The 56,705-nt window shown below is 56.1% G+C and carries 56 protein-coding genes and 1 pseudogene (2 of these 57 cut by a window edge); 26 read left to right on the top strand and 31 right to left on the bottom strand.

Annotation, left to right across the window (positions count from 1 at the left end; translation table 11 throughout):
* From SPH27_RS19945 to SPH27_RS19925, 5 genes and pseudogenes are all read left to right on the top strand, one after another.
* Positions 1-754: pseudogene (locus SPH27_RS19945) on the top strand (ABC transporter permease subunit) (it extends 319 nt beyond the left edge of the window).
* A gap of 32 nt (positions 755-786) precedes the next feature.
* A complete protein-coding gene (locus SPH27_RS19940; protein ID WP_021242935.1) occupies positions 787-1,728 on the top strand; it encodes an ABC transporter substrate-binding protein in 942 nt (313 codons plus the stop codon).
* Between the two features lie 115 nt (positions 1,729-1,843).
* Positions 1,844-2,530 carry a D-lyxose/D-mannose family sugar isomerase gene (locus SPH27_RS19935; RefSeq protein WP_182073036.1) on the top strand — a complete coding sequence of 229 codons (687 nt, stop codon included), beginning with the start codon at positions 1,844-1,846 and terminating at the stop codon, positions 2,528-2,530.
* A gap of 10 nt (positions 2,531-2,540) precedes the next feature.
* Positions 2,541-3,401, top strand: coding sequence for a ketose 1,6-bisphosphate aldolase (locus SPH27_RS19930; RefSeq protein ID WP_033144425.1), 861 nt, complete (start codon positions 2,541-2,543; stop codon positions 3,399-3,401).
* A complete protein-coding gene (locus SPH27_RS19925; RefSeq protein WP_039262394.1) occupies positions 3,401-4,405 on the top strand; it encodes a carbohydrate kinase family protein in 1,005 nt (334 codons plus the stop codon). Before SPH27_RS19930 ends, SPH27_RS19925 begins: the two co-directional genes overlap by 1 nt.
* Here SPH27_RS19925 and SPH27_RS19920 read toward each other — a convergent pair.
* Positions 4,402-5,133: a response regulator gene (locus SPH27_RS19920; protein WP_029740750.1), complete on the bottom strand. Its 732-nt coding sequence runs from the start codon at positions 5,131-5,133 to the stop codon at positions 4,402-4,404. The genes SPH27_RS19925 and SPH27_RS19920 overlap by 4 nt on opposite strands.
* Positions 5,134-5,389: 256 nt before the next feature.
* Here SPH27_RS19920 and fdhF point away from each other — a divergent pair, with 256 nt between their 5' ends.
* From fdhF to SPH27_RS19905, 3 genes are all read left to right on the top strand, one after another.
* Entirely contained in the window at positions 5,390-7,537 is a 2,148-nt protein-coding gene (fdhF, locus tag SPH27_RS19915; protein WP_182073037.1) for a formate dehydrogenase subunit alpha, read from the top strand.
* A 322-nt stretch (positions 7,538-7,859) separates the two neighbouring features.
* Positions 7,860-8,012 (top strand): Hok/Gef family protein, encoded by a 153-nt coding sequence (locus SPH27_RS19910; protein WP_032644722.1) that lies wholly within the window; start codon positions 7,860-7,862, stop codon positions 8,010-8,012.
* A 121-nt stretch (positions 8,013-8,133) separates the two neighbouring features.
* Positions 8,134-8,808 carry a tetratricopeptide repeat protein gene (locus tag SPH27_RS19905; protein WP_048976119.1) on the top strand — a complete coding sequence of 225 codons (675 nt, stop codon included), beginning with the start codon at positions 8,134-8,136 and terminating at the stop codon, positions 8,806-8,808.
* Positions 8,809-8,891: 83 nt separating this feature from the next.
* Here SPH27_RS19905 and gltP read toward each other — a convergent pair whose 3' ends face one another.
* A complete protein-coding gene (gene gltP / locus SPH27_RS19900; RefSeq protein WP_023310067.1) occupies positions 8,892-10,205 on the bottom strand; it encodes a glutamate/aspartate:proton symporter GltP in 1,314 nt (437 codons plus the stop codon).
* A 423-nt stretch (positions 10,206-10,628) separates the two neighbouring features.
* On the opposite strand from gltP, the gene acs reads away from it, so the two are divergent.
* From acs to actP, 3 genes are all read left to right on the top strand, one after another.
* The gene (acs, locus tag SPH27_RS19895; protein ID WP_048976116.1) at positions 10,629-12,587 is read left to right on the top strand and encodes an acetate--CoA ligase; all 1,959 of its coding nucleotides are present in this window, start codon (positions 10,629-10,631) and stop codon (positions 12,585-12,587) included.
* A gap of 135 nt (positions 12,588-12,722) precedes the next feature.
* A complete protein-coding gene (locus SPH27_RS19890) occupies positions 12,723-13,037 on the top strand; it encodes a DUF485 domain-containing protein (RefSeq protein WP_023310065.1) in 315 nt (104 codons plus the stop codon).
* The gene (actP, locus tag SPH27_RS19885) at positions 13,034-14,683 is read left to right on the top strand and encodes a cation/acetate symporter ActP (RefSeq protein ID WP_182073038.1); all 1,650 of its coding nucleotides are present in this window, start codon (positions 13,034-13,036) and stop codon (positions 14,681-14,683) included. Before SPH27_RS19890 ends, actP begins: the two co-directional genes overlap by 4 nt.
* 32 nt (positions 14,684-14,715) lie before the next feature.
* On the opposite strand, the gene SPH27_RS19880 is transcribed toward actP, so the two are convergent.
* Together SPH27_RS19880 and SPH27_RS19875 are read right to left on the bottom strand one after the other, a co-directional pair.
* Positions 14,716-15,405: an LrgB family protein gene (locus SPH27_RS19880; protein ID WP_182073039.1), complete on the bottom strand. Its 690-nt coding sequence runs from the start codon at positions 15,403-15,405 to the stop codon at positions 14,716-14,718.
* The gene (locus tag SPH27_RS19875) at positions 15,398-15,808 is read right to left on the bottom strand and encodes a CidA/LrgA family protein (protein ID WP_021242769.1); all 411 of its coding nucleotides are present in this window, start codon (positions 15,806-15,808) and stop codon (positions 15,398-15,400) included. Before SPH27_RS19875 ends, SPH27_RS19880 begins: the two co-directional genes overlap by 8 nt.
* Positions 15,809-15,910: 102 nt before the next feature.
* On the opposite strand from SPH27_RS19875, the gene SPH27_RS19870 reads away from it, so the two are divergent.
* Positions 15,911-16,798: a LysR family transcriptional regulator gene (locus tag SPH27_RS19870; protein WP_023310061.1), complete on the top strand. Its 888-nt coding sequence runs from the start codon at positions 15,911-15,913 to the stop codon at positions 16,796-16,798.
* A 508-nt stretch (positions 16,799-17,306) separates the two neighbouring features.
* Here the strand turns inward: SPH27_RS19870 and SPH27_RS19865 are convergent.
* The 4 genes from SPH27_RS19865 to soxR all read right to left on the bottom strand — a co-directional run bounded on the left by SPH27_RS19865 (position 17,307) and on the right by soxR (position 22,170).
* A complete protein-coding gene (locus SPH27_RS19865; RefSeq protein ID WP_033144417.1) occupies positions 17,307-18,953 on the bottom strand; it encodes a Na+/H+ antiporter in 1,647 nt (548 codons plus the stop codon).
* Between the two features lie 150 nt (positions 18,954-19,103).
* Positions 19,104-20,453: a guanine/hypoxanthine transporter GhxP gene (ghxP, locus tag SPH27_RS19860; RefSeq protein ID WP_023310059.1), complete on the bottom strand. Its 1,350-nt coding sequence runs from the start codon at positions 20,451-20,453 to the stop codon at positions 19,104-19,106.
* A gap of 294 nt (positions 20,454-20,747) precedes the next feature.
* Positions 20,748-21,419 (bottom strand): glutathione S-transferase family protein, encoded by a 672-nt coding sequence (locus SPH27_RS19855; protein ID WP_039264123.1) that lies wholly within the window; start codon positions 21,417-21,419, stop codon positions 20,748-20,750.
* Between the two features lie 292 nt (positions 21,420-21,711).
* A complete protein-coding gene (gene soxR / locus SPH27_RS19850; protein ID WP_023331806.1) occupies positions 21,712-22,170 on the bottom strand; it encodes a redox-sensitive transcriptional activator SoxR in 459 nt (152 codons plus the stop codon).
* Between the two features lie 98 nt (positions 22,171-22,268).
* Between soxR and soxS the strand changes: the two genes are divergently transcribed.
* Positions 22,269-22,595, top strand: a complete 327-nt coding sequence (gene soxS, locus SPH27_RS19845) for a superoxide response transcriptional regulator SoxS (RefSeq protein ID WP_013095071.1) — start codon at positions 22,269-22,271, stop codon at positions 22,593-22,595.
* Positions 22,596-22,601: 6 nt separating this feature from the next.
* Here the strand turns inward: soxS and SPH27_RS19840 are convergent, their stop codons facing one another.
* Positions 22,602-24,167: an EAL domain-containing protein gene (locus SPH27_RS19840; RefSeq protein ID WP_029740210.1), complete on the bottom strand. Its 1,566-nt coding sequence runs from the start codon at positions 24,165-24,167 to the stop codon at positions 22,602-22,604.
* 645 nt (positions 24,168-24,812) lie between these two features.
* Here SPH27_RS19840 and SPH27_RS19835 point away from each other — a divergent pair.
* Entirely contained in the window at positions 24,813-25,094 is a 282-nt protein-coding gene (locus SPH27_RS19835) for a YjcB family protein (RefSeq protein WP_008503385.1), read from the top strand.
* A gap of 62 nt (positions 25,095-25,156) precedes the next feature.
* Here the strand turns inward: SPH27_RS19835 and ssb1 are convergent, their stop codons facing one another.
* Positions 25,157-25,687 carry a single-stranded DNA-binding protein SSB1 gene (gene ssb1, locus SPH27_RS19830; RefSeq protein ID WP_029740211.1) on the bottom strand — a complete coding sequence of 177 codons (531 nt, stop codon included), beginning with the start codon at positions 25,685-25,687 and terminating at the stop codon, positions 25,157-25,159.
* A gap of 250 nt (positions 25,688-25,937) precedes the next feature.
* Here ssb1 and uvrA point away from each other — a divergent pair, with 250 nt between their 5' ends.
* The gene (gene uvrA, locus SPH27_RS19825) at positions 25,938-28,760 is read left to right on the top strand and encodes an excinuclease ABC subunit UvrA (RefSeq protein WP_087823799.1); all 2,823 of its coding nucleotides are present in this window, start codon (positions 25,938-25,940) and stop codon (positions 28,758-28,760) included.
* A 3-nt stretch (positions 28,761-28,763) separates the two neighbouring features.
* Here the strand turns inward: uvrA and SPH27_RS19820 are convergent, their stop codons facing one another.
* The 4 genes from SPH27_RS19820 to tyrB all read right to left on the bottom strand — a co-directional run bounded on the left by SPH27_RS19820 (position 28,764) and on the right by tyrB (position 31,774).
* Positions 28,764-29,117: an MmcQ/YjbR family DNA-binding protein gene (locus SPH27_RS19820; RefSeq protein WP_023310053.1), complete on the bottom strand. Its 354-nt coding sequence runs from the start codon at positions 29,115-29,117 to the stop codon at positions 28,764-28,766.
* A gap of 2 nt (positions 29,118-29,119) precedes the next feature.
* Positions 29,120-29,536, bottom strand: coding sequence for a secondary thiamine-phosphate synthase enzyme YjbQ (locus SPH27_RS19815; RefSeq protein ID WP_023310052.1), 417 nt, complete (start codon positions 29,534-29,536; stop codon positions 29,120-29,122).
* A gap of 113 nt (positions 29,537-29,649) precedes the next feature.
* The gene (gene aphA, locus SPH27_RS19810; RefSeq protein ID WP_182072276.1) at positions 29,650-30,363 is read right to left on the bottom strand and encodes an acid phosphatase AphA; all 714 of its coding nucleotides are present in this window, start codon (positions 30,361-30,363) and stop codon (positions 29,650-29,652) included.
* Positions 30,364-30,580: 217 nt separating this feature from the next.
* Entirely contained in the window at positions 30,581-31,774 is a 1,194-nt protein-coding gene (tyrB, locus tag SPH27_RS19805; RefSeq protein WP_182072274.1) for an aromatic amino acid transaminase, read from the bottom strand.
* Between the two features lie 206 nt (positions 31,775-31,980).
* Here tyrB and SPH27_RS19800 point away from each other — a divergent pair, with 206 nt between their 5' ends.
* The 6 genes from SPH27_RS19800 to SPH27_RS19775 all read left to right on the top strand — a co-directional run bounded on the left by SPH27_RS19800 (position 31,981) and on the right by SPH27_RS19775 (position 34,930).
* A complete protein-coding gene (locus SPH27_RS19800; RefSeq protein ID WP_023334176.1) occupies positions 31,981-32,538 on the top strand; it encodes a DUF2589 domain-containing protein in 558 nt (185 codons plus the stop codon).
* Positions 32,539-32,613: 75 nt separating this feature from the next.
* Positions 32,614-33,216, top strand: a complete 603-nt coding sequence (locus SPH27_RS19795) for a DUF2589 domain-containing protein (RefSeq protein WP_033144414.1) — start codon at positions 32,614-32,616, stop codon at positions 33,214-33,216.
* A complete protein-coding gene (locus SPH27_RS19790) occupies positions 33,216-33,665 on the top strand; it encodes a lysozyme (RefSeq protein WP_047059578.1) in 450 nt (149 codons plus the stop codon). The genes SPH27_RS19795 and SPH27_RS19790 overlap by 1 nt, the downstream gene beginning before the upstream one ends.
* An 18-nt stretch (positions 33,666-33,683) precedes the next feature.
* Entirely contained in the window at positions 33,684-34,166 is a 483-nt protein-coding gene (locus SPH27_RS19785; RefSeq protein WP_083239555.1) for a ribonuclease domain-containing protein, read from the top strand.
* A gap of 65 nt (positions 34,167-34,231) precedes the next feature.
* A complete protein-coding gene (locus SPH27_RS19780) occupies positions 34,232-34,639 on the top strand; it encodes a hypothetical protein (protein WP_032662592.1) in 408 nt (135 codons plus the stop codon).
* Entirely contained in the window at positions 34,640-34,930 is a 291-nt protein-coding gene (locus SPH27_RS19775; protein WP_032662594.1) for a hypothetical protein, read from the top strand.
* Positions 34,931-35,015: 85 nt separating this feature from the next.
* Here SPH27_RS19775 and SPH27_RS19770 read toward each other — a convergent pair whose 3' ends face one another.
* Entirely contained in the window at positions 35,016-35,609 is a 594-nt protein-coding gene (locus tag SPH27_RS19770) for a response regulator transcription factor (RefSeq protein ID WP_223862650.1), read from the bottom strand.
* Between the two features lie 317 nt (positions 35,610-35,926).
* Between SPH27_RS19770 and SPH27_RS19765 the strand changes: the two genes are divergently transcribed.
* Entirely contained in the window at positions 35,927-37,057 is a 1,131-nt protein-coding gene (locus SPH27_RS19765; protein ID WP_032662597.1) for a hypothetical protein, read from the top strand.
* 51 nt (positions 37,058-37,108) lie between these two features.
* On the opposite strand, the gene alr is transcribed toward SPH27_RS19765, so the two are convergent.
* Positions 37,109-38,188 (bottom strand): alanine racemase, encoded by a 1,080-nt coding sequence (alr, locus tag SPH27_RS19760; RefSeq protein WP_182072272.1) that lies wholly within the window; start codon positions 38,186-38,188, stop codon positions 37,109-37,111.
* A gap of 16 nt (positions 38,189-38,204) precedes the next feature.
* Complete coding sequence (dnaB, locus tag SPH27_RS19755) at positions 38,205-39,617, bottom strand: replicative DNA helicase (protein WP_023310046.1); 1,413 nt, start codon at positions 39,615-39,617, stop codon at positions 38,205-38,207.
* Positions 39,618-39,683: 66 nt separating this feature from the next.
* Here dnaB and SPH27_RS19750 point away from each other — a divergent pair, with 66 nt between their 5' ends.
* The gene (locus SPH27_RS19750) at positions 39,684-40,667 is read left to right on the top strand and encodes a quinone oxidoreductase (protein ID WP_039264131.1); all 984 of its coding nucleotides are present in this window, start codon (positions 39,684-39,686) and stop codon (positions 40,665-40,667) included.
* Positions 40,668-40,851: 184 nt separating this feature from the next.
* Here the strand turns inward: SPH27_RS19750 and pspG are convergent, their stop codons facing one another.
* The 4 genes from pspG to SPH27_RS19730 all read right to left on the bottom strand — a co-directional run bounded on the left by pspG (position 40,852) and on the right by SPH27_RS19730 (position 44,280).
* A complete protein-coding gene (gene pspG / locus SPH27_RS19745; RefSeq protein WP_023310044.1) occupies positions 40,852-41,094 on the bottom strand; it encodes an envelope stress response protein PspG in 243 nt (80 codons plus the stop codon).
* A gap of 136 nt (positions 41,095-41,230) precedes the next feature.
* A complete protein-coding gene (gene dusA / locus SPH27_RS19740) occupies positions 41,231-42,226 on the bottom strand; it encodes a tRNA dihydrouridine(20/20a) synthase DusA (RefSeq protein WP_045355242.1) in 996 nt (331 codons plus the stop codon).
* Between the two features lie 82 nt (positions 42,227-42,308).
* Positions 42,309-43,619: a conjugal transfer protein TraF gene (locus SPH27_RS19735; RefSeq protein WP_064672990.1), complete on the bottom strand. Its 1,311-nt coding sequence runs from the start codon at positions 43,617-43,619 to the stop codon at positions 42,309-42,311.
* 172 nt (positions 43,620-43,791) lie between these two features.
* Complete coding sequence (locus tag SPH27_RS19730) at positions 43,792-44,280, bottom strand: cupin domain-containing protein (RefSeq protein ID WP_029741577.1); 489 nt, start codon at positions 44,278-44,280, stop codon at positions 43,792-43,794.
* A gap of 115 nt (positions 44,281-44,395) precedes the next feature.
* On the opposite strand from SPH27_RS19730, the gene zur reads away from it, so the two are divergent.
* Positions 44,396-44,908 carry a zinc uptake transcriptional repressor Zur gene (gene zur, locus SPH27_RS19725; RefSeq protein WP_182072270.1) on the top strand — a complete coding sequence of 171 codons (513 nt, stop codon included), beginning with the start codon at positions 44,396-44,398 and terminating at the stop codon, positions 44,906-44,908.
* Between the two features lie 69 nt (positions 44,909-44,977).
* Here zur and SPH27_RS19720 read toward each other — a convergent pair whose 3' ends face one another.
* From SPH27_RS19720 to SPH27_RS19705, 4 genes are all read right to left on the bottom strand, one after another.
* Complete coding sequence (locus SPH27_RS19720) at positions 44,978-45,187, bottom strand: CsbD family protein (RefSeq protein ID WP_014830284.1); 210 nt, start codon at positions 45,185-45,187, stop codon at positions 44,978-44,980.
* Between the two features lie 120 nt (positions 45,188-45,307).
* Complete coding sequence (gene dinF / locus SPH27_RS19715) at positions 45,308-46,645, bottom strand: MATE family efflux transporter DinF (RefSeq protein ID WP_182072268.1); 1,338 nt, start codon at positions 46,643-46,645, stop codon at positions 45,308-45,310.
* A gap of 63 nt (positions 46,646-46,708) precedes the next feature.
* Positions 46,709-47,317: a transcriptional repressor LexA gene (gene lexA, locus SPH27_RS19710; RefSeq protein WP_023310039.1), complete on the bottom strand. Its 609-nt coding sequence runs from the start codon at positions 47,315-47,317 to the stop codon at positions 46,709-46,711.
* A gap of 108 nt (positions 47,318-47,425) precedes the next feature.
* Positions 47,426-47,794 carry a diacylglycerol kinase gene (locus tag SPH27_RS19705; protein ID WP_048980859.1) on the bottom strand — a complete coding sequence of 123 codons (369 nt, stop codon included), beginning with the start codon at positions 47,792-47,794 and terminating at the stop codon, positions 47,426-47,428.
* Between the two features lie 154 nt (positions 47,795-47,948).
* On the opposite strand from SPH27_RS19705, the gene plsB reads away from it, so the two are divergent.
* Complete coding sequence (gene plsB / locus SPH27_RS19700) at positions 47,949-50,369, top strand: glycerol-3-phosphate 1-O-acyltransferase PlsB (RefSeq protein WP_033144402.1); 2,421 nt, start codon at positions 47,949-47,951, stop codon at positions 50,367-50,369.
* Positions 50,370-50,488: 119 nt separating this feature from the next.
* Here plsB and gntU read toward each other — a convergent pair whose 3' ends face one another.
* The 5 genes from gntU to SPH27_RS19675 all read right to left on the bottom strand — a co-directional run bounded on the left by gntU (position 50,489) and on the right by SPH27_RS19675 (position 55,439).
* The gene (gntU, locus tag SPH27_RS19695) at positions 50,489-51,829 is read right to left on the bottom strand and encodes a gluconate transporter (RefSeq protein WP_010436459.1); all 1,341 of its coding nucleotides are present in this window, start codon (positions 51,827-51,829) and stop codon (positions 50,489-50,491) included.
* A gap of 3 nt (positions 51,830-51,832) precedes the next feature.
* Entirely contained in the window at positions 51,833-52,360 is a 528-nt protein-coding gene (gntK, locus tag SPH27_RS19690; RefSeq protein WP_008503362.1) for a gluconokinase, read from the bottom strand.
* Positions 52,361-52,486: 126 nt separating this feature from the next.
* Positions 52,487-53,482 carry a gluconate operon transcriptional repressor GntR gene (gene gntR, locus SPH27_RS19685; RefSeq protein WP_021242747.1) on the bottom strand — a complete coding sequence of 332 codons (996 nt, stop codon included), beginning with the start codon at positions 53,480-53,482 and terminating at the stop codon, positions 52,487-52,489.
* A 101-nt stretch (positions 53,483-53,583) separates the two neighbouring features.
* The gene (locus SPH27_RS19680) at positions 53,584-54,279 is read right to left on the bottom strand and encodes a pirin family protein (protein ID WP_003861565.1); all 696 of its coding nucleotides are present in this window, start codon (positions 54,277-54,279) and stop codon (positions 53,584-53,586) included.
* Between the two features lie 122 nt (positions 54,280-54,401).
* On the bottom strand, positions 54,402-55,439 hold the full coding sequence (locus SPH27_RS19675) for an oxidoreductase (protein ID WP_182072267.1): 1,038 nt from the start codon (positions 55,437-55,439) through the stop codon (positions 54,402-54,404).
* Positions 55,440-55,695: 256 nt separating this feature from the next.
* Here SPH27_RS19675 and yhhY point away from each other — a divergent pair, with 256 nt between their 5' ends.
* The gene (gene yhhY, locus SPH27_RS19670; RefSeq protein ID WP_182072265.1) at positions 55,696-56,184 is read left to right on the top strand and encodes an N-acetyltransferase; all 489 of its coding nucleotides are present in this window, start codon (positions 55,696-55,698) and stop codon (positions 56,182-56,184) included.
* 105 nt (positions 56,185-56,289) lie between these two features.
* Here yhhY and ggt read toward each other — a convergent pair whose 3' ends face one another.
* Positions 56,290-56,705 carry the 3' portion of a gamma-glutamyltransferase gene (ggt, locus tag SPH27_RS19665; protein ID WP_182072263.1) on the bottom strand. The gene runs 1,330 nt beyond the window's last position, so the window shows 416 of its 1,746 coding nt (coding positions 1,331-1,746); the start codon falls outside the window, past its right edge; its stop codon occupies positions 56,290-56,292.

Genomic DNA, 56,705 nt, shown 5'->3' with positions numbered 1-56,705 from the left:
TCTCCATTCCGGCCGCGCTGATGCTCGGCATGGTGCTGGGCCTGTTCAACGGCGCGCTGGTGGCCTTTGCCGGGCTGCCGCCCTTCATCGTGACGCTCGGCACCTATACGGCGCTGCGCGGCGCGGCGTATCTGCTGGCGGACGGCACGACGGTCATTAACTCCAACATCAGCTTCGAGTGGATCGGCAATAACTACCTCGGCCCGATTCCGTGGCTGGTAGTTATTGCCCTTGCGGTGATTGCTATCTGCTGGTTCATCCTGCGCCGCACCACGCTCGGCGTCCACATCTACGCGGTGGGNTTGCCCTTGCGGTGATTGCTATCTGCTGGTTCATCCTGCGCCGCACCACGCTCGGCGTCCACATCTACGCGGTGGGCGGCAACATGCAGGCGGCGCGACTGACCGGCATCAAGGTCTGGCTGGTGCTGCTGTTTGTCTACGGCATGAGCGGCCTGCTCTCCGGGCTCGGCGGCGTGATGAGCGCCTCGCGCCTCTACAGCGCCAACGGCAACCTCGGCACGGGCTACGAGCTGGATGCGATTGCGGCGGTGATCCTCGGCGGCACCAGCTTCGTCGGCGGGATCGGCACGATCACCGGCACGCTGGTCGGCGCATTAATCATCGCCACCCTCAACAACGGCATGACGCTGATGGGCGTCTCCTACTTCTGGCAGCTGGTGATCAAAGGGGCGGTGATCATCATAGCGGTGCTGATCGACAAATACCGTACCCGACACCATCAAAGTGCATAACAACAAAACCCTACAGCTTCGAGGAAAACAACATGCGTTTGAAACCGTTAGTGACCGCGCTCTGTGCTGGCGCGCTGCTTGCCGCAACGCCGTTTGCGCAGGCAAAAGATCTGAAGTCCATCGGCGTGACGGTGGGCGACCTGGCCAACCCGTTCTTCGTGCAGATCACCAAAGGTGCCGAGCTGGAAGCGCGCAAGCTGGCTGGCGATAACGTCAAGGTGACGCTGGTCTCCAGCGGGTACGATCTGGGCCAGCAGGTGGCGCAGATCGACAACTTCATCGCCGCAAAGGTAGACATGATCATCCTCAACGCTGCGGATTCCAAAGGGATCGGCCCGGCGGTGAAGCGCGCGAAGGACGCCGGGATCGTGGTCGTTGCGGTTGACGTGGCGGCGGAAGGGGCGGATGCGACCATCACCTCCGATAACACCCAGGCGGGCGAAATGGCCTGTAAGTACATTACCGATCGCCTGAAAGGCAAAGGCAACGTGGTGATCATCAACGGACCGCCGGTCTCTGCGGTGCAAAACCGCGTGGAAGGCTGCCAGACGGAATTCAAAAAACATCCGGATATCAAGGTGCTCTCGGATAACCAGAACGCCAAGGGCAGTCGTGAAGGCGGTCTGGAAGTCATGACCTCCCTGCTGGCGGCCAATCCGAAGATCGACGGCGTGTTTGCGATTAACGATCCGACCGCGATCGGCGCCGATCTGGCCGCGAAGCAGGCTCAGCGCAACGAGTTCTTTATCGTCGGCGTGGATGGCAGCCCGGACGGCGAGGAAGCGCTGAAGCGGGAAAACTCGCTGTTTGTCGCGACCCCGGCGCAAGATCCGCAGGTGATGGCGGCAAAAGCGGTGGAGATCGGCTATGACATTCTACAGGGCAAACCTGCGCCGAAAGCGCCTGTGCTGATCCCGGTGACGATGATCGATAAAAAGAACGTCGGCACGTATAAGGGCTGGACGGTTAAGTAACTTCGGTGCGGCCTGATGCCCTCACCCTAACCCTCTCCCACAGGGAGAGGGAACTTACTCCCCCTCCCCCTTGAGGGTGAGGGCTAGGGTTTTGCAAAAAAAGCCAGGAGTCCCCATGAAACGCTCCGACATCAATGAAATTCTCGGCCACACGCGACAGTTTTTTTCCATGCACGACGTGCATCTCCCGCCGTTTGCCAGCTTCCCGCCCACAAAATGGCAGCAGCTTGACCAGGCCGCCTGGCAGGAAGTGTTCGACCTCAAGCTCGGCTGGGACGTGACGGCGTTCGGCGGCAACAGCTTTGCCGCTGAGGGCCTGACGCTGTTTACCCTGCGCAACGGTTCGCCCAACGGCGTGCCATATGATAAGTGCTATGCCGAAAAAATTATGCACGTGCGCGACGGCCAGGTGACGCCGATGCATTTTCACTGGCGCAAGCGGGAAGACATCATCAACCGGGGCGGCGGGAATCTGATTATTGAGTTATGGAATGCCGGGGCGCATGAAGAGACGGAAAACACCGACGTGACGGTCACCGTCGACGGCTGCCGTCAGACCCACGCGCCCGGCAGCCAGCTGCGCCTCACGCCAGGGGAAAGCATCTGTCTGACACCCACTCTGTACCACAGCTTCTGGGGCGAACGCGGCTTCGGCGACGTGCTGGTTGGGGAGGTATCATCGGTAAACGACGACGAGCACGATAACCACTTTTTGCAGCCCGTTGCCCGCTATAACAACATCGAAGAAGACGAACCGGCGCTGCTGGTGCTGTGCAACGAGTACAACCTGTTTCGGATATAAGGAGTAAATGATGCCATTGATCTCTCTTGCCGACGGTCTGGAGCACGCCAGGGCGCATCGCTACGCGCTGGGCGCGTTTAACGTGCTCGACTCCCACTTCCTGCGCGCGCTGTTCGCCGCCGCGAAGCAGGAACGCTCGCCGTTTATCATCAACATCGCCGAAGTGCATTTTAAGTACGTCTCCCTGGATTCGCTTGTCGAAGCGGTGAAGTTCGAAGCCGCCCGTCACGATATTCCCGTGGTGCTCAACCTCGACCACGGCCTGCATTTCGAGGCGGTGGTGCGCGCCCTGCGCTTAGGGTTCAGCTCGGTAATGTTTGACGGCTCTACGCTAAGCTATGAGGAGAACATTCGCCAGACGCGGGAGGTGGTGAAGATGTGCCACGCGGTCGGCGTGTCGGTGGAGGCGGAGCTGGGCGCGGTCGGCGGCGATGAAGGCGGCGCGCTGTACGGGCATGCGGATGAAGCGTTCTTTACCGACCCGCAGCTGGCGCGCGAGTTTGTCGATTCAACCGGCATTGACGCGCTGGCGGTTGCCATCGGCAACGCGCACGGCAAATACAAGGGCGAGCCGAAACTCGATTTCCCACGCCTGGACGCCATTCGCCAGCAGACGGGCCTGCCGCTGGTTTTACACGGCGGCTCCGGGATTAGCGATGCCGACTTCCGCCGCGCCATCGAGCTCGGCATTCATAAAATCAACTTCTACACCGGCATGTCGCAGGCCGCACTCGCCGCCGTTGAGCAGCGCATGGCGAACCGCCAGCCGCTGTACGATGAATTTGCCGAGCTGTTGCTGGGGATAGAAGAGGCGATTGCCGATACGGTCGCCGAACAGATGCGCATCTTCGGCAGCGCGGGGCAGGCATAATGGAACGCAAAGGCATCATCGCCGCAGGCAACATGCTGGTGGATCACGTCCACCAGATCGTGCAGTGGCCGGAGCGCGGCTGGCTGGCGGAAATCACCCACAGCGAACGCTCAACCGGCGGCGCGCCGCTCAACGTGCTGCTGACGCTGGCGAAAATGCACGTTGGCCTGCCGCTGCAGGCGGTGGGGCTGATTGGCGAAGATGCCGACGGGGATTACATTCTGGCGATGCTCGACCAGTACCACGTCAACCGCCAGCGCGTCCAGCGCACCACCTTTGCACCGACCTCCATGTCGCAGGTGATGACCGATCCCAGCGGACAGCGCACCTTCTTCCACTCGCCGGGCGCCAACCGCCTGCTGGATCTTCCCGCCTTCGATCGCTTAGACGGATCGATGAAGATCTTCCATCTCGGCTACCTGCTGCTGCTCGACAGCCTGGATATGCCCGATGACGAGTTTGGCACCCGCAGCGCGCGCCTGCTGGCGCAGATGCGCGACCAGGGGTATGAAACGTCGCTCGATCTGGTTTCCCGCAAGGGCGACCCGCGCTATCAGCCGCTGGTGCTCCCAGCCCTGCGCCACCTTGATTATCTGGTGATTAACGAGCTGGAAGCCGGGGAGTTTAGCGGACTGGAGATGCGCGACGCCGACGATGCGCTGAATATCGCCCATATCGCCGATGCCGCGACGCAGCTGCTGGCGGCAGGCGTGCGTCAGCGGGTGGTGATCCACTGTCCGGAAGGGGCGTGGGGCGAAGCGCCGGGTGAGCAAGGCCGCTGGATCCCATCATGGTTGCTGGAGCAGAAAGAGATTGTCGGCAGCGTTGGCGCGGGCGATGCGTTTTGCGCGGGGTTTTTATACGGCTGCCATGAATCGCTGCCGCTCACGGAGAGCATTTATCTGGCACACGCCTGCGCGCGGGCCAGCCTGCTGGCCGCCAACGCGATTGACGGCGCGAAAACGCTGGCCGAGCTGCAGCTGTTTATCAAAGAGAATACCTAGGCCGCTTTCTCGCTATGGGAAACGTCGGTGGCAAACACATAGCCCAGCCCACGGATGGTTTTGATGAGCGCAGGCTGATGCGGATTAGCCTCTATCTTCCGGCGCAGGCGCATGATCAGCACGTCAATCGTGCGGTCGAACACGTCCGCGCTTTCGCTGTGGGTCAGCTCAAGCAGCCGGTCACGACTCAGCACCCGACGGGCATTTTGCGTGAGCGCCAGCAGCAGGCCGTACTCGCCCTGGGTTAAGGGAACAGGGTTACGCTGCGGATCGCTCAGCTCACAGCGGGTGGTATCGAGCGTCCATCCGTTAAAAGCAATGCCCGCGACGGGCGCTGCGGGAACTTCCGCCGCCAGCACGCCGGTACGGCGCAATACCGCTTTTACGCGGGCGACCACCACGCGCGGGTTGAAAGGTTTGCCGATATAATCGTCAGCCCCCATCTCCAGCCCCACCACCACGTCTGACTCACTACCCAGCCCGGTTAACATGATCACCGGTAGCGCCGGGCGCTGCTTTTGCAGCTGCAGCAAAACCTGTAAGCCGTTGATATCCGGCAGCATCATATCCAGCAGCACCAGCGCGATATTCGGCTCCTGCTGTACCTGCCGCAGTGCATCCTGGCCGTTATGGCAGACAAGCACGCTAAAGACGTGCTCGCTCAGCACGTCCTGAAGCAGTTCGCAGACTGCCGTATCGTCATCAACCACCAGGATCGCCGGTTTCATCGTATGCTTCCGTCAGGGGATTATGTTAAGTCTGAACCATTCTGCCGTCGGCTCCAGTCAAATGGTTTTTTCAGTGACGGAAATTCAACCCATGTCACATCCGCTGCCCTGTCGACACGTCAATTTTGACGATTGGCTGCTTTTTGTCAGGGTTTTCACCGCGAAGGGACCGTAAAGTCAGGGTATACCCATACAAAAAACATGGCATAGAAGCTGCATAGTGGGTGCGAATGATTCGATTAACTGGAGCAGACTGATGAAAAAAGTCGTCACGGTTTGCCCTTATTGTGCCTCAGGTTGCAAGATCCACCTGGTGGTCGATAACGGCAAAATCGTCCGGGCGGAGGCCGCACAGGGGAAAACCAACCAGGGCACGCTATGCCTGAAAGGTTACTACGGCTGGGATTTTATTAACGATACCCAAATCCTCACCCCGCGCCTGAAAACCCCTATGATCCGCCGCGAGCGCGGCGGCAAGCTGGAAGCCGTCTCCTGGAGCGAGGCGCTGGATTACGTCGCCATGCGTCTGAGCGCTATCAAGGCCAAGTATGGCCCGGATGCGATTCAGACCACCGGCTCTTCACGCGGGACCGGGAATGAAACCAACTATGTGATGCAAAAATTCGCGCGCGCCGTTATTGGAACCAATAACGTCGACTGCTGCGCTCGCGTTTGACACGGCCCATCGGTTGCAGGTCTGCACCAGTCGGTCGGTAACGGCGCAATGAGTAATGCCATCAACGAGATAGATAACACCGATCTCGTCTTCATCTTTGGTTATAACCCGGCGGATTCTCACCCTATCGTCGCGAACCACGTTATTCGCGCTAAGCAGAACGGGGCGAAAATCATCGTCTGCGATCCGCGCAAAATTGAAACCGCGCGCATTGCGGATATGCACATCGCGTTGAAAAACGGCTCGAACATCGCGCTGTTGAACGCAATGGGGCACGTCATTATTGAGGAGAACCTGTACGACCAGGCGTTTGTCGCGACCCGTACGGAAGGTTTTGAAGAGTATCGGAAAATTGTCGAAGGCTATACGCCAGAGTCGGTGGAAACAATCACCGGCGTCAGCGCGCAGGAGATCCGCCAGGCGGCACGGATGTATGCCGGGGCGAAAACCGCCGCCATCCTGTGGGGAATGGGCGTGACCCAGTTCTATCAGGGCGTGGAAACCGTGCGTTCTCTGACAAGCCTCGCGATGCTGACCGGCAATCTGGGTAAAGCGCACGTCGGCGTCAACCCGGTACGTGGTCAGAATAACGTCCAGGGCGCCTGCGATATGGGCGCGCTGCCGGACACCTACCCGGGCTACCAGTACGTGAAGTTCCCGGAAAACCGCGCTAAGTTCGCGAAGGCCTGGGGCGTGGAAAGCCTGCCGGAACACACCGGGTATCGCATCAGCGAGCTGCCGCACCGCGCGGCGCACGGCGAAGTGCGTGCGGCCTACATCATGGGTGAAGATCCGCTCCAGACCGACGCCGAGCTGTCTGCGGTGCGCAAGGGGTTTGAGGATCTGGAGCTGGTGATTGTCCAGGATATCTTCATGACCAAAACCGCGGCGGCGGCGGATGTGATTTTACCGTCGACCTCCTGGGGCGAGCATGAAGGCGTCTACACGGCGGCGGACCGCGGTTTCCAGCGCTTCTTTAAGGCGGTCGAGCCGAAGTGGGATCTGAAAACGGACTGGCAGATCATCAGCGAAATAGCCACCCGCATGGGCTACCCGATGCACTACAACAACACTCAGGAGATCTGGGACGAGCTGCGCAATCTATGTCCGGACTTCTACGGGGCAACCTATGAAAAAATGGGTGAGCTGGGGTACATCCAGTGGCCGTGTCGCGATGAGTCAGAAGCCGATCAGGGGACGTCATACCTCTTTAAAGAGAAGTTCGACACCCCGAACGGGCTGGCGCAGTTCTTCACCTGCGACTGGGTCGCGCCGATCGATAAACTCACCGACGAGTATCCGATGGTGCTCTCCACCGTGCGTGAAGTGGGCCACTACTCCTGCCGTTCGATGACGGGTAACTGCGCCGCGCTGGCGGCGCTGGCGGACGAACCGGGCTACGCGCAAATCAACACCGCCGACGCTGACCGCCTCGGCATTGAGGATGAAGCGCTGGTGTGGGTGAACTCGCGCAAAGGCCGGATCATTACCCGTGCGCAGGTCAGCGATCGTCCGAACAAAGGGGCGGTCTATATGACCTACCAGTGGTGGATTGGCGCCTGTAACGAGCTGGTGACGGAGAACTTAAGCCCGATAACCAAAACGCCGGAGTATAAATACTGCGCCGTACGCGTGGAGCCGATTGCGGATCAGCACGCTGCGGAACAGTATGTCATCGACGAATATAACAAGCTGAAAGCCCGACTGCGCGAAAGCGCAATGGGCTGAAGCCGTTAATTCATCAGTGAATAAAGGGGGTGAGATATTCACTCCCTTTTTATTTCCGATTAACTCATCAAATATATCAATTATTATTCTGGAAAGCGGCTCGCAGAAATAATGTAATTTTCGCGAAAAAGAATTACATCTTTGCATTTTAATTCAGAGGGATAAGATGTGCGGCGGGTGCTTAAGACTTTCTGTCTTGAGCATTGTTGAGGGACAGAAAGTAGAAAGCCCCGGGAAATTTTCATTTACCCGAGGCTACTCCCTCAACTCCGAACAAGTTGAGAGTAGCCTCTTATTCTTTTTTTGACAAGGAGTAAAAGGCATGACGCCATTAAAAACTGCGTTAGGCATTGTATTTATTATCTGCCTGACGATAGTGATCTTTACCTTTATTACTCGAGGTAAGTTATGCGAGTTTTCAATAAAGGGTGAACATCAGGAGGTGGCGGCAAAATTAGCCTGTAACGCAGGCTAACCTCTACGGGCGGAACCACGGTTCCGCCCGGCTTGCAGGATGCTGAGGTCTTAATGCACCCATTTTTTTCTTCTGTCGCCGCGATTATACTGCGCGGCGTGTACCTCGATGATAAGAACCCATGAAACATATTTTTCTGTTGTTGTTACTTTTTACATCGCTTGTCCGTGCCGACGAGATTGGCAGCCAGTACAAAGAACAGGCTGAAGCGGGCGATGCCCGTGCCCAGTATTATTTGGCCGATACATACTTTAGCTCCGGTGACAGCAAGCAGGCCGCGCTGTGGGCCGAGAAAGCCGCTAAAGGTGGCGATGTCGACGCCATGGGGCTGCTCTCGCAAATCCTCTTTACCCAGGGAAATTATGCGCAAGCTAAGGCACTGGCGCAGCAGGCAACCATCGCGGGCAGCAAACGCGGCGCGATCATGCTGGCGCGCGTGCTGGTCAACACTCAGGCTGGTACAACCGACTATCCCCAGGCCATCAAACTGCTGCAAACGGCGACCGAAGATATCGACAACGATTCTGCGGTAGATGCGCAAATGCTGCTGGGGCTGATTTATGCCAACGGCGTTGAAGTGGCCCAGGACGACGTGCAGGCCGCCTCGTGGTTCAAGCGGAGCTCGGCACTTTCACGCACGGGCTACGCCGAGTACTGGGCGGGGATGTTGTTCAGGCAGGGTGAGAAAGGCTTTATCACACCCAATAAACAGAAAGCGCTGTACTGGTTGAACCTGAGCTGCACTGAAGGCTTTGATACCGGATGCGAAGAGTTTGATGCGCTGAGCGGAGAGTAAAGCATTGCCCGGTGGCGCTGCGCTTACCGGGCCTACGGCTTGTGTAGGCCCGGTAAGGCGAAGCCGCCACCCGGCTTTTAACATTACTGGTCAGCCGTCTTATCAAAACGACCCAGCACCTCGCGTTCATACGCCAGCGCTTTTTTACGATCGAATTTGTGTTCCCACTTGGCGATAACCAGCACCGCCAGGGCATTCCCCACCACGTTCAGCGCGGTACGCGCCATGTCGAGGATACGGTCGACACCGGCGATAAACGCCAGACCTTCCAGCGGAATACCGACGCTGCCAAGCGTCGCCAGCAGCACCACGAAGGAGACGCCCGGAACGCCTGCAATACCTTTTGACGTCACCATCAGCGTCAGCACCAGCACGATCTCCTGCCACAGCGACAGGTCAATGCCGTACAGCTGCGCAATAAAGATAGCGGCGATGCTCTGGTACAGCGTCGAACCGTCCAGGTTAAAGGAGTAGCCGGTCGGTACCACGAAGCTGGTAATAGAGGCAGGCGCGCCGTAGGCTTCCATCTTCTCAATGATGCGCGGCAGCACGCTCTCAGAACTTGCCGTGGAGTACGCCAGAATCAGCTCATCTTTCAGGATGCGAATCAGGATCCAGATGCTCAGCCCGCACAGGCGCGCCACGATCCCCAGCACCACCAGCGCGAAGAACAAAATGGCGAAGTGCACCAGGAGCACCAGCTTCGCCAGCGGCCACAGGGAGGCAAAACCGAAGTTCGCCACGGTGACGGCGATAAGCGCAAACACCCCTACCGGCGCGTAACGCATCACCATGTGCGTCACTTTGAACATGGTTTCGGAGATAGAGCGGAACACGGTCACCAGCGGCTCACGGTGCGTCGCCGGCAGGGAAGAGAGCCCCAGACCAAACAGCACCGAGAAGAAGATGATAGGCAGCATCTCGCCCTTCGCCATCGACGCCACGATATTGGTCGGCACCAGCGACAGGATAGTGCCCATCAGGCCATGCGCATGGCTCTGCACGTCAGCGGTCGTACTTTGGTATTTCGAAATATCCACCGTTGCCAGCTGCGACATATCGATCCCGGACCCCGGCTGGAACACGTTCGCCAGCGTGATACCGAGGATAATCGCAACCGTAGTGATCACTTCGAAATAGATAATGGTTTTCGCACCAATACGGCCTAACTGCTTCGCATCGCCGACGCCCGCAATACCGACCACCAGCGTCGAGATCACAATCGGCACCACAATCATCTTGATCAGATGAATAAAGATATCCCCTGCCGGTGAAAGCAAGTTCGCAATCAGCCATTCGCGGCTGTCGCTATGATAGTGGAGGTAACTGCCCAGCAAGATGCCCAGCACAAGGGCGATTAAGATCTGCCAGGCAAGGCTGACTTTAACGTTTTTCATAGAAACTGACTTCCTCAATGAAGCGCCTTATTCACTCAAACTGCATGAACAGGGAGACATACTGAAAGGGTATGAATTGTGTTGCGTTGGTTTATGGGATTTTTTAACGCGGCGTATGAGTATCATTTGCGCGACCTGTTGCGCAAGCCTTAAAGAACGACGCGTTTCACTCACAAAAGCGACGATGACGGGAGTTTGTTCTAATTCTGATAAATAACCTTTTGTTATAAAAACGCTTTTTTAAACATAAATGTGAATAATCGTCAGCATCAATTATTTTCCTTCAAAGTTTCATTCGCTCAATTTTCATACTCTTCAAACAATGCGTGATCTGTAGCCCAAATAATAAACAAAGCTTGTAAAGCCCCTACAATTAACGTTTTTGCGACATATTATTAACATCTTACAAGGAGAAAAAAAGCCATGAGCCAAATACATAAACACGACATTCCCGCAAATATTGCGGACCGTTGCCTGATCACCCCGGAGCAGTACCACGAGAAATATCAGCAATCTATCACCGCCCCGGACACCTTCTGGGGTGAGCAGGGCCATATCCTTGACTGGATCAAACCTTATCAGAAGGTGAAGAACACCTCCTTTGCGCCCGGCAATGTCTCCATTAAATGGTATGAAGATGGCACCCTGAACCTGGCGGCGAACTGCCTCGATCGTCACCTCGCCGAGCGCGGGAACGAGACGGCCATCATCTGGGAAGGCGATGACGCCTCGCAAAGCAAACACATTACCTACAAAGAGCTTCACCGCGACGTGTGCCGCTTCGCCAACGTCCTGCTGGAAAAGGGCATTAAAAAAGGCGATGTAGTCGCTATCTATATGCCGATGGTGCCGGAAGCGGCGGTGGCCATGCTGGCCTGCGCGCGTATCGGCGCAATTCACTCGGTGATTTTTGGCGGGTTCTCGCCAGAGGCGGTTGCGGGCCGTATTGTCGATTCCAGTTCAAAACTGGTGATCACCGCCGATGAAGGCGTGCGCGCCGGACGCGGTATCCCACTGAAGAAAAACGTCGACGAAGCGCTGAAAAACCCGAACGTCAAAACGGTCAGTAACGTCATCGTCCTTAAGCGTACCGGCGGCAAAATCGACTGGACCGAGGGGCGCGACCTGTGGTGGAGCGACCTGATTGAGAACGCGAGCGACCAGCATCAGCCGGAAGAGATGAACGCCGAAGATCCGCTGTTCATTCTTTACACCTCCGGCTCCACCGGTAAGCCGAAAGGCGTCCTGCACACCACCGGCGGCTATCTGGTCTATGCGGCCACTACCTTCAAATACGTCTTCGACTACCATCCGGGCGACATCTACTGGTGTACCGCCGACGTGGGCTGGGTTACCGGACACAGCTATCTGCTGTACGGCCCGCTGGCCTGTGGTGCAACAACGTTGATGTTTGAGGGCGTACCAAACTGGCCGACCCCGGCGCGTATGTGTCAGGTGGTCGACAAACACCAGGTCAACATTCTCTACACCGCGCCAACGGCGATCCGCGCACTGATGGCGGAAGGCGATAAAGCCATCGAAGGCACTGACCGATCTTCATTGCGCATCCTCGGTTCCGTGGGTGAGCCAATCAACCCGGAAGCCTGGGAGTGGTACTGGAAGAAAATCGGCAACGAAAAATGCCCGGTGATGGACACCTGGTGGCAGACCGAAACCGGCGGCTTCATGATCACTCCGATGCCGGGCGCCACGCAGCTGAAGGCCGGTTCCGCAACCCGTCCGTTCTTCGGCGTGCAGCCTGCGCTGGTGGATAACGAAGGCAACCCGCTGGAAGGCGCCACCGAAGGCAACCTGGTGATCACAGATTCCTGGCCGGGTCAGGCGCGTACCCTGTTCGGCGATCACGATCGCTTCGAGCAGACCTACTTCTCGACCTTTAAAAACATGTACTTCAGCGGCGACGGCGCGCGTCGTGACGAAGATGGCTATTACTGGATAACCGGGCGCGTGGACGACGTGCTGAACGTCTCCGGCCACCGTCTGGGCACTGCTGAGATTGAATCGGCGCTGGTCTCGCATCCGAAGATTGCCGAAGCGGCGGTTGTGGGCATTCCGCATAACATCAAAGGCCAGGCGATTTACGCCTATGTCACTCTGAACCACGGTGAAGAACCGTCGCCTGAGCTCTACGCTGAGGTGCGCAACTGGGTGCGTAAAGAGATTGGCCCGCTGGCGACGCCGGACGTGCTGCACTGGACCGACTCGCTGCCGAAAACCCGTTCCGGCAAAATTATGCGTCGTATCTTGCGCAAAATCGCGGCTGGAGACACCAGCAACCTCGGTGATACCTCAACGCTCGCGGATCCTGGCGTGGTGGAAAAACTGCTCGAAGAGAAGCAGGCCATCGCGATGCCTTCCTAGTGTTTTCTCCCTCTCCCTGTGGGAGAGGGCTGGGGTGAGGGCATCAGACCGCACCTTCCTCCCCTCACCCTAACCCTCTCCCCAAAAGGGAGAGGGGACTAAAAACAAACCTACCTTACCTTTGGAGACTCTGTGATGAATAACGATATTTGTCAGCAGATAGAGAATAGTGCGCACTACAGGGAGCTCGTCGATAAGCGGCAACGGTTTGCCTTCATCCTTTCCATCATCATGCTGGTTATCTACGTCGGCTTTATTCTGCTGATCGCCTTTGCCCCGCACTGGCTGGGCACCCCGCTGCACGAGGGGACCAGCGTGACGCGCGGTATTCCGATTGGCATTGGCGTGATTGTGATTTCATTCCTGCTGACCGGCGTCTACGTCTGGCGCGCGAACGGTGAATTCGATCGACTTAATAAAGCGGTACTGCAAGAGGTAAAAGCATCATGAAGAGAGTTCTGACGGCGCTCGCCGCCACGCTTCCCTTTGCCGCCCACGCGGCGGATGCCATTACCGGCGAGGTCCAGCGCCAGCCAACCAACTGGCAGGCCATTGTGATGTTCCTGATTTTCGTCCTGCTGACGCTGTACATCACCTACTGGGCGTCGAAACGCGTGCGCTCCCGTAACGATTACTACACCGCTGGCGGCAACATTACCGGCTTCCAGAACGGGCTGGCGATCGCGGGTGACTTTATGTCCGCCGCCTCGTTCCTCGGGATCTCCGCGCTGGTGTATACATCCGGCTATGACGGCCTGATTTATTCCCTCGGCTTCCTCGTCGGCTGGCCGATCATCCTGTTCCTGATTGCCGAACGCCTGCGTAACCTGGGCCGCTATACCTTCGCTGACGTGGCCTCCTATCGCCTGAAGCAGGGGCCGATTCGCACCCTCTCCGCCTGCGGTTCGCTGGTGGTGGTGGCGCTGTACCTGATTGCGCAGATGGTCGGCGCGGGTAAATTGATCGAACTGCTGTTCGGCCTGAACTACCACGTCGCGGTGGTGCTGGTTGGCGTGCTGATGGTGATGTACGTGCTGTTCGGCGGCATGCTGGCAACCACCTGGGTGCAGATCATCAAAGCCGTCCTGCTGCTGTTCGGCGCCAGCTTTATGGCCTTTATGGTGATGAAGCACGTCGGGTTCAGCTTCAATAACCTGTTCACCGAAGCGATGGCGGTCCACCCGAAAGGGGAAGCGATCATGAGCCCGGGCGGGCTGGTGAAAGACCCGATATCCGCGCTCTCGCTTGGTCTCGGCCTGATGTTCGGTACCGCGGGCCTGCCGCATATCCTGATGCGCTTCTTCACCGTGAGCGATGCGCGTGAAGCGCGCAAGAGCGTCTTCTACGCCACCGGTTTCATGGGTTACTTCTACATCCTGACCTTTATCATCGGCTTTGGCGCGATCATGCTGGTGGGGGCGAACCCGGCGTTTAAAGACGCGGCGGGCGCGCTGATTGGCGGTAACAACATGGCGGCGGTGCATCTGGCGGACGCGGTGGGCGGTAACCTGTTCCTCGGCTTTATCTCCGCCGTGGCCTTCGCCACCATTCTTGCGGTGGTTGCAGGACTGACGCTCGCCGGCGCGTCTGCGGTGTCGCATGACCTCTACGCCAACGTTATCCGCAAAGGCGCGAGCGAGCGCGACGAGCTGAAGGTCTCGAAAATCACCGTGCTGGTGCTGGGCGTGGTCGCGATTCTGTTAGGCATTCTGTTCGAGAAGCAAAACATCGCCTTTATGGTGGGGCTGGCCTTCTCGATTGCGGCAAGCTGTAACTTCCCGATCATCCTGCTCTCCATGTACTGGCCGAAACTGACCACGCGCGGCGCGATGATTGGCGGCTGGCTGGGACTGCTGACGGCGGTGATCCTGATGATTCTGGGCCCGACCATCTGGGTGCAGATCCTCGGTCACGCGAGCGCTATCTTCCCGTATGAATACCCGGCGCTGTTCTCGATCGCCGTGGCGTTTATCGGCATCTGGTTCTTCTCGGCCACCGACAATTCGCCGGAAGGTAACCTGGAGCGAGAGAAATTCCGCGCCCAGTTTATCCGCTCACAAACCGGCCTGGGCGTTGAGCAGGGCCGCGCGCACTAAGCCTTTCTCCCCGGTCATTCTGGCCGGGGAGCTTAAAACATCACCCACGCCACCAGCGGCGCAATCAGCACCATCACTACGCCTGAGAGCATCATTACCAGGCTTGCGACAACGCCCTCCTGCTGCCCCAGCTCATACGAACGTGCCGTGCCCGCCCCGTGCGACGCCGCGCCAAACCCCGCGCCTTTCGCCATCCCTTCCCGGATCGACAAGCGCAGGAACAACATATCGCCGACCGCCATACCGAACACACCCGTCACGACAACAAACAGCGCCACCAGGTCCGGCTGCCCGCCGAGCGGTTTAGCGGCCGCCAGCGCAAACGGCGTGGTCACCGAACGCACCGCCAGGCTGCGCTGAATTTCATCGGGCAGCGTAAACAGCCGCGCCAGCCAGACGGAGCTGCACACCGCGACCACCGTGGCGGTGATCACGCCCGCGCTGAGCGACATCCAGTGGCGTTTGATAATCGCCAGGTTGTCGTAAACGGGGACGGCAAAAGCGATGGTCGCCGGGCCGAGCAGCCACAGCAGCCAGTGGGATTCGCCAATGTAGTTTTGCCAGGAGATGTGGCCGAAGACCAGCATCAGCACCAGCAGGATCGGCGTGAAGACCAGCGGCATCAGCGGCAGGGCGTGAAAGCGGCGATACAGCCGCTTGTTGGCAAAGTAGATCGCCAGCGTCGCAATCAGGCACAGGATGCTGATCTGAAAATTAGTCATGTTTGTGCCTGCTGATTTCAAAGCGATACACTTTATCCACCACCCAGGCGGTTGCGCCCAGCACCATCAGCGTACTCAGCGCGATAACCGCAAAGATTCGCCAGCCGTCCACCATCAGCAGCTGCGCATAGTTCACCACCGCCACCACCGCCGGAACAAAGAACAGCAGCATCTCCGCCAGCAGCCAGCGCGCCCCGGCGCGCACCCAGTTAAGGGGGATCACGCGGCACAGAATAAGCGTCAGCATCAGCAGCATCCCGACAAGATTGGCGGGCAGCGGCAGATGCAGCCAGCCGACAAGATATTCCGCGAAAACAAACAGTCCCGCGTAGAGCAGTACCTGCACCGGGACCTGGAGTCGTTGCACAACGGCAGGCGTAACACGGCTTAACGCCACGGCCATGGGGGTTTTCCTCAAAAATGAGACGAGGCGCCAGTATAGAGAGCGCACGGTATGGACTGAAATGAATTAAAATCATCAAAGGTATAGTTTCGAGGAATAATCATGGACATAAGAACGCTGCGCTATTTTGTCGAAGTGGTTCGTCAGCAAAGTTTTACCCGCGCAGCGGAGAAGTTGTTTGTTACCCAGCCCACCATCAGCAAGATGCTGAAAAACCTCGAAGATGAACTGAACTGTACCCTGCTGATCCGCGACGGGCGCAAGCTGTTGCTGACCGACACCGGACGCGTGGTATTCGAACGCGGGCTGGCGATTCTGGCGGAGTTTCGCCAGCTGGAAGCAGAGCTGGGCGATATCAATCATCTGAAGAAAGGAGTGCTTCGCCTCGGCATTCCGCCCATGGTGGGGATGATGATGGCCGGGCCGATTAGCCTGTTTCGCCAGCGTTATCCCGGCGTTGAGCTGAAGATTTCGGAGTTTGGTGGGTTAACCGTCCAGCAGGCCGTCACCAACGGCGAGCTCGACGTGGCAATGACCGCCCTCCCCGTTGAGGAAGAGAGCGGTCTGGCGACGCTTCCGCTCTTTAGCCACCCGCTGTGCGTGCTGGTTCCCCGCTCCGGCGACTGGCTGAAGTTAGACTCGGTGAGACCTGAACTGCTCGGCGAGCACCCTCTGCTGATCTATAACGAAGACTTCGCCCTCAGCCGCCAGCTGATGACGCTGTTTAACCAGCATAACGTCAAGCCGCGCATAGCGGTGCGCAGCGGACAGTGGGATTTCCTGGCGGCGATGGTGCAGGCCGGCGTGGGGATTGCCATTCTGCCGCAGCCGATTTGCGAGCGTCTGGATAAAAACACGCTGCGCTGGATCCCGCTGGAGAGCGACCTGCACTGGCAGCTGGGGATGATCTGGCGTGAAGGGGTGTATTTATCGCAGAGCGCGCAGGCGTGGCTGCAGTGTTGTGAGGGGTTTTGGGTGCCCTCACCCTAACCCTCTCCCACAGGGCTGAGGAATCCCCAGTAATTTTTTACCTGAAGCGATGAACGCTTCTTTGCAAAATTAATGACTTACAGCGACACCCTGGTCCGGCTGTAAATCGCCGAAGCGTTTCCGTAAGGCCGGGGCGAGGCGCAGGGATGCGCCGAGAGGGCGTGGCCTGCAGGGATGCAGGCTCATGCCCGACCCGATAGCCTGAAGGAATAAGCTGAGGGCACCGCGAAGCGGCGATTTACCGCCGGGAGCCCGGGTCGCCAGGGTGGTGGCGATTGAGCCACCCTGGCACGTTCACCGGTTATGTCGTGACAGAGTAGCAAGGAACATAAAGTGAACGGAATGACCACTAGAGTTATATGTTCCCCCCCACCCCAGCCCTCTCCCTCAAGGGAGAGGGGGTCGTCCGTGCAGGCATTATTTTGTGGGAAACCCTCAGCCCACAAGGAGAGGGAACCGATCGAGCACGTAGGCCCGGTAAGCGCAGCGCCACCGGGCAAAAACAGCGCTACTGATTCTCTATCAACAGCGCTTCCAGCAGGTCCAGATCGTGCAGCAGCTTTTGCAGCGTTTCGTTGCTGATCTGCCGCGTGGCGCGCAGATGGTACAGCTCGGCGCGCTCGGAGCGCAGCGCCGCCAGGCGGAACCGGCGCTCCAGGTTTTCCTCCTGCAGCGAGCTTTCCACATCGTTACGCCCGTCCGCGCGGCGGCGCAGGTTACCAATCACGCGGGAACTGACTTCCGTCAGCAGCTGATTGTCGATGTTCTCTTCCGCATCCGCGGCCAGACGCTCTTCCATCTTCTGAATCGCGACAATTGCCACTTCGGCGGTGGCCGCCCGGGCAATACGCTCCTCTTTATGCTGCTGGGTCGAATCACCGGCATCAATATGCTGGAGTAAAATCGGCAGCATAATCACGCCGACAAACAGGGAGAACAGAATCACGCCCGCCGCCAGGAAGACCAGCTCGTAGCGCGCCGGGAAGACGTCGCCCGTGGGCAGTAGCAGCGGAATGGAGAGTACACCGGCAAGGGTGATCGCCCCGCGTACGCCCGCAAAAGAGGCGATCAGCAGCTCACGCGTTGTCCACGAGCCGAACTCCATCGGCTTTTTCTTCAGGAAGCGCACGCTGAAGTTTTTCATCGTCCACAGCCAGCCGAAACGCACCAGCATCAGCGCCATGTAGATCAGCACGATGTCGGTAAACAGCATCCAGACCTCAACGTTCGGATCGGCCTCCGCTGCCACCAGCGAGGATTCCATAATGCCCGGCAGCTGCAGGCCCAACAGCAGGAACACCATGCCGTTAAAGACAAATTCCAGCATGGCCCAGGTGCTGTTGGCACGCAGACGCATGGCCAGCGGCGCGCGGCGCATTACGCCGGAACGGGTGATGGTCATCCCCGCCGCAACCGCAGCCAGAATGCCCGACACGCCGATATGTTCGGCAATCAGATAAGAGGCAAACGGCAGCAGGAACAGCAGTACGATCTGCGTTGCGGGTTCATCGCCGCCCCAGCGGCTGAGGAAGCGCAATGAGCGGCCGTACAGCCAGCTCACCACGAAGCCCGCCAGAATACCGCCAATCGCCACCTTGAAGAATTCCAGGGTTGCGCCGCCGATGGTAAAGACCATCGTGCCCATCGCAACGGCCACGGCAAACTTCAGGGCAACCAGGCCAGAGGCGTCGTTCATCAGCGCCTCACCCTGTAAAATCCCCATGATTTTCTTCGGAATACGGCCTTCACCCACAATGCCGGACAGCGCCACGGCATCGGTTGGCGACAGCACGGCGGCCAGCGCAAAAGCCGGTATTAATGGAATACCCGGTACCGCCCAGTAGATCAGAAAACCAATCCCGACGACGGTGACCACCACCAGCGCCAGCGCCAGGCCGAAGATCTCGCGCCCGTGCTCAAGGAATTCGCGGGTGGGCGTTTTCCAGCCATCGGCAAACAGCAGCGGCGGAATAAACAGCACGAGGAACAGTTCGGGGTCAAATTCCACGTGCAGGCCAAACGTCGGCCACGCCAGCAGCGCGCCGATGGCAATTTGCATTAATGGCAGGGGGACCTGAAAGGGCAGTACGCGTGTAACCACCCCGGATAGCGAGACCACAAGGGTCATGATGAGTATTGTGAAGAAGATTTCCATGCGTTCCCTGTTTGCTGTGTTGCTTATGTACTCCGGAAGGCGTCGTGCCTTTTATTCTATCTTCTCCAGAGTAACGCAAAAGGCAACAGGATGAGTCCTGAAAATAAAAACGGGCGGCCTGAGCCACCCGTTTTCGCATCAATGGACAACTTAGATTGCCCAGCCGCCCGCGTAGAACGCTACCAGCGCAACGGCGATAATCACGGTGCCGACGTTCAGCTTGCGCCATTCACCGGAGACCAGACGACCAATCACCAGCGACGCGAAGCCGATCATAATGCCGGTCACGATGTTACAGGTCAGGACGATAAAGACCGCGGTAATCAGGCCAGACATCGCGTCCACGAAGTCCGCAAAGTCGATTTTCGCCACGTTGCTCAGCATCAGCAGGCCAACGTACATCAGCGCTGGCGCGGTCGCATACGCCGGAACCAGATAGGAGAGCGGAGAGAGGAACAGGATCAGCATGAACAGCACGCCGACGGTGATCGCCGTCAGGCCGGTTTTACCGCCTGCCGCCGTACCCGCTGCGGACTCGATGTACACCGCCGCAGGCGCCGCGCCCACCAGGCCGGAGAAGACGCTGCTCAGGGAGTCAGTGGTCAGCGCTTTGCCGCCATCAATAATCTGACCGTCTTTATCCAGCAGGTTCGCCTGACCGGCCACCGCACGAATGGTACCGGTCGCGTCAAACACGGCGGTCATGACCAGCGCCAGCACGCTTGGCAGGATCACCGGGTTCAGCGCGCCAACGATATCCAGGCTGCCAATCAGAGAGTTGCCTTTGTCATCGCTCAGCGACGGCATGGCGAAGATACCGGAGAAGTGTACGGTTGGATCGAAAATCAGGCCGACAATAGAAACGCCGATAATAGTCAGCAGAATGCCGCCAGGCACCTTCAGTTTTTCCAGACCGATAATCACCGCCAGACCGATCAGCGACATGATCACCGGGAAGCTGGCGAAGTGGCCCAGCGCTACAGGCAGACCGTCCAGCGGGTTCTTAATGACCAGACCGACACCGTTGGCGGCGATCAGCAACAGGAACAGGCCGATACCGATGCCGGTACCGTGCGCCACGCCCTGCGGCAGGTTGCGCAAAATCCAGCTACGGATGCCGGTCGCTGAAATCACGGTAAACAGCACACCCATCAGGAACACGGCACCCAGCGCAACCGGTACGCTGATGTGCTGACCCAGCACCAGGCTGAACGCGGTAAACGCGGTCAGAGAGATGGCGCAACCAATCGCCAGCGGCAGGTTCGCCCACAGACCCATCACGATGGAGCCCACGCCGGCCACAAGACAGGTCGCCACAAAGACAGCCGCTGGCGGGAAGCCTGCTTTGCCCAGCATGCCCGGCACAACGATGACGGAATAAACCATCGCCAGAAACGTTGTCAAACCGGCAACAATTTCCTGGCGCACGGTGCTGCCGCGGGCCGAAATTTTAAACATGGCGTCAAGTGAACCGCCAGTACGCGCAGATGGCGTAGACATAGAAAACATCCCCTGAGAGTTTTTTAGGAAGTCCGTAAGCGAGGTGGAGACGCCACTGCCAGCTGAACGTCAAATCCTTGTGTTGCGTTTGTGACGAAAGGGCGTCACAAAAAAAGCAAACGTTTAGCTCCGCGCTTACAAACGGGTGGTCAAATTAAGGCAAACGATTATCTAGCGTAATCCCCGCCCTTTTCAACTGAACTTTCTCGTTTTTCGCTAAAATTCCCTTATGACGCTGAAGAAATAAACAGAGGATGCGCAAACGTTATCGTCTATGCGCAATTTGTTTACATTTCAGTCCTCGCCCGGGATAGATAACGGTCCCCCCTGTTCCAGGGTTCTTTGCCAGCCTGGGGTGTTCTCAACTTTTGTCTTCCACGCCTGAATATGCGGCAGATTAGCGATACCGCCGCGCGCCAGCAGCGCAAAGATCGGGAAGCTCATCTGGATATCGGCCATGCTGAGCGAATCCCCGGCAAACCAGCTGTTTTCGGCAAGATGTGACTCAATAAAGCGCGCATGGGTTTCCAGTTGACGGTTGAGATACGCTTTCTGCACCCCCTGCCCCAGCGCTTTGCCCAGGGTTCTGATACCAAACGGCACCGGCGGCTTGCCGAGGCTGTTGAAGACCAGCTTCATTAACAGCAGCGGCATCAGCGATCCTTCGGCGTAATGCAGCCAGAAGCGGTATTGCACCTTATGCGACGGGTCTAAAGGCTTAAGGCGTGACTCGGGATCGTACGTTTCCTGCAGGTACTCCAGGATGGCGCCCGATTCCGCAAGGATCAGTCCGTTATCTTCGATAACCGGCGATTTGCCCAACGGATGCACCTTTTTAAGAGCCTCCGGCGCCAGCATGTTCTTTTCGCGCTGGTAGTGAACAATCTCATAAGGCAGGTCAAGTTCTTCCAGCGCCCAAATCACGCGGTGCGAGCGCGACTGGTTAAGGTGGTGTACCGTGAGCATGGCTTTCTCCTGTTATTCATACTTTTTAACTATAGAAAATTGAACAACACCGCGAAAAAAATTCGTCTAAAAAACGGTCGGTGAGGCTGGCGAAAAAACGGGTCTTGCATAGAATTAAAGTGTCAGCACAATCCGGAACCTCCCCAACCAGCTCGACACTGAGGGGTGCTGATGTCGGGGGAAACCCTCCCGTGAACCAGCGGGATAGAGTGAAAGACAAAGACCGGGAAAAACTAAAGCGCCCTTATGTGGCGCTTTAGTTCTTTATAATGCTTTTGCCGGCCGCACAATCTCAATCCTCTTCCAGCAACCGCGCCCCCGTCCCCTGCTCGCCCAGCCTGTCACCAGGGTTACGCAACGGACAATCGCTACGCGACAGGCAGCCGCAGCCGATGCAGCCATCCAGCTCGTCACGCAGGGCGACCAGCGTATGAATGCGTCGGTCCAGCTCTTCACGCCACTGGGACGACAGCTCTTTCCACTCTTTCGGGCTAAGCGTATGCCCTTCCGGCAGCACGCCAAACGCCTCGCCGATCGTTGCCAGGGGAATTCCGATTCGTTGCGCAATTTTGATAATCGCCACGTAGCGGAGCACGTCGCGGGTATAGCGACGCTGGTTGCCCCCGTTGCGGATGCTTTTAATTAACCCTTTGCTTTCATAGAAGTGGAGCGCGGATACCGCAACGCCGCTTCGCTTCGCCACTTCACCGGGGGTTAACAGCGCTTTAATTCGCGGCAATCTCTTTTCCATAAAACCTCTTTACCTCAAGTTAACTTGAGGAATTATACTCGCCCGCAGAGAAAACGACGAATTAACCGAGATAGTTGTATCTACAGAGGGGCAACCTTATGTCGCATCAGCAGATTATTCAGACGCTTATTGAATGGATTGATGAACATATCGACCAACCGTTGAACATTGATGTGGTCGCTAAAAAGTCGGGCTATTCGAAATGGTATTTACAGAGAATGTTCCGCACGGTCATGCATCAGACGCTGGGTGAGTACATTCGCCAGCGCAGACTACTGCTGGCGGCGCAGGCGCTACGCTCAACGCAGCGGCCCATTTTTGATATCGCGATGGACCTTGGCTATGTGTCGCAACAAACCTTTTCCCGCGTGTTTCGCCGCGAGTTTGACCGCACGCCGAGCGACTATCGCCACCAGTTGAATTAATCACCCTCAGTGCAAAGGTTGCTGCTGCCAGGTCATAAATTCCTGGGGCGGCATCGCTTTCGCGAAGTGCCATCCCTGACAAAACTGGACGCCGCGCTTCAGCAGCCAGCTTACCTGCTCTGCCGTCTCTACCCCTTCCGCAATGGTTTTCAGCCGCAGGCTTTGCGCCATCTCGATAATATGCTCGGCGATCAGGTGGCTGGTACTGTTGGTCGTTAAGGTATCGATAAACGATTTATCGATTTTCAGAATATCCACGTTCAGCGAGTAGAGGTTGTGCAGGTTCGAGTAGCCGGTACCGAAATCATCGATCGCGACTTCATAACCCGCCTGACGGAAAGCCTGAATCACCGGGGTGGTTTTTGGCACATCGATAAAACCGCGTTCCGTCACTTCTATTTTGATTTGCTGCGCACGGACGGCATAGTGGCGGGCCTTGTCGGAAATCATGGCGATCAGCCGCGAGGAGTGGAAATCCGTGGCCGACAGGTTAATCGAAATATAGAGATGCGGATGCTCGGCCAGGAAATGGCCCAGATCGTTGAACACCTCCTCAACGACATAGTCCGTAATCCGCTCGCTCATTCCCTCATTTTCCGCCAGCGGGATAAACTCAGCCGGGCTCATCACCTGCCCGTTAAAGCCAGGCCATCGTAACAACGCCTCCGCGCCCACACACTGATTATTCTTAATATCAATAATCGGCTGATAGTGGACGCAAAGCTGTCGTTTGTTCAGCGCGCGGTGCAGTAAGCGCCCCGGCGAATTAAGCTCACGATGGGTACGCGACCATACCAGCAAAATAATAATGCTGCAGATCATGCCCAGCGGTAGCGTCAACGTCGCCTGGTGATAAAGCGTTTCATAAAAGCGTTTATTTGATGTCGAGACAATGGCCGCAATCGGTCTTTTGGGAGATGTTACGATCGTATAAAAGCGGTTATCTTTTTGAAATACCGATTCCTTATCCCGAATCATCGAATTTAATAAAGAAACATTGGCTTTCTGGCTGACGGAAAAGAAAGCATTGGTTACCGTGTCGTACACACCCCAGGAGAGAGAATGATCCGCGGACATGACTTCGCTGTATGAAAGCGGATTGACGACCACCACATAATTTCCGCGCTGCATATATGTCATTTTATAGCCAGTATAAAATGGGGTATCGCGATAATAATAGATAGCGACGTCAGGTTTGCGCGTGTAATTAGCGACAGGAATGGCGTAGGGGTGATCCGGTGTAAAAACGGTCGAACAAAGAAAATTCTGACCTTCAGCGTAAATTAAATCGGCGACAAACAGGCGGCCACGAACAACGTTCAGCATATATTGACGGTGTCCCGGCGTGCAAAGCTCGCCCTGATATTTTACCGCCTCGTCCCTGGCCAGCTCAACCTGTTGAATAACCAGCTCTGTTTTGTCTAAAGCCAGTTCAGCAAATGTGCGTAGCTGGGCGCTTGTTTCAGACACGGCACGCAGTTGGGCAAACCATAGCGCAAGCATCACCGGCAGCATAACTACCATGATGATCCCTACCACCCTGAGCATTTTGCGCCGCGCGCTACGATTCATTTCCCGCCCTATATCCCTGCATGTTGTACGCCTGTAGTACTTAAGGCCGGATGCTTTGTTAAACAGGTGATTACGTTGCATGAATCATGCGAAGTTAGCAACTGACTTTTAGTATTAAAAATCTTAAATTTCGTTATGCCGATAATATTTTCCCGTAAGTTAAACTGTAAGTATTCGTTCCGTTTCAATTAAGGAAAATAATTATCCAGCCCGTCAGGCAGACGGGAAGATAACACAACAGACAATCGTTGATTAAGCCAAACGTCTGACAGCATGAAAAAAGTACAACTTCATCAGGACGTTTTATGCTATTTGCTCTGAGGCATTGTGTTCGTTGATTTATAAATAGTCAGCCTACACCACAATATTTTGAGTATTGGCGGAGAATAACGCCCCTCTTATAAAAACCGAATTTGCGCTATCCCCACTTGCCCGAAGGGCATTTTCGGCAAGCTGTGGCTCCGCCTCCTCGTGCGCCGAAGGCAGAACCAGCCCGCGCAATCGCCTTTTCTGAGGAATAAAATCCTCTTTTTTGATCGCACAGACACTGGCGAATAAATCAACAAATGTGATATAGTTCACACATATTTTGTAACGAGAAACACCGTTTCATTCAGTTCGTCTGTTTTATAGAGGATGGGTTTTATGGCAACCATTACTACCAGCATGGTTCTCCTGCGCTGGCCTTTGTTGAGTGCGGTACTGATGTTTCTAGCCAGCACGCTGAATATTCAGTTTCGTAAATCTGACTATGCAGGTCTTGCTGTCATCAGCACCCTGCTGGGGCTGGGTGCGGCCTGCTGGTTTGCAACGGGTCTGCTTGGCATCACCCTGCTGGATATCGCTGCCGTCTGGGAAAACATTAAAGTGGTGATGGTTGAGGCGATGAGCCACACGCCGCCAGACTGGCCGATGGTGATTACCTGATCCCTGACGGAATAAAAAAACCCAGACGATAGTCTGGGTTTTTTGTTTTCAGCACGCGGAAATCAGAACGGAATGTCGTCGTCGAAATCCATTGGCGGCTCGTTAGACGGCGCCGGAGCAGACTGCTGCTGCGGACGAGACTGTGCGCCGCCGCTGAACTGGTTGCCGCCCTGCGGCTGCTGAGGCTGACCCCAACCGCCCTGCTGCTGGCTCTGACCGCCACCTGCCGGTGCGCCACCGCCCTGACGGCCACCCAGCATCTGCATGGTACCGCCCACGTTGACCACGACTTCTGTGGTGTACTTCTCAGCGCCGGCCTGATCGGTCCATTTGCGGGTACGCAGCTGGCCTTCGATATAGACCTGAGAACCTTTACGCAGATACTCACCGGCCACTTCGGCCAGTTTGCCAAACAGCACTACACGGTGCCATTCGGTCTGCTCTTTCATCTCACCGGTCGCTTTATCACGCCAGGATTCGGAAGTAGCCAGCGTAATGTTGGCAACTGCGCCACCACTCGGCATGTAGCGTACTTCCGGGTCCTGGCCCAGATTACCGACGAGAATCACCTTGTTTACGCCTCTGCTGGCCATGTTCGTGTCTCCTGAATACGTTTCTTAATAGTGTAAACGCGCGAGTGTACCATTTCCATGCTGCACTTTGATAGTTGCGTAGCACGTTCCAGAGTTCTCTCGCAACTCCACATTGTTACACAGCCAATCAGAAAATGCATTCCAATACTGTATATTCAAACAGGTCAAATTGTGTCATAATTAGCCGTTTCTGACAGCCGTTTGTCCTTCAAACAAATCAGGCAATCCGTGTTCCAACCGGGAAAGGTGAATGGATAAGATCGAAGTTCGGGGCGCCCGCACCCACAATCTCAAGAATATCAACCTCATAATCCCTCGCGACAAACTCATTGTCGTGACCGGGCTTTCGGGGTCTGGCAAATCCTCACTGGCTTTCGACACTTTGTATGCCGAAGGACAGCGTCGTTACGTTGAATCGCTCTCTGCGTACGCGCGTCAGTTCCTGTCGCTGATGGAAAAACCGGATGTCGACCATATTGAAGGGTTGTCCCCTGCTATCTCTATTGAGCAGAAGTCCACCTCGCATAACCCGCGTTCAACGGTCGGTACCATTACCGAAATTCATGACTACCTGCGTCTGCTGTATGCCCGCGTGGGCGAGCCGCGCTGCCCGGACCACGACGTCCCGCTGGCGGCCCAGACCGTAAGCCAGATGGTGGATAACGTGCTGTCGCAGCCGGAAGGGAAACGCCTGATGCTGCTGGCGCCGATCATTAAAGAGCGAAAAGGCGAACACACCAAAACGCTGGAAAACCTGGCAAGCCAGGGCTATATCCGCGCCCGTATCGACGGCGAGGTGTGTGACCTGTCCGACCCGCCAAAGCTGGAGCTGCAGAAGAAGCACACCATCGAAGTGGTGATTGACCGCTTTAAGGTACGCGACGATCTCGCCACGCGCCTGGCGGAATCTTTTGAAACGGCGCTGGAACTCTCTGGCGGCACGGCCGTGGTCTCCGACATGGACGACCCAAAAGCGGAAGAGCTGCTCTTCTCCGCCAACTTCGCCTGCCCGATTTGCGGCTACAGCATGCGCGAGCTCGAGCCGCGCCTGTTCTCATTCAACAACCCGGCGGGCGCGTGCCCGACGTGTGACGGCCTGGGTGTTCAACAATATTTCGATCCGGACCGTGTGATTCAGAACCCGGAGCTGTCGCTGGCGGGCGGGGCCATTCGCGGCTGGGACAAGCGTAACTTCTACTACTTCCAGATGCTGAAATCGCTGGCGGAGCACTACAAGTTCGACGTCGAAGCCCCGTGGGCGAGCCTGAGCCCGAACGTGCACAAAGTGATCCTGTTCGGTTCCGGCAAAGAGAACATCGAGTTCAAGTATATGAACGATCGCGGCGATACCTCCGTGCGCCGCCACCCGTTCGAAGGGGTGCTGCACAACATGGAGCGCCGCTACAAAGAGACCGAATCCAGCGCGGTGCGCGAGGAGCTGGCGAAGTTCATCAGCAACCGCTCCTGCGCCACCTGTGAAGGCACGCGTCTGCGTCGCGAAGCGCGCCACGTGTTTGTGGAAAACACCGCGCTGCCGACTATCTCAGACATGAGCATCGGCCATGCGATGGACTTCTTCAACAATCTGAAGCTCTCCGGCCAGCGCGCGAAAATCGCCGAAAAAGTGCTGAAAGAGATTGGCGATCGCCTGAAATTCCTGGTGAACGTCGGCCTGAACTACCTGACGCTTTCCCGCTCGGCAGAAACGCTCTCCGGCGGTGAAGCCCAGCGTATCCGTCTGGCGAGCCAGATTGGCGCGGGTCTGGTAGGCGTGATGTACGTGCTGGATGAGCCGTCCATCGGCCTGCACCAGCGCGACAACGAGCGTCTGCTCGGCACGCTGGTCCACCTGCGTAACCTCGGCAACACGGTGATCGTGGTCGAGCACGATGAAGATGCGATCCGCGCGGCTGACCACGTCATCGACATTGGCCCTGGCGCTGGCGTACACGGCGGCCAGGTGGTCGCGGAAGGGACGCTGAAGGACATCATGGCGGTGCCCGAGTCGCTGACCGGTCAGTTCATGAGCGGCAAGCGTAAGATTGAGGTGCCGAAACAGCGCGTAGCGGCAGATCCGGAAAAAGTGCTGAAGCTGACCGGCGCGCGCGGCAACAACCTGAAAGACGTCACCCTGACGCTGCCGGTTGGCCTGTTTACCTGCATCACCGGCGTGTCCGGTTCCGGTAAATCGACGCTGATCAACGATACGCTGTTCCCGATTGCGCAGACGGCGCTGAACGGCGCGACGCTGGCCGAGCCTGCGCCGTACCGCGACATCCAGGGTCTGGAGCATTTCGATAAAGTTATCGACATTGACCAGAGCCCGATTGGCCGTACCCCGCGCTCTAACCCGGCAACCTATACCGGCGTCTTCACGCCCGTACGTGAACTGTTTGCCGGTGTGCCGGAAGCGCGCTCCCGCGGCTATACGCCAGGACGTTTCAGCTTTAACGTGCGCGGTGGCCGCTGCGAAGCGTGCCAGGGCGACGGCGTGATCAAGGTTGAAATGCACTTCCTGCCGGATATCTACGTGCCGTGCGACCAGTGCAAAGGCAAACGCTATAACCGCGAAACGCTGGAGATTAAGTACAAGGGCAAGACCATCCACGAAGTGCTGGACATGACCATCGAAGAGGCGCGCGAATTCTTTGACGCCGTCCCTGCGCTGGCGCGTAAGCTGCAGACGCTGATGGACGTGGGCCTGACCTACATTCGTCTGGGACAGTCGGCAACCACGCTGTCCGGCGGTGAAGCGCAGCGCGTGAAGCTGGCGCGTGAGCTGTCAAAACGCGGCACCGGTCAGACGCTGTACATTCTGGATGAGCCGACCACCGGCCTGCACTTTGCCGATATCCAGCAGCTGCTCGACGTGCTGCATCAGCTGCGCGATCAGGGCAACACCATCGTGGTCATCGAACATAACCTGGACGTGATTAAAACCGCGGACTGGATTGTCGATCTCGGCCCGGAAGGCGGCAGCGGCGGCGGTGAAATTCTCGTCTCCGGTACGCCAGAGACCGTTGCAGAGTGCGAAGCCTCGCACACCGCGCGCTTCCTTAAACCGTTGCTGTAATTGTCACACGGAGAGTTGCTGTCGGGTGGTTTCCGGCAGCAGCTCAACCGCCTGCTGATAGGACGCGTCCACCAGGTAGTAAATCTGCGAGCCAGGAATCGACCCATCCAGATAGACGGTGCTCCAGTGCGCCTTATTAAGGTGCTTGCTCGGCCTCACGTCATCATGCTGTTGACGTAGCAAATCCGCCAGTTCAGGGCTGGTTTTCAGCGACGCAGCCGGACGGCCTTCCACCTCTTTCACCATCGCAAACAGGACATCTCCCACCTTAATCTGCGTGGCTTTCCAGTCGCTATGAACGCTCTGCTCCGCGCCGGGCTTGCTCATGCAGTACTGAAGTATCTCCGAAATTGTCATCTTTATTCCCCTTGTAGCGTGGCGATAATTTTACGCGAACCACCGTGAATGCGATGCTCTCCCAGCCAGATCCCCTGCCACGTTCCCAACAGCAGCCGCCCGTTGTGAACCGGCAGCATCAACGATACGCCCAGCAGGGAGGATTTAATATGCGAAGGCATATCGTCCGCCCCCTCATAGTCATGCTCGTAAGGCGCGTTGTCCGGGACGCTCTTCAGAAAATGGTGCTCCATGTCGGACCGGACGGTGGGATCGCAATTTTCATTAAGCGTGAGAGAGGCGGACGTGTGCTGAAGCAGCAGATGCAGCAAACCCGTTTTCACCCGCGACAGGTCGCGGAGTTGCCCGATGACTTCATCCGTCACCAGGTGAAATCCGCGTGGTTTAGCGCTTAAGGTCAGGGTCTGTTGGTACCACATGTGCTGCTCCGTGATGAAAGATGAATCTTTCTAAGTGTGCAGCAAGAAGACGAAAGGTAAAACCCGCAGCAGCGAGATTTGATTAAAAAAGAGTCAAACCCGCTGCCGGGTACTTAATACTCCGAATTGACGATCACCTCTTCGCCAAACTTTCCGGCCATCGGAAGCGGTCGATAGGTCGAGTTAGAGGCACGTAACACCCTGATCCCTCTGGCTCCCACGTCATGCGCGGCGGTGATGTCGTTATCCGAATCGCCGTAGAATACTTTGATATTTTTCTTTTCCAGCCACTGGGTTTTGGTGTTTTGCCCCTCTTTGTCACCGGCAAAAATGACCGGATTCATGCTGGTCGCCGGGATCTGGAAATCATCCTGCAGCGTTTTAGAGACGGTTTCGGTTTTGGTCTGACTGCGGCCGGTAACAAAGTAGATGCTGTCACCGCGCTTCACGTGCATAGCAATAAGCGCACGGGCAACCTCTTTCGGGATGCTGAATTCGTCCCAGCCGTTATTCATTTTTTCCCAGAATTCCGTGTTCTTCAGATACGCTTCGCTGTCGGGTGAATACGTTTTCTTCCCGCGCCAGAAGCCGGGGCTTGAGAAAAGCACGGTATCGTCAATGTCAAAACCCACGGCCATTGGCGCGCGGCCGATCAGACTGTTTTCAATTTGGGCCACTGAAACCCAGTGAATGGGTGCCTGCTCGGCAAGAATGGCGGCGGTGGTGCCGGTGTAAAGCGGCGTCGGGGCAGAAGCTCGTGCGACGACGGCGCTGTTAAGCGAGAACAATAAGCAGGCGGCGCTGAGCGCCAGTGTGATCTTGCGCATATTTTCCCCTGAATATTCAGTTTGTTATCGTTTTAATTTGAGCGGATGGTCAAAAAACTATCCGACCATAACCCCAGCGGGAGGTGAAGGGAAGGAGTTTTTGCTTATGAAGCGGAATAAAAAGAAGACGATCACAGAATGCCGGGCAACGTATTTGTGCGGCCTGATGCCCCCACCCCAGCCCTCTCCCACAGGGAGAGGGCTGGTTGGTAAGCGCTTACATTACAGCAGCAAACGCCTGCGCCACGCGATGAACGTTGCTGGCATTCAGGCCCGCCACGCACATACGGCCGCTGGCGATCAGATAGACGCCGAATTCTTCCCGCAGGCGATCGACCTGCGCCGCGCTCAGACCGGTATAGCTGAACATCCCACGCTGCTTGAGCAGATAGTTGAAGTTATGTCCCGGCACGGCCTCTTTCAGCACGTTAACCAGCTCCTGTCGCATGGACAGGATGCGCTTACGCATCGCTTCCACTTCGGCAAGCCAGGACGCTTTCAGCTGTTCGTCACCGAGAACCGTCGCCACCACCTGCGCACCAAAGTTTGGCGGGCTGGAGTAAATACGGCGCACCGTCGCCTTCAGCTGGCCGAGCACGCGACCCGCCGCTTCGGCGTCTTCACAAACCACGGACAGACCGCCAACGCGTTCACCGTACAGGGAGAAGATTTTAGAGAAGGAGTTGCTGACCAGCGCTGGCAGCCCGGCGCAGGCCACGGCGCGGATGGCGTAAGCATCTTCTTCCATGCCCGCACCAAAGCCCTGGTAGGCAATGTCGAGGAACGGAATCAGGTCGCGGGCCTTCAGTACCTCAATCACCGCATCCCACTGGGCGTTGGTGAGATCCGCCCCGGTCGGGTTATGGCAGCATGGGTGCAGCAGCACAATGCTGCGCGCCGGCAGCGTGTTTAGTTTCTCCAGCAGCGCTTCAACGCGCACGCCGTTCGTTTCGCTGTCGAACCACGGATAGGTCGCCACGTTGAAACCTGCGCCCTCGAAGATCGCAACGTGGTTTTCCCACGTCGGGTCACTGACCCATACGCCTGAATCCGGGAAGTATTTTTTCAGGAAGTCTGCTCCCACTTTCAGCGCACCCGAGCCGCCCAGCGTCTGGATGGTCGCCACGCGTTTTTGCGCGAGCACCGCGTGATCGGCACCGAATAACAGCGGAGCGATGGTGTTGCGGTAGGCGTTTAACCCTTCCATCGGCAGATAAAGAGAAGCACCGTGTGGAACAGCGTTCAGACGCGCTTCGGCTTCGGCAACGGCTTTTAATTGAGGAATGATGCCATCCTCGTTGTAATACAGACCGATGCTGAGGTTTACTTTGTCGCTGCGAGGATCTTCTTTGAAACGCTCCATTAAGGAGAGGATAGGGTCGCCGGCATAGGCGTCAACTTTCTGAAACACGCGATGGTTCTCCGGAATTCGATGAGGCAGGGATTTCAACAATAAACCGGAACATCACTCAACACCACCCCTTAAGATTATCCTGCGATCGGCATAGGTTTTTTGCGTCCTCTCGCCATGACATTTACCCAATATTTTCCCCTTCTCGCTTTCCGTAATGTGGCTCCTGCGCAACCGCGCATTCACTGATTCAAGGAGTTCACATCATGGATTCACAATTTATTGGTTCAGTTATTAACGCCCTGCCGCTGGAACATATGATCGGCGGTCCGCTGCAGGCGATGATCAAAGCACAGGTCCAGGCGAGCAAGGCCTATACCGACTTCCTGCTCTCCGTCTGTATTAAAGACGGCAAAGCTGTCGCGATCGAGTTCGATTACGACGAAACCGTGGTAGACGAACAGGGGGTCAATAAAGGCAGCGTGACTCGCAAGATGAGTATTCCGCTCCTGGCGGCGGTCACCCACCCTATCATCTGCATTGAGGACGGCACTATCGACTTTGAGCTGGAAGTGAGCCAGAGCGAAGCCAGTTCCAGCAGCACCGAAGCGGAGGCCTCCGTGGAAGCGTCCGTCGGCTGGGGCGTTTTCAAAGCGAAAATGACCGGCAAGGTCTCCCATAAATCGGAGCAGACCCGTTCGACCGATACACGCGCGAAATATTCCATTCATACCCAGATTAAACGCCAGGAGCCACCTGAAGCTCTGCAGCGCGTGATTGATTACCTGACCAACGCCAAAACCAAGCCTGTCGCCGCGCAATAATCTTCCACGCCGCGACATACGTGCGATTCCGTAACGCAGGGGCTACCCGGGTAGCCCTTTTTCCAGGAGCGAAATATGTCTTTTAAAAAATGGCTGCGCGGCGGCAAGGATGAGGAGCCGGAAAACAGGGCGGGCAAAGAGGATGAAGGCACGCCGCCGGTACAGGAAAACACGCCTCCAGCGCCTCCAGCCGATATTCCCGGCGTGCCGATCTCGCTTGAAGATATCACGCGTGGGATGCAGTACGCGGCCACTGCGGCCAACGAACTGATTGCTCAGCAGTATATGAAGGCGCTGGATCCCTTTTTCGAACCCGCAGAAGACGGTTCGTTAATTCCACGCACGGTACAGTTGGCGCTGGATGAAAAGCACTACTTTGACCTGCCCTTAGTCGCGCTTTCGACACCGCGCGGGCTGATGCTGGAAAAGATGAAGGTCAACCTGACGATCCGCACGGAAGGCATGCAGGCGCCTTCCCGCCAGTCCGGTGAAAACGAATTTGGCCGCTTTCACGTCAGCCTTTCGCCTTCCAGCGATAACAAAGGCGGGCGTGACAGCCGCCACGTCGATGTAGAGATGCAATTTACCGCACTTGAGCCACCGGAAAGCGTCATGCGTTTGATTGACGAATACACCAACAAGGTGATTCCCCGCCCGAAAGCAGAGGAGACTCCGTAATGCAAAAACAACCAGAACGTACAGGTGACAAGGGCATTCAGCTTATTTGCCAGTTTGAAGGGCTGAGGCTGGAGCGTTATCGCGATGCCGTAGGTTTATGGACCATCGGCTACGGCCATTTGATCCTCAAAGAGGAGATGGAAAAGCTCACCAAAATTACCACCGGTGAAGCCAAAGATCTGCTGCGCAAAGATCTGAAACGCACCGAGGACGGCGTGAAAAAACTGCTGAACAACGCTTCGACGCAGAACCAATTCGACGCGCTGGTTTCGTTCGCCTTCAACCTTGGCGTGGGCAATTTAAAGAAATCCACGCTGCTCAAAAAATTCAATGCAGGCGATATCCAGGGCGCCGCACTGCAGTTCAAAAGCTGGAATAAGGCAGGCGGTAAGGTTTTGACCGGGCTTACCCGACGCCGCGAGGCGGAAATGAAGCTATTTCTTAGTTAATTCAACAGGAAAATTACAATGAAACCACTATACATAGTGAAAATGGCCGTACTGTCTGTTTCGTTATTCAACGTGTTACAGGCAACCGCCGCCATGCCAACCTGCGAAGAGGAAATAAAGGAAGCCAACACCTTTTTATCTTCTCAGGGTATGGTGCCCGTCAATAACGTGACCGATCTGGCGACAACGCTTCGTCATATAAAAAATTTTGGGCGCCTGCCCGACCGCTATATTACCTCGGATGAGGCCAAACGCCTCGGCTGGTCGGGAAGTGAAAGCGAATCGCTTTGGGGTCTTAAACCCACCAATCAAAAATGGATCGGTGGCGATAAATACAGCGATCGCGCTCTTCCTTCCAGTCAGCCCTGGCTTAGCGCGGATGTCGATGTCGTGAAGGGATATCGCTCTCCCAAGCGTTTGATTTACAGCCTGTCAGGGCAACAGCGCTTTATTACGACCGATAAGTATCAGCATATTGTTGAGCTGGATCCCTGCCAATAATAAGCGCCCGTTACGATAATAAATCCCCTTTTCCGAGGGGATTTATCCTTGCAGAGGATGAACGTATGTCTGACATCTATCTCCCGACCCTCATCAGTGAAGCCTTGCTGGCTTTTTCAGGTTTATTTGGCGGCGTCAGTATCTCGTTTTTCTGGCAACCGCAGCGATTGCACCAGCACAGCCGATTTATGGCAGGCATTATTTTTGGTGGAATCAGCATGGGCGCGGCCGTCGCATTAGGTGGATTAGCAGCCCGCTGGTTAAAGATAGACCTTAATCAGGCCGATATCACGCTTGGTTTAGGGTATATCCTCGGGGCAATGAGTAATGGCCTGATCGTCTGGCTGGCCAACTTTTTTCGCCGGCATGAACAACGCGATATTTTTGATGTTGCAAGCGTCATCAAAAATAAAGTCAGACATGAATCACTTTCTCCGCCTGATTTAACCCACAACAAACCCGATGGAGAATAAATGCTTAACATAATGAATGGCTGGGTACTTCCCTTTATTATCTTCGTCGACCTGATAACATCGCTGCTGATTTTGTTCGCCGCCTATAGCCGAAGAGTCCATGCCCTGCCGGTAATGTGTAAAATTGGCTTAGCCGCCCTCGCCTTTGGTTTTTTTGGTGAAAGCAGCTTAAACATGAAATTTATTCTTACCGGTGCTGATATACTGAGTGACAGCTTTCCATTCTGGCTATTGCAGGACTTCGGAACGCTGGTGGTGGTGATATATTATTTCAAATCTCAGTACCGTTAAAAAAACAAAGCGCAACAGAGGTCTGTCTGTTGCGCTTTTCTTTTAACGCATTTTGACTGCAGCCTTTCGCTTTGCTGAAAAGCGGCTAATTAGACATATATTTAAAATAGAGCATTGCGGCCTGTGTCCGATTGTTGACCTGTAATCGGTGAAAGATGGATTCCAGATGCACTTTGACCGTACCTGCGCTGATATTCAATTGCCGGCTGATCTGCTTATTTGTTCCCCCATTCGCCAGCAGCTTAAGAACTTCCTTCTGCCGACGACTCAGGGAGTAGATCGGCAACCCGCCAGTGGGTTGTTCTCGCTGGACCACGGCTTGCTCCGGAAAACAGACCACCCCCGAGGAGACCATACAAAGTATCTGGCTGATTTTCTCGGCGGGGAGATCCTTGGTAAAAATGCCCTTAATGCTTTGGCGGATGTAGAAGTTGAATATCTTATCCGTCGTTTTTCGTAACATCACCACGATCGGTAGCTCAGGCCAGTTTGTCATCAAATTAGTGATAAAATCACGGCACTTCATTTCACCATCCAGCAAAATAATGCTGACCGGCATAGAGGTTAAAATTGCGTGTGCATCTTCAAAGTTGTTCGCTGCAAAAACAGTGCATTCCGGCATTACGCGTTCCAGCTCTGTTTTCATACCGTGAATGAAGATCGGTAATTCATCGATCATTAATATATTCATCGTAGCATAACCCCGTGTGAAATCTATTTTCTTAGGTTATTCAACCAACTTATTCCGAAATTAAGTATGCGTGCTATTGCAAAACTGTAAAAACAGCATTCGGCATAAGGCAAACGTCATATACCCAAAGCAAAAAGTTAAGCAGTACTACACATTAAACATAGCCATGTTTAATTAAGAACGATCTTATCGTTATTAAAAACAGCCTGGGCTCAATAGCATATTCCCAGAAATATTGCTGGCACTTATTATTTTACTGCACGCGTGCCATCCACCTACATATTAATATTTCAATGAGGTCATTTATGACAATACTAACAGTGTATTTCTGTGGTACTGGATCTAATAAATTTGATGAGTCTCATGCTAATTACTGGAACGGCGAGCTCATCTCTTCTCTGGCAGCCAATAACAAGGGTAAAGAGTTCGCCGAATGGGTCATTCTTGATGGTCCGGGGAGCGGCAATCTACAAAGCGATGAGCTTTGGGTCAAAAGCGGAGAATATTCTCAGCTTCGCGCCCAGCTTCTGGGCAGCGGCTGGAATGAGAATGTTCAGCATGCGATCAATATTATCAAGGGCCACGTTGACTGGCAGCGTGAGAAGCTCACAAAAGAAAACTATGAGCAGCTTAAAAAGGCGGGCGTACCGATTCAGGACGTTGAGGTTACCGGTTCCTTTTGGTGGCGCAAATATGACTATGGCGATCGTAAAGTGACCCAGCAGGCGCTGCAGCAGCAAATCATCAAAACCTTCCGTCAGGGGCAGATCCTGCCCACTCAGGTGAACCTTGTTGGGTGGAGCCGGGGCGGAATTAGCTGCCATATGCTTGCCAATGCAATGCTGGCCGACCCCCTTTTAACGACGATTCCGGTGAATATTTTTGCGGTCGATCCGGTTCCGGGCATGGGCAATTTCCAGGCGGACAAAGTTACTCTGGGCAGCAACGTGAAGGAGTATGTGGCTTTCTATGCCAGACATGAGCGATCAAAAGGTTTCTCGTGCGTCATTCCACAGACCGATAGCGCGACAAAAGTCCATATTTATCCCATGTCCGGCCGCCACGCTACGCTGGTGGGGAATGCTTCGGCCAATGGGAATAGCGGGGAAAAAGTGGTCCATGAGCCCGGCACGATCGTGCGTCATTTCGCCGAAGTTTGCCTGCAAAGATGGGGCGTCACGCTGGATAAAAAGCTCAATCTGGATGGGGTGCAGCTGCTGGAACTGCATCAGGCCATTCAGCGCAACGCTCCGCTATTCGCCGAGATGCAGAAAACGGTGTACACCATTTCGGAAAACGATGGGGGGGAGCGCTATGTCTCGCTGGGCAGCACCGGAAAACGGTTCTCGTCCATCCAGGGTTCGCGCTTCAGTCCGGAGTCAGGGCTCGCGTCGGATTATTTGACTAATCAGGCGATCTATAACGTGTTGAAATAAGCGTTAAGCGTCCAACGGCAGCTAATGCCGTTGGACGACTATCTGCAAGTCTCAGTCGATGTACTTCATCGCCACCCTTGACGTCAGACGCGTGATAAGTTCGTAAGCACTCACTTTTGTAATTTCAGCAATGCGTTCGACGGGCAAACCTTCGCCCCACATCACGACATCGTCGCCGGGCTTATCCTGGGCTTCAGGCCCCAGATCGACACAAATCATGTCCATCGCCACGCGGCCGACGATCTTCACCTCGCGACCGTTGACCAGAACCGGCGTGCCCGAAGGCGCGGCGCGCGGATAGCCGTCACCATAGCCCATCGCCACCACGCCGAGACGGGTATCACGCTCGCTGGCCCAGGTACCGCCGTAGCCCACCGGCTCGCCCGCTTTATGGTCACGCACGGCAATCAGGTTAGAGACCAGCGACATGACCGGCTGGAAGCCAAAGTCCGGCCCCCAGGGTTTATTCTCCAGCGGCGACACGCCGTAGAGAATGATGCCGGGTCGCGCCCAGTCGAAATGCGACTGCGGCCACAGCAGAATCCCGCCGGATGCCGCAATCGAGCGCATCCCCGGCTTGCCTTCGCAGAAGGTGTTAAAGATATCCAGCTGCCGCTCGGTCGCACCGCACTCGGGCTCATCGGCGCGGGCGAAGTGGCTGACGATATTCACCGGCTGGCGTACGTTTTTGCACCGGCATAAACGCTGATAAAACGCTTCCGCGCTTTCCGGACGCACGCCCAGACGGTGCATGCCCGTGTCGAGCTTCATCCAGACGGTCACCGGCTCGCTCAGCTCGGCGGTTTCCAGTGCGGCGAGCTGTTCTTCGTTATGTACCGCGGTATGCAGATGCTGGTCAGCAATGGTCGGCAGATCGCTGGCTTCGAAAAAGCCTTCGAGGAGCAGAATAGGTTGAGTAATGCCGCCCGCGCGCAGGCGGAGGGCTTCTTCAAGACGGGCGACGCCAAAGGCGTCGGCATCGGGGAGCGTTCGCGCGGTCTCAAGAAGACCGTGTCCGTAAGCGTTCGCTTTCACGACTGCAACGAGCTTGCTGGCGGGCGCCAGTTCACGCAGACGTTGCAGGTTGTGTCGCAGAGCGCGGCGGTTAATAACAACAGTTGCCGCTTGCATTTGAATTCCTTAGAAATTACTCATCATCATATTGAGGACCGGCATAGTTGTCGAAACGCGACCACTGTCCGTTAAAGGTCAGACGCACCGTCCCGATTGGGCCGTTACGTTGTTTACCAATAATAATTTCGGCGATCCCTTTCAGGTCGCTGTTCTCGTGATAAACCTCATCACGGTAGATAAACATGATTAAGTCGGCATCCTGCTCGATGGAGCCGGACTCACGCAGGTCAGAGTTGACCGGGCGCTTGTCGGCACGTTGTTCCAGAGAGCGGTTCAGCTGAGACAGCGCAACGACCGGTACGTGCAGCTCTTTGGCTAACGCCTTGAGCGAGCGGGAAATCTCCGCAATTTCCAGCGTACGGTTGTCGGAAAGCGACGGGACGCGCATCAGTTGAAGGTAGTCGATCATGATGAGGCCGATGCCGCCGTGTTCACGGGCGATACGGCGCGCGCGGGAACGCACTTCCGTCGGCGTCAGGCCGGAGGAGTCATCGATATAGATGTTACGTTTTTCCAGCAGAATGCCCATGGTGCCGGAGATGCGCGCCCAGTCTTCATCATCGAGCTGGCCGGTACGAATGCGGGTCTGATCCACGCGCGACAGCGACGCCAGAGAACGCATCATAATCTGCTCGGAGGGCATCTCAAGGCTGAAGATCAGCACCGGCTTATCCTGCAACATCGCCGCGTTTTCGACGAGGTTCATCGCAAAGGTAGTTTTACCCATAGACGGACGCGCGGCGACGATAATCAAATCCGACGGCTGCAGACCGGCGGTTTTCTTGTTCAAATCGTCATAGCCGGTGTTTACCCCGGTCACACCGTCGTGCGGCTGCTGGAACAGCTGTTCGATACGGGCAACGGTGGCGTCGAGGACATCGGCGATGTTTTTTGGACCTTCGTCTTTATTGGCGCGGCTTTCGGCGATTTTAAAGACGCGGGATTCAGCCAGATCGAGCAGGTCTTCGCTGGTACGCCCCTGCGGATCAAAACCGGCCTCGGCGATCTCATTCGCCACCGAGATCATCTCGCGGACGACGGCACGTTCGCGCACGATATCGGCATAAGCGCTGATGTTCGCCGCACTAGGCGTGTTTTTTGACAGTTCCGCCAGATAGGCAAACCCGCCGCAGCTGTCGAGCTGACCAAGGCGCTCCAGCGATTCCGCGAGCGTGATCAGGTCTATCGGGCTACCCGACTCCTGCAGACGCGCCATTTCGGTAAAGATGTGGCGGTGCGGGCGGGTGTAGAAATCTTCCGCCACGACGCGCTCGGCGACGTCGTCCCAGCGTTCGTTATCCAGCATTAAACCGCCCAACACCGACTGTTCCGCTTCAATCGAGTGCGGCGGGACCTTTAACCCTGCGACCTGGAAATCACGCTCGCGAGGTTCAGTCTGTTTGTTGAAGGGTTTGTTTCCTGCCATAGTGAATGGAGTTACCGAGATAAAGAGTGGGTCGAAAGATTACCATATTTTTCTTACGGAGGGAGCATGGCAACGCGCATTGAATTCCAGAAACACGGTGGGCCAGACGTACTGAAAGCGGTGGAGTTCACACCTGCCGCGCCTGGCGAAAACGAAGTGCAGGTTGAAAACAAAGCCATCGGCATTAACTACATCGACACCTATATTCGCGGCGGTCTCTACCCGCCTCCGTCAATGCCGAGCGGCCTGGGCACCGAGGCGGCCGGGGTCGTCGTCAAAGTGGGCAGCGCGGTTAAGCATATTAAAGAGGGCGATCGCGTGGTGTACGCGCAGTCTGCGCTGGGCGCTTACAGCTCCGTCCACAACGTTCCGGCGGATAAAGCCGCCCTGCTGCCTAACGCCATCTCCTTTGAGCAGGCGGCGGCCTCGTTCCTGAAAGGCCTGACGGTTTACTACCTGCTGCGCAAAACCTATGAAATTAAGCCCGACGAGCAGTTCCTGTTCCATGCCGCAGCGGGTGGCGTCGGGCTCATCGCCTGTCAGTGGGCAAAAGCACTGGGCGCGAAGCTGATCGGCACCGTCGGAAATGCACAAAAAGCGCAGCGCGCGCTGCAGGCGGGCGCCTGGCAGGTGATTAACTACCGTGAAGAGAGCATTGTTGAGCGGCTGAAGGAGATCACCAGCGGCAAAAAAGTGCGCGTGGTGTATGACTCGGTGGGGAAAGACACGTGGGAAGCGTCGCTGGACTGTCTGCAGCGCCGTGGTCTGATGGTAAGTTTCGGCAATGCTTCAGGCGCGGTAACCGGCGTTAACCTCGGTATTCTGAATCAGAAAGGTTCGCTGTACGTGACGCGCCCTTCCCTGCAGGGATACATAACCAACCGGGAAGAACTTGAGGAAGCCAGCAACGAGCTGTTCTCGCTGATCGCCAGCGGGGTCATCAAAGTGGATGTGGCAGATGCGCAGAAATTCGCGCTGACCGATGCGCAGCGTGCGCATGAGGTGCTGGAGAGCCGGGCGACGCAGGGGTCGAGCTTGTTGATTCCCTGAGCCCCAAAAAGAAATTGGGCTTCCCGTGGGAAGCCCTTTCTTTTTTTAGTTCGGCTGTATGTAGGGTACAGCTCGATGAATTCTTTAACGGCAGTCATAGTGACAGATTCGATAACTAAATCCTATTCTGTTCTAAGCCATGCCGCCGGAAAAGTTACAAGTATGTGACGAACCCCTCAATACCTTAGTAACGGAAGCGGTTATTGCGCTGATAACTGGGCACTTTTGGCGCTTTAATCGCCCGAATCACCCACACGACCGCAATGGCCAGCAGTAGCCACGGCAACAGTTTGATCGTCAGCGCAAACAGTCCGCCAATAAACATGACCACCGTCGCCACCACGATAGCCGCCAGAATGCCGAGCAGCGAAACGCCTGTCGCTAACAGCATGACAAAAAAGCCAATCACAAAAAGTAGTTCCAGCATGGTGATCTCCCACGAGTTCCCGAGTAATGAAGTAAGCATTACAAGAATCATGCCAGTATTAACCTGTTGTTATTAAAGCAAAACGCCCCGCTAACGTTCGCAGGGCGTGGTGAATTTGACGAACTTTTAGCGAAAGTTATCGCTTGTCTGCCACCAGTCGCAGCGCATGTTCCAGCACCTCAATATCGGCACCGGCTTTATGCGCATTCTCGCTCAGGTAGCGGCGCCACTGACGCGCGCCCGGAATCCCCTGGAACAGGCCAAGCATATGGCGGGTGATATGGCCGAGATACGTGCCATTACTCAACTCGCGCTCAATGTAAGGGTACATCGCACGCACGACGGCAACCGGATCGGTGTCCGCGCCTTCGATACCAAAGATTTCGCGATCGACCGTCGCCAGAATGCCCGGGTTCTGATACGCCTCGCGGCCGACCATCACGCCATCCATATGCGCCAGATGCGCTTTGGCCTCTTCCAGCGACTTGATGCCGCCGTTGATGGACATCGTCAGGTGCGGAAAGTCACGCTTCAGTTGATACACGCGCGGATAGTCCAGCGGCGGGATCTCGCGGTTCTCTTTCGGGCTGAGGCCGGAGAGCCAGGCTTTTCGCGCGTGGATGATGAACATCTCACACTCGCCTTTCCCGGATACCGTGTTGATGAAGTCGCACAGGAATTCGTAGCTGTCCTGGTCGTCAATGCCGATACGGGTTTTGACCGTGACCGGAATGGAGACCACATCGCGCATCGCCTTGATACAGTCCGCTACCAGCTGTGCATTCCCCATCAGACAGGCGCCAAACATGCCGTTTTGCACGCGGTCGGACGGGCAGCCAACGTTCAGGTTGATCTCGTCGTAGCCGCGTTCTTCCGCCAGCTTCGCGCACTGCGCCAGCGCGGCCGGATCGCTGCCGCCCAGCTGCAGGGCAACCGGATGCTCTTCTTCGCTATAGGCCAGATAGTCGCCCTTCCCGTGAATGATTGCGCCCGTGGTCACCATTTCGGTGTACAGCAGCGTATGGCGGGAGAGCTGGCGCAGGAAGTAGCGGCAGTGTCTGTCCGTCCAGTCGAGCATCGGCGCAATGGAGAAACGGTGTGCAGGGAAAGCGGTCTGTAATTCTGACGACATGGCGAAGTTTTAAGCATCTGGTGGAAAAGGGGCGCTACTATAGCACAAAGAAAAGCCGGAGGCGCAGCGCCTCCGGTGGACTTTAGAACGTCATGCTCAGCTGAGCCCCTGCGCCCCAGGTTTCGTCCTCACCGTAAAGTCCCATCAGGTCAACATGAACGGTACTGAACGGTGCGAAGCCGACACCGCCGGTAAAGACATTGCTGTCGTTACCCTTCACGTCCGCGCGATAACCCGCACGCACCGCCAGCCAGCTGAGCGGCGTAACCTCGGCACCGACGCCAACGTACTGCGACGTATCTTCGCTCTTGAAGCCTTTGGTTTCCGTCAGATCGCCATCGGCGGTCAGCGTCACCAGGTCGTTATGCCAGGCGGCGCCGGCGGTCACCAGCGGACGGATCTGGTAGGTGTCTTTGTAGCTCACCACTTCTCCCGTCCGGCCGTTGCGGATACGGATATCTTTGGTGTCGATATCGCGCGACATCAGGTTTTGACCGCTCACGCCAACCGTCCAGTGTTCGCCGAAATCAGCCGCGATACCGGCATCGACGTTAAAGCCCGTGTCGTCCGTGCGGTAGCGGCTGTCGTTCCACTTATTACTGTCGTAATCGTAGATTGACGTGGTGTAGTTATAGACCCAGGTTTTTTGCAGTTTTGGCGTCACGCCCACGGAAACCGGGACGCCGCCGAGGTCAAACTGACGGGCAACAGCAACACCATAGTCGGACACAATCGCTGCCCGGCCAGACGCCGTTGAGTTGAGATTTTTAGTGATCTGATCCGTGCCGTTCAGCGCGGCGTCCAGGGCAACACCGGCAGCCACCGCTTTGCTTTGTTGAATACCGCGCAGATAATCAATATCTTGCTGATCGATAGACGAGCTTACCCGGCCATGGGCATAGCCTTTCGCCATAAAGGCCACGGAAAGCACATCGTTAGGGATACTCACGGCAAGCCCTGCACCTGCCGTCGCGCGTGCGGTTTTGCCCTTGAGGTAGTCCAGCTCATCGGCCAGATCTTTGGCCGCGCCCTGGAATTGATTAATGGAACCTAACGGATTGGTGATGATCTCCCTTGGCGTGAGGTCATCAACCACATCCTTATAGTGATTGATTTTGTCGTTGATGGTATCAATCTCGTCCTGAAGATTGTCCTCATCCGTTACCTGTACGCCAACGGACGGCAAAATGACCGTCACATCATCGTCCGGTTTTGCCTTTGCCAGCAACGCGGGGTTGATTAACGCCCCGCTACCATAGCTCCCGGAGGCAACGCCAGTGCCACCCATTGCGTCGCTACGTGATTCTGTCCAGGTATTGGCTGCTCCCGCCTGATTTGCCATAAACAAGGAAACAGCGATACTAACCACCGAAAATTTAAAATTTTTTTTCACAGTATGCCCGTTATAGTCTGTTATGAAATAACCCCTGTCTGTTATCACCCAAACAGGAACGAACTATTGCTGTGAATAAGTAGTAAAAGACCCGCTATTTCTATCCCTAAGTAAAACTCCCTTACGGCCTGTTATATTTTGTGACGGCCCTCAATATTTATAGAAGAGGAAATTATTTTTTCCCAGGTTTTCCATCATGCGGTCCAAAAAACTGGGGCGGGTGGTCTACCCAGCGATCCTCACGCGTGGCGGCATACACGGGGTTGAGCGGATAGTAGATGCGGTTGTGCTTCTTATTGGCCTCGCCAACGACCAGTAACCGCACCTCTTCGTCCGTGTTGTTGATAAAGGTGTGGCAGATACCGGTTCCGGCAGGAAACCCCACGCTGTCGCCCGGTTCAAGTTTCCATAAATAGCCATTAATCCACGCTTCTGGATGACCTTCGAGCACGTAAATGAACTCTTCTTCGTCGCTTTCCGCATGCGGATAGGACGTTCTGCGCCCGGGCGGTAAACGCTCATGATGGATACCAATGCGCCCGAGCCCAAGCTTGCGAGCCAACGGGGCGCCGATAGAAAAACGCTCATCGCTATCTGGATAGGTCGAATCATCCGCGCCTTCAACGTCGCGCCAGTGCCGAATACAGTCAGGTTTTTTCATTGTTTATTTCCCGTTTTGCAATGGGTCAGGTATAGCACAGACTGGCGGATCTCGGCGTTTTTACCAGAACATGATAAAGTGAGGGTTTTCCGTCCTATAACATCCGGGGTGCTAAATGGATAAGTCCACAAAAGAGCTGTTAGCGCAGGCCGAAAAGCTGTGTGCGCAACGCAATGTGCGCCTGACTCCGCAGCGCCTTGAAGTCTTACGTCTGATGAGCCTGCAGCAGGGTGCCATCAGCGCTTACGATCTGCTGGACCTGCTCCGCGAAAGCGAGCCGCAGGCGAAACCACCGACCGTGTATCGCGCCCTGGATTTCCTGCTGGAACAAGGATTCGTGCACAAAGTTGAGTCCACAAACAGCTATGTGTTGTGCCATCTGTTCGATCAGCCCACCCATACATCGGCGATGTTTATCTGCGACCGCTGCGGCGTGGTGAAAGAAGAGGCTGCGGAAGGCGTGGAAGATATTATGCATACGCTGGCGGCGAAAATGGGTTTTGCCCTGCGTCATAACGTGATTGAAGCGCACGGGCTGTGCTGTGCCTGCGTGGAAGTGGAAGCCTGCCGTCATCAGGACGCATGTCAGCACGACCACTCTATTCTTGTGAAGAAAAAACCGCGTTAGCAGTAAAAGCAAAGGCGGCTCATGGCCGCCCTCAGGGTGTACTTCCTTGTACTTGCGGGTATAGCCCGGTTACCAGCGGTAGTCGTTGCGTTTTTCCCAGTCGCCCACTTCTTTTTCCGCCTGATCTTTCGCGTAGCCGTAACGCTCCTGGATTTTACCGACAAGCTGATCGCGTTTACCTTCGATGACGGTCATATCGTCATCAGTCAGCTTACCCCACTGTTCTTTCGCTTTACCTTTGAACTGCTTCCAGTTGCCGCCGATTTCGTCTTTATTCATCATCGTGTCCTCTTAGTTAAGCGTCGGTTCGTAACGTCCGTTACGTTCTTTTCTGCTGGACGTGATAATTATTGTAGTTAAGGATTCGGCAGTTGATTTCATATTCGGAATCTTTAACCGTCACGATATATCGTGACGTGAAGGGAACCAGGTATTGTTTTGCCAGTGGCGGTGCCAGATAAAAGCCAGCGATATCCCTCGCAGCGAGAGGAAAACGGCCAGGGCCAGCCACAAACCGTGATTACCCAGCCAGGGAAGCGTCAGCAGCGTCAGACCAAACCCGGCCGCCGCGACCGCCATGCTGTTACGCATTTCCGCTCCGCGCGTCGCACCAATGAACATGCCGTCCAGCAGATAACACCAGACGCCGACCACCGGTAAGATGACTTGCCAGATGAGATAGTGACTCGCCAGCTCGCGCAGCGCAGGGATAGACGTAAGCAACGCGACTATTTGCTCACCAAAGCAGGCGTAAACCAGGCCGAACGCCAGCGCCACCAGCCCAGACTGGCGGCAGGCTGCCCGCCAGACGTCCCTAAGCTGCCCGCTTTCGCGCGCCCCGTACGCCTGCCCGGAATGCGCTTCTACCGCATAGGCAAATCCGTCCAGCGCGTAGGCGGTAAAGGTCAGCAGCGTCATCAATACCGCGTTGACCGCGACGATTTCTGGCCCCAGTCGGGCCCCGAAAACCGTCAGCGCGCCGAAGCAGAGCTGAAGCAGCAGCGAGCGCAGCATGATGTCACGATTGAGCGCCAGCAGCTTACGGATATTGCCGCGCCATGCGGTTTTGAGCAGTGCCAGGGAGATCCCGCGCATCGCCAGCACGCGCCAGACCATCCACAGACCGATAATCAAGGTTCCGTATTCGGCAATCGCCGTCGCCAGCGCCGCGCCCCGCACGTTAATATGCAGGCCCATTACCAGCCAGACATCCAGCACAATGTTGAGAAGGTTGCCTGCCACCAGCAAAATCACTGGCGCACGGGCGTACTGCACGCCCAGTAGCCACCCCAGCAGAACCAGGTTTGCCAGCGAGGCGGGCGCGCTGAGCCAGCGAATTTCAAGGAAACGGCGCGCCTGAGCCAGTACCGCCTCGCTGCCGCCGACAACATGGAGCGCAAGGTCGATCAAAGGCGTACGTAATAAAACGATTAACACTCCCGCGCCAAGCGCAAGGATCAGCGGCTGGACCAGCGCGCGCGCCAGACGCAGCGGATCTTTTGCACCATAAGCCTGTGCCGTGAGCCCGGTGGTGCTCATGCGCAAAAAGAGCAGCAGCATAAACAGGAAGCTGGTTGCCGTCGCGCCAATCGCCACGCCGCCAAGATAAACAGGCGAATCAAGATGACCAATAACGGCAGTATCGACCAGCCCCAGCAAGGGCACGGTGATATTGGAGAAAATCATCGGCAGAGCAAGACGCCACAATGCCTTATCTGATTCCGTCAGCAGTGACATGAAAAATACCGGGAGTGGAGAATGAAGCAGGCTACAGCGGCGCCATAGCCTGTCAGGAAGAGATTACAGCCATTCACCGTTGCGAATGACCCCAACCGCCAGTCCTTCGATAGAGAAGTTGTGTTCGCGGAGATCGACCACAATCGGGGAGAACTCGTTGTTTTCAGGCAGCAACTGAACGGTGTTACCCTGTTTTTTCAGACGCTTGACGGTAACTTCATCATCAATGCGCGCGACAACTACCTGGCCGTTACGCACATCCTGCGTTTTGTGCACCGCAAGCAGATCGCCATCAAGAATACCGATGTCTTTCATCGACATACCGCTAACGCGCAGCAGGAAATCTGCGCTCGGTTTGAACATGCCAGGATCGACCTGGTAGTGGCCTTCAATATGCTGCTGTGCCAGTAAAGGCTCACCGGCAGCAACACGGCCTATCAGCGGAATGCCCGTCTCTTCTTCCACCAGCAGGCGGATACCGCGTGACGCGCCTGAAACAATCTCAATCACGCCTTTACGCGCCAGCGCTTTCAGGTGTTCTTCGGCAGCATTCGGAGAACGGAAGCCCAGACGCTGCGCGATTTCCGCACGCGTGGGTGGCATACCCGTCTGGCCGATATGATCCCGGATGAGATCAAACACCTCTTGCTGCCTGGTCGTTAACGCTTTCATTCCGCCCCCTGGGTGTATATACAGTTATGCTGTGAGTATATACAGTCAAAGGCGATTTTGGAACCAAAAACTGCACAAAAAACCAGGGACTTAATTATTCCTCGAGGCTCATCGGAAATGTGACCAAAGCAGCGTGACCCAGGTGATAACGGCAGTGATAATCGCCAGCAACACGGCAGCAGAGCCCATGTCTTTTGCGCGGCCAGAAAGCTCGTGGAAATCTGAACCAATGCGATCAACAACGGCTTCAATAGCGCTATTAAGAATTTCCACTATCATCACCAGAAGCACGGAACCGATTAGAAGTACGCGGGTAATAGCATCAACATCAAGGAAAGAGGCGATGATCACCGCGATGATAGCGGCGACGCCCTCCTGGCGAAAGGCGGCTTCGTTGATCCACGCGGCACGGAAACCTTTCCATGAATAGCCGGCGGCTTTGATGATACGCGTTAACCCAGTGGTATTATTGGCCATTAAAAGAACCTTTTATGAAAAAAAGCGTCAGTAACAGGAACTGTAGCGCGTTTCGCTACAGCCTGAAGTATGACGGGTAACAACAGAAATTTTGCGCGCTTTCTGTTATCCTTGCGCCGCAATTGCATTATTAACCAGAGGCTTTACATCGTTTATGTCCGGCTGGCCACGAATTTACTACAAATTACTTAATTTACCATTAAGCATCCTGGTAAAAAGCAAGTCTATCCCAGCAGAACCCGCGCTGGAATTGGGGCTCGATACCTCGCGTCCTATTATGTACGTTTTGCCTTATAACTCGAAGGCAGACTTACTGACGCTTCGCGCCCAGTGTCTGGCGCATGACTTACCGGACCCGCTTGAACCGCTTGAAGTTGACGGTACGCTGCTGCCGCGCTACGTGTTCATTCACGGTGGACCGCGCGTGTTTACCTACTACACGCCAAAAGAAGAGTCCATCAAGCTGTTCCACGACTATCTTGACCTGCACCGCAGCAACCCCGATCTGGATGTGCAGATGGTGCCGGTATCGGTGATGTTTGGTCGTCGTCCGGGCCGTGAAAAAGGTGAAGAGAACCCGCCGCTGCGCATGCTTAACGGCATCCAGAAGTTCTTCGCGGTCTCCTGGCTGGGACGCGACAGCTTTGTGCGTTTCTCCCCTTCCGTTTCGCTGCGTCGAATGGCGGACGAGCACGGTACCGACAAGATCATCGCGCAAAAACTGGCGCGCGTGGCGCGTATGCACTTCGCGCGCCAGCGCCTCGCTGCCGTAGGGCCGCGTCTCCCGGCGCGTCAGGATCTGTTCAACAAGCTGTTGGCCTCCAAAGCGATTGCCCGCGCCGTTGAAGACGAAGCGCGCAGCAAGAAAATATCGCATGAGAAAGCCCAGCAGAACGCCATTGCGCTGATGGAAGAGATTGCAGCGAACTTCTCTTACGAGATGATTCGCCTGTCCGATCGTATTCTCGGCTTTACCTGGAACCGCCTGTATCAGGGCATCAACGTTCATAATGCCGAACGTGTGCGTCAGCTGGCGCACGATGGCCATGAGATTGTCTATGTTCCCTGCCACCGCAGCCACATGGACTACCTGCTTCTTTCCTACGTGCTCTATCACCAGGGGCTGGTACCGCCGCACATTGCTGCCGGTATCAACCTGAATTTCTGGCCAGCAGGTCCGATTTTCCGCCGCCTGGGCGCGTTCTTTATCCGTCGCACCTTCAAGGGCAACAAGCTCTACTCCACCGTGTTCCGCGAGTATCTGGGCGAGCTGTTCAGCCGAGGCTATTCCGTGGAGTACTTCGTGGAGGGCGGTCGTTCCCGTACCGGACGTCTGCTCGATCCGAAGACCGGCACGCTGTCGATGACCATTCAGGCGATGCTGCGCGGAGGAACCCGTCCAATCACGCTGGTGCCAATCTACATTGGCTATGAGCACGTGATGGAAGTGGGCACGTACGCCAAAGAGCTGCGCGGTGCGACCAAAGAGAAAGAGAGCCTGCCGCAGATGCTTCGCGGCTTGAGCAAGCTACGCAATCTCGGTCAGGGCTACGTGAACTTCGGCGAACCGATGCCGCTGATGACGTATCTGAACCATCACGTTCCCGAGTGGCGTGAATCCATCGATCCTATCGAAGCGATTCGTCCGGCCTGGCTGACGCCAACGGTCAACGGCATCGCGTCCGAGCTGATGGTGCGTATTAACAACGCCGGTGCGGCTAACGCCATGAACCTGTGCTGTACGGCGCTTCTGGCTTCGCGTCAGCGCTCGCTGACCCGCGAACAGCTCACGGAGCAGCTGGATTGCTATCTGGACATGATGCGCAACGTGCCGTATTCCGTTGATTCAACCGTGCCTTCTGCTACCGCCAGTGAGCTTATCGATCACGCGCTGCAGATGAACAAGTTTGAAGTCGAAAAGGACACGATCGGCGACATCATCATTCTGCCGCGCGAGCAGGCAGTGCTGATGACCTACTACCGCAACAACATCACCCATATGCTGATGCTGCCGTCACTCATGGCGGCTATCATCACCCAGCATCGCCGTATTTCGCGTCAGGAGCTATTGCGTCACGTTGAGACGCTCTATCCGATGCTGAAAGCGGAGCTGTTCCTGCGCTGGAGCAAAGACGAGCTGGCGGGCGAACTGGACAAACTGACGGAAGAGCTGCGTCGTCAGGGGCTGATCACCGTCTCAAACGACGAGCTGCACATCAATCCGTCGCGTTCCCGAACCCTGCAACTGCTTGCTGCCGGTGCGCGCGAAACGCTGCAGCGCTACGCCATTACGTTCTGGCTGCTGAGTGCGAACCCGTCTATCAACCGCGGCACGCTGGAGAAAGAGAGCCGGACGCTGGCACAGCGCCTGTCCGTTCTGCACGGCATTAACGCCCCGGAATTCTTCGACAAAGCGGTCTTCAGCTCTCTGGTCCTGACGCTGCGTGACGAAGGCTACATCAGCGATACGGGTGATGCCGAGCCGGAAGAGACGCTGAAGGTGTACCAGATGCTGGCCGAACTCATTACGTCAGATGTGCGTTTGACGATCGAGAGCGCGACGCAGGGCGAGTGATGTGAAAAAGCCGGGTTGGTGGTTTTACCTGACCCGGCCTGGCGTTCTGCATAATATAAAGGCCCGGTAAGCGTTAACGCTACCGGGCCTTATTTTTGAGCCTTGTTAAATCACCGCATTCAGCTCAGCAGTGTGAAAGCAATCATCCCGACAATGGCACCCGTCGTGCCGAGGATGGTTTCCATCAGCGTCCAGGTTTTCAGGGTTTGCGCTTCGGTGGCGCCGGTAAATTTACCGAACAGCCAGAAGCCCGCGTCGTTAACGTGAGAGACCACAATCGAACCGCCCGCGATACAGATAGACAGCGCCGCCATCTGCGCACCGGAGTAGTTCAGCTGTTCAATCACCGGCATCACCAGACCCACGGCGGTTAAGCACGCCACGGTTGCGGAACCCTGGATGATACGCACCGCCGCAGCCAGCACGAAGCAGGTGACCGCAATCGGCAGGCCCATCCCGGTCAGCGCTTCGCCCAGAGCTGGGCCTACGCCGGAATCCACCAGCACCTGCTTGAACACGCCGCCAGCGCCGATCACCAGCAGGATAATGCCCGCAGGCTGCAGCGCGGCACCGCAGATCTCCATCACCCGATCTTTCGGCATTCCCTGACGCATCGCCAGGCCGTAAATCGCCACCAGACAGGCCACCAGGATCGCCGTGAACGGGTGACCGATGAACTCGAACCATTCGTAGGCGCTGGAACCCACCGGCACAAAGCGCGCGGCGATGGTTTTCAGACCCACGAGAACCAGCGGGAGCAGGATCAGCGACAGGCTGAAGCCGAAGGACGGCATTTTGCCCTCGCCCAGGTGCGGCTCGGTGATGTCGTCCGGAATATGCAGCTCAACGTAACGGCTGATGAAGTTGCCCCACAGCGGACCGGCAATAATCATCCCCGGGATTGCCGCGCACAGTCCAATCAGGATCATCCAGCCAAAGTCAGCGTGCATCTGAGACGCCAGCAGCATCGGCGCAGGCCCAGGCAGCAGGAACGCTGCGGCCGCCGCCACGCCCGCAAACAGCGGAATAACCAGCTTCACGAGGTTAGTGCCGGTATGGCGCGCCATGGAGAACGCGACGCTTATCAGCAGCACTACGGCCACTTCGAAGAACAGCGGCAGCGCGCAAATCAGACCAGCCAGACCAATCGCGTAGTGCGCGCGGCTGTGACCGAAGGATTTCAGCATCTTGACGGCAATCTGGTCGACCGCGCCCGTCTCGTGCAAAATCTTGCCAAACATCGCGCCAAGGGCGACCACAATCGCCAGGAAGCCCAGCGTACCGCCCATCCCTTTTTCCATCGTCGCGGCGATCTTGTCGAGCGGCATACCGGAAAAGAGACCTGCACCTATAGAAACCACCATCAAAGCGACAAAAGCGTGCATACGCGCCTTCATCACTAAAAACAGCAGCAGCAACACGGAACCCACTGCTGTCAAAACTAGCGTTAATGTACTCAAAACTTACTGCCTTTTATTAATGACCTCGATGGTGCTGGCAACAACACCTTCCAGTGACTGATCGATATCAACCACTAAGACGTCTTTCTCATCTTCACCCGGCTCCTGCAGCGCTTCGAACTGCGTCACCAGCATCTGGGTTTTGAAGAAGTGACCTTTACGCGCCTTCAGGCGGCTTTCAATCACCTCGAAGTCCCCTTTCAGGTAGATGAAAGAGAGGTTCGGGTTACCGTCGCGCAGCAGGTCGCGGTAGGTTTTTTTCAGCGCAGAGCAGACGATCAGGGAGACTTTGTTGGTGCGCTGCATGGCGAACGCGGCGTCATTCAGCGCCTGCAACCACGGTTTGCGGTCGTCGTCGTTCAGCGGCTCGCCGGAGGCCATTTTCATGATGTTGCTGCGCGGATGGAGGAAGTCGCCATCAAGGAACGCAGCCTGGAGTTGATGCGCCACTTCGCTGGCTACGGCTGATTTCCCGCTACCGGAAACGCCCATCAGGACGTAGACGTGGTGATCGTGATTAGTCGTGCTCAAAGGGTGTCCCTCAGTCAATTGTTACGGGTAACAGTTATCGGTAACATTGTCCTGCCGGGGCAAAAGAGAAGCAATATCCAAACGTGCGCGAAGTGAATAAGTGTGAGCTACTTCAAATTTGTCAGTTCAAATAGATCCACCCGGTGACAAGGTGAAACCTAAATCTAACATTTTTGGGGTAACCGTCTCGCCACGAATGCGCGCCAGCAGGCGTTCTGCGCCAATGCGGCCCATACGTTCACGCGGGGTCAGGACGCTCGCCAGACGCGGCTCCATCACCTGGCCAATGTCGTGGCCGTGGAAACCGGCAATTGCCATATCATCCGGGATCTTGAGCCCCAGACGCTGGCACTCAAACGCCGCGCCAACCGCAAGGTCATCGTTGGTACAGAAAATACCGTCCAGTTGCGGATACTCGCGTCGTGCCTGACGCATCAGCTCAATACCCGACGTATAGGAAGAGGACTGTTCCACCATCACGCTGTACGGGGTTAGGTTCGCGTCGAGCATCGCCTGCTCGTATCCCTTCTGTTTGATGATAGTACGTTCATCAAGACGCGCACCCAGATAGGCGATATGACGATGACCGCGAGCGATGATCGCCGCCGTCATCTGGCGCGCCGCTTCGAAGTTATCGAACCCCACGGCGATATCGAGGCACGGCGACTGACTGTCCATCAGCTCCACCACCGGGATACCGGCCACTTCAATCATTTTGAGCGTGCGGGCAGTGTGGGTACGTTCGGTTAAAATCAGGCCGTCGATGTTCCAGGAAAGCATCGATTCAAGACGTTCTTCTTCCAGTTCCGGCTTGTACCCGTAGTGGGCGAGCATGGTCTGATAGCCAAAAGCATCGGTGACGCTTTCAATGCCGCGCAAAACTTCGGCGAAAACCTGGTTGGTCAGGGAAGGAAGCAGGACGCCCACCGCACGGCTGGTCGCATTGGAGAGAATATCGGGCGCGCGGTTGGGGATATAACCCAGTTCATCAAGGGCCGCGGCAATCTTGCCACGCAACGCCACGGAAACCTGTTCCGGGTTACGTAAAAAACGGCTGACCGTCATTTTGGTCACACCGACGCGATCGGCGACATCCTGAAGTACGGGGCGTTTCTTTTTCATCGTCCTGAGAAATCTTGAAGTGAGAGATTCGCTCAGTTTATCACGGACAAAGCCCATCCTTCCCCTGCCAAAGGGAAGGATGGGCATTTATTTATGATTTATTACACCGGCGGCAGGTCAAACAGCAGAATTTCACTTTCGCTGTCGGCATGCACGGAAAGCGCCTGCTCATCCCAGACGGCCAGGCCATCGGCGGTTGTCGCTTTGGTGCCGTTGATGGACACTTCACCTTTCACCACCTGGATCCAGACGCGGCGGTTGGCGGCAATCTGGTGCACAGACTGTTCGTCTTTCGCCAGCGCCCAGCGGTACAGCTCCATATCCTGATGCACCTTCAGGGAACCTTCACGCGCATCCGGGGACAGCACCAGCTGTTTGCCCTGTTTCGCGTCGAAGCGGCGCTGCTCGTAGCGCGGCGTGATGCCGGTCTCTTCTGGAATGATCCAGATTTGATACAGGTGCAGTTTTTCCGTTTTGCTCGGGTTGTACTCGGAGTGACGCACCCCGGTACCCGCACTCATAATCTGGAACTCGCCCGCCGGAACCTGCTCTTTGTTGCCCATGCTGTCCTGGTGTTCCACCGCCCCTTCCAGCACATAGGTCAGGATTTCCATGTCTTTGTGCGGGTGGGTACCGAAGCCCTGGCCTGCATCAATCACGTCGTCGTTAATCACGCGCAGTGCGGAGAAGCCCATGAAGTTCGGGTCGTAGTAGTCGGCAAACGAGAATGAATGCCATGAGTCCAGCCAGCCATGATTCGCGTGACCACGTTCGTTTGCTTTGCGTAAGTAGATCATTGTTTCACCCTCAGTTCGTTTCGATGGAGTAAGTGTGGACGTAAACCGCCTGGGATCATAGAGGGTGAAAATTGACTCCTCTGTTCAAAAATTATGAACAAGCGCAGAGGAGCCGTTTTTGCTTATTTCGCGAGGGTTACCGTGGCAGGAGAAGCCTGCTCAAAGGCCCGCTCGAGGATTTCCAGGTTGGTCAGAACGTCAGATTCCTTGACGTAATTCGGCGCGCTAGTGGTGAGAGTTTCATACAGCGCATCGTAGACGCGGCCATAGTCGCCAATTTCCGGTTTCATCTCTTCCCTGACCGTCACGCCCTCATCGTTTACGTATTCCAGAATGCCCACGGAATCATCCGCCGCAAAGCCCGGCTCACCCGGCATGATGTTGGCCTTCAGGCTGGTCTCCTGCTGGTCGATGCCGTACTTGATGAACGAGCCTCGGGTGCCGTGAACGATAAATTTCGGATAGTCGATTTTCACCAGATGGCTGGTTTTGACGATGGCCTTCAGGTCGCCGTAGAACAGCCGCGCTTCAAAGGTGTCGTCCGGGTTGGCTTTATTACGCAGGCTGCGGATGTCGTATGCGACATGATCCGGTCGGCCAAACAGGGAGATGATCTGGTCCATCGTATGCACGCCCAGACCATAGAACGAGCCGTCCTGCGGCAGGCCGGGTTGGGTTTCCGCCACCGGACGGTAGTAATCGAAGTGGCTTTCGATTTCCACAATGTCGCCCAGCTTGCCGCTTTCAATCGCCTTTTTCGCCGTCAGGAAGCAGCTGTCAAAGCGACGGTTCTGATACGGCGTAACGGTCAGGCCTTTACTTTTCGCCAGCGCGAACAGCGCTTTTGCTTCGGCGATGGTCGGGGTGAACGGCTTTTCCACCAGCACGTTTTTACCCGCTTCCAGCGCGCGTTTCGCATAGTCAAAATGGCTGTCGGCGTGGGTGCAGACAACAACCAGTTTGACCTGCGGATCGTTAAGTACTTCATCAAGATCGCTGGTGAAATGGATATGAGAATACTGCGGGGATTGCTCTTCCGGCTTCGCGCGGCGGCGGAAGATGTGCGCGACGTGCCAGCTGTCTTTACGGTTGAGAACATACGGCAGGTGGTAGCGGGTCGTACTTTTACCAAATCCAATAAATGCGCAATGTAGTGTCATGGCTCAGTCCTTTTGGAAGGTTACTGAGTCTAACCATAACAAAAAAAAAGCCAGCTAAAAGCTGGCTAAAGTAATACTGGAAGCAATGTGAGCAATGTCGTGCTTTCAGGTTCCCGTAGCGGTCTTCCTGAATGCAGAGCAATAATAATCATTCTCATTCGCACTTGTCCAATACTTTTTGCAAAAAATAGCGGTTGACTCAAATTTTAAAGTCATTGATGTTGAAAGGGACGTTTAACTGACTGAGGAACAAGGAATGAGTGAGATAGTGATACTCCATGCGGAACCGAAAGATTATGACGCCATTCGTCAGATCCACGCCCAGCCGGAGGTGTACCACAACACACTACAGGTTCCTCATCCCTCTGAGCAAATGTGGCAAGAACGGCTATCCGACCAGCCCGGCATCAAGCAGCTCGTCGCCTGCATAGACGGTCATGTCGCCGGCCATCTGTGCATCGTCGTCGCGCAACGCCCGCGCCGCAGCCATGTGGCTGATTTTGGGATTTGTGTCGGCGCGCAGTGGCAAAACCGGGGCGTTGCCAGCGCTCTGATGCGCACTATGATTGATATGTGCGATAACTGGCTGCGCGTTGACCGCATTGAGCTGACGGTATTTGTCGATAACGAACCGGCGATTGCGGTGTACAAAAAACACGGGTTCGAAATTGAAGGCACCGGCAAACGCTATGCCCTGCGCAACGGCGAGTATGTGGACGCGTATTATATGGCGCGAATGAAGTGACACACTCCCCTCACCCCGGCCCTCTCCCCACAGGGGCGAGGGAGAAAAGACCGCACCGTGCAATCCCCTCTCCCCACAGGGGAGAGGGTTAGGGTGAGGGGATCGTTAATACCCCGCCGACAAATCATCTACCGAACGCGGGTCCGACGCGCCAAACAGCGCCCCGTCCGGCCCCACCATAATGCTCTGGGTGCTGCCCATCGCCTCTTTCAACGCCACCTTTTGACCGCGCTGTTCCAGCAGCTTGATGGTATCCGGGCTAAAGCCCTTCTCGACGCGCAGCTCGTCCGGCAGCCACTGGTGATGGAAACGCGGGGCGTTGGTCGCTTCGGCGACGTTCATGCCAAAGTCGATGCTGTTCACCACCATTTGTAGCACGGTGGTGATAATACGGCTGCCGCCAGGGCTGCCGGTTACCAGCCAGGTTTTCCCGTCTTTCACGACAATGGTGGGCGACATGGACGACAGCGGACGCTTCTTCGGCCCGACGGCGTTGGCATCACCGCCGACAAGCCCGTAGA

The organism is Enterobacter sp. A103, assembly GCF_034427535.1.
Lineage (GTDB): Bacteria > Pseudomonadota > Gammaproteobacteria > Enterobacterales > Enterobacteriaceae > Enterobacter > Enterobacter asburiae_B.
The sequence above is the reverse complement of the archived record's forward strand: the minus strand, read 5'-3'. Positions and strand labels throughout refer to the sequence as shown.

Coding starts and splice junctions, on each gene's coding strand:
- SPH27_RS19750 (WP_039264131.1), top strand. CDS start 39,684: ATGGCAACGCGCATTGAATTCCAGAAACACGGTGGGCCAGACGTACTG.
- uvrA (WP_087823799.1), top strand. CDS start 25,938: ATGGATAAGATCGAAGTTCGGGGCGCCCGCACCCACAATCTCAAGAAT.
- SPH27_RS19795 (WP_033144414.1), top strand. CDS start 32,614: ATGTCTTTTAAAAAATGGCTGCGCGGCGGCAAGGATGAGGAGCCGGAA.
- ghxP (WP_023310059.1), bottom strand. CDS start 20,453: ATGTCTACGCCATCTGCGCGTACTGGCGGTTCACTTGACGCCATGTTT.
- zur (WP_182072270.1), top strand. CDS start 44,396: ATGGATAAGTCCACAAAAGAGCTGTTAGCGCAGGCCGAAAAGCTGTGT.
- SPH27_RS19940 (WP_021242935.1), top strand. CDS start 787: ATGCGTTTGAAACCGTTAGTGACCGCGCTCTGTGCTGGCGCGCTGCTT.
- soxR (WP_023331806.1), bottom strand. CDS start 22,170: ATGGAAAAGAGATTGCCGCGAATTAAAGCGCTGTTAACCCCCGGTGAA.
- acs (WP_048976116.1), top strand. CDS start 10,629: ATGAGCCAAATACATAAACACGACATTCCCGCAAATATTGCGGACCGT.
- SPH27_RS19730 (WP_029741577.1), bottom strand. CDS start 44,280: ATGAAAAAACCTGACTGTATTCGGCACTGGCGCGACGTTGAAGGCGCG.
- SPH27_RS19925 (WP_039262394.1), top strand. CDS start 3,401: ATGGAACGCAAAGGCATCATCGCCGCAGGCAACATGCTGGTGGATCAC.
- SPH27_RS19790 (WP_047059578.1), top strand. CDS start 33,216: ATGCAAAAACAACCAGAACGTACAGGTGACAAGGGCATTCAGCTTATT.
- plsB (WP_033144402.1), top strand. CDS start 47,949: ATGTCCGGCTGGCCACGAATTTACTACAAATTACTTAATTTACCATTA.
- SPH27_RS19785 (WP_083239555.1), top strand. CDS start 33,684: ATGAAACCACTATACATAGTGAAAATGGCCGTACTGTCTGTTTCGTTA.
- actP (WP_182073038.1), top strand. CDS start 13,034: ATGAAGAGAGTTCTGACGGCGCTCGCCGCCACGCTTCCCTTTGCCGCC.
- aphA (WP_182072276.1), bottom strand. CDS start 30,363: ATGCGCAAGATCACACTGGCGCTCAGCGCCGCCTGCTTATTGTTCTCG.
- gltP (WP_023310067.1), bottom strand. CDS start 10,205: ATGAAAAACGTTAAAGTCAGCCTTGCCTGGCAGATCTTAATCGCCCTT.
- SPH27_RS19855 (WP_039264123.1), bottom strand. CDS start 21,419: ATGCTCACGGTACACCACCTTAACCAGTCGCGCTCGCACCGCGTGATT.
- dinF (WP_182072268.1), bottom strand. CDS start 46,645: ATGTCACTGCTGACGGAATCAGATAAGGCATTGTGGCGTCTTGCTCTG.
- pspG (WP_023310044.1), bottom strand. CDS start 41,094: ATGCTGGAACTACTTTTTGTGATTGGCTTTTTTGTCATGCTGTTAGCG.
- SPH27_RS19675 (WP_182072267.1), bottom strand. CDS start 55,439: ATGACACTACATTGCGCATTTATTGGATTTGGTAAAAGTACGACCCGC.
- SPH27_RS19775 (WP_032662594.1), top strand. CDS start 34,640: ATGCTTAACATAATGAATGGCTGGGTACTTCCCTTTATTATCTTCGTC.
- SPH27_RS19820 (WP_023310053.1), bottom strand. CDS start 29,117: ATGACAATTTCGGAGATACTTCAGTACTGCATGAGCAAGCCCGGCGCG.
- SPH27_RS19865 (WP_033144417.1), bottom strand. CDS start 18,953: ATGGAAATCTTCTTCACAATACTCATCATGACCCTTGTGGTCTCGCTA.
- SPH27_RS19720 (WP_014830284.1), bottom strand. CDS start 45,187: ATGAATAAAGACGAAATCGGCGGCAACTGGAAGCAGTTCAAAGGTAAA.
- SPH27_RS19815 (WP_023310052.1), bottom strand. CDS start 29,536: ATGTGGTACCAACAGACCCTGACCTTAAGCGCTAAACCACGCGGATTT.
- SPH27_RS19910 (WP_032644722.1), top strand. CDS start 7,860: ATGACGCCATTAAAAACTGCGTTAGGCATTGTATTTATTATCTGCCTG.
- dusA (WP_045355242.1), bottom strand. CDS start 42,226: ATGTCGTCAGAATTACAGACCGCTTTCCCTGCACACCGTTTCTCCATT.
- yhhY (WP_182072265.1), top strand. CDS start 55,696: ATGAGTGAGATAGTGATACTCCATGCGGAACCGAAAGATTATGACGCC.
- gntR (WP_021242747.1), bottom strand. CDS start 53,482: ATGAAAAAGAAACGCCCCGTACTTCAGGATGTCGCCGATCGCGTCGGT.
- SPH27_RS19780 (WP_032662592.1), top strand. CDS start 34,232: ATGTCTGACATCTATCTCCCGACCCTCATCAGTGAAGCCTTGCTGGCT.
- SPH27_RS19870 (WP_023310061.1), top strand. CDS start 15,911: ATGGACATAAGAACGCTGCGCTATTTTGTCGAAGTGGTTCGTCAGCAA.
- SPH27_RS19930 (WP_033144425.1), top strand. CDS start 2,541: ATGCCATTGATCTCTCTTGCCGACGGTCTGGAGCACGCCAGGGCGCAT.
- SPH27_RS19840 (WP_029740210.1), bottom strand. CDS start 24,167: ATGAATCGTAGCGCGCGGCGCAAAATGCTCAGGGTGGTAGGGATCATC.
- SPH27_RS19765 (WP_032662597.1), top strand. CDS start 35,927: ATGACAATACTAACAGTGTATTTCTGTGGTACTGGATCTAATAAATTT.
- SPH27_RS19890 (WP_023310065.1), top strand. CDS start 12,723: ATGAATAACGATATTTGTCAGCAGATAGAGAATAGTGCGCACTACAGG.
- SPH27_RS19705 (WP_048980859.1), bottom strand. CDS start 47,794: ATGGCCAATAATACCACTGGGTTAACGCGTATCATCAAAGCCGCCGGC.
- soxS (WP_013095071.1), top strand. CDS start 22,269: ATGTCGCATCAGCAGATTATTCAGACGCTTATTGAATGGATTGATGAA.
- SPH27_RS19875 (WP_021242769.1), bottom strand. CDS start 15,808: ATGGCCGTGGCGTTAAGCCGTGTTACGCCTGCCGTTGTGCAACGACTC.
- SPH27_RS19905 (WP_048976119.1), top strand. CDS start 8,134: ATGAAACATATTTTTCTGTTGTTGTTACTTTTTACATCGCTTGTCCGT.
- alr (WP_182072272.1), bottom strand. CDS start 38,188: ATGCAAGCGGCAACTGTTGTTATTAACCGCCGCGCTCTGCGACACAAC.
- SPH27_RS19680 (WP_003861565.1), bottom strand. CDS start 54,279: ATGATCTACTTACGCAAAGCAAACGAACGTGGTCACGCGAATCATGGC.
- ssb1 (WP_029740211.1), bottom strand. CDS start 25,687: ATGGCCAGCAGAGGCGTAAACAAGGTGATTCTCGTCGGTAATCTGGGC.
- SPH27_RS19770 (WP_223862650.1), bottom strand. CDS start 35,609: ATGATCGATGAATTACCGATCTTCATTCACGGTATGAAAACAGAGCTG.
- SPH27_RS19920 (WP_029740750.1), bottom strand. CDS start 5,133: ATGAAACCGGCGATCCTGGTGGTTGATGACGATACGGCAGTCTGCGAA.
- SPH27_RS19800 (WP_023334176.1), top strand. CDS start 31,981: ATGGATTCACAATTTATTGGTTCAGTTATTAACGCCCTGCCGCTGGAA.
- dnaB (WP_023310046.1), bottom strand. CDS start 39,617: ATGGCAGGAAACAAACCCTTCAACAAACAGACTGAACCTCGCGAGCGT.
- SPH27_RS19880 (WP_182073039.1), bottom strand. CDS start 15,405: ATGACTAATTTTCAGATCAGCATCCTGTGCCTGATTGCGACGCTGGCG.
- SPH27_RS19935 (WP_182073036.1), top strand. CDS start 1,844: ATGAAACGCTCCGACATCAATGAAATTCTCGGCCACACGCGACAGTTT.
- SPH27_RS19835 (WP_008503385.1), top strand. CDS start 24,813: ATGGCAACCATTACTACCAGCATGGTTCTCCTGCGCTGGCCTTTGTTG.
- lexA (WP_023310039.1), bottom strand. CDS start 47,317: ATGAAAGCGTTAACGACCAGGCAGCAAGAGGTGTTTGATCTCATCCGG.